At 26.1% G+C, this 46556-nt stretch carries 34 protein-coding genes and 2 riboswitches (1 of these 36 only partly in view); of the genes, 9 read left to right on the top strand and 25 right to left on the bottom strand.

Features of this window, described 5'->3' with window-relative positions; translation table 11 throughout:
• Window positions 1-551: 551 nt before the first annotated feature.
• Window positions 552-653: riboswitch (purine riboswitch) on the bottom strand.
• A gap of 88 nt (window positions 654-741) precedes the next feature.
• From BN346_RS05345 to BN346_RS05325, 5 genes are all read right to left on the bottom strand, one after another.
• A complete protein-coding gene (locus BN346_RS05345; RefSeq protein WP_034440234.1) occupies window positions 742-4293 on the bottom strand; it encodes an AAA family ATPase in 3552 nt (1183 codons plus the stop codon).
• A gap of 153 nt (window positions 4294-4446) precedes the next feature.
• Window positions 4447-6096, bottom strand: a complete 1650-nt coding sequence (locus BN346_RS05340; protein ID WP_034440233.1) for a hypothetical protein — start codon at window positions 6094-6096, stop codon at window positions 4447-4449.
• Between the two features lie 486 nt (window positions 6097-6582).
• Entirely contained in the window at window positions 6583-7332 is a 750-nt protein-coding gene (gene truA, locus BN346_RS05335; protein ID WP_034440232.1) for a tRNA pseudouridine(38-40) synthase TruA, read from the bottom strand.
• 136 nt (window positions 7333-7468) lie between these two features.
• Window positions 7469-8800 (bottom strand): APC family permease, encoded by a 1332-nt coding sequence (locus BN346_RS05330; RefSeq protein ID WP_034440231.1) that lies wholly within the window; start codon window positions 8798-8800, stop codon window positions 7469-7471.
• An 86-nt stretch (window positions 8801-8886) separates the two neighbouring features.
• A riboswitch (Lysine riboswitch) is annotated at window positions 8887-9061 on the bottom strand.
• A 199-nt stretch (window positions 9062-9260) separates the two neighbouring features.
• Complete coding sequence (locus BN346_RS05325) at window positions 9261-9494, bottom strand: TIGR04540 family protein (RefSeq protein ID WP_034440230.1); 234 nt, start codon at window positions 9492-9494, stop codon at window positions 9261-9263.
• A gap of 558 nt (window positions 9495-10052) precedes the next feature.
• Here BN346_RS05325 and BN346_RS05320 point away from each other — a divergent pair.
• Complete coding sequence (locus BN346_RS05320; RefSeq protein WP_034440228.1) at window positions 10053-10928, top strand: alpha/beta hydrolase; 876 nt, start codon at window positions 10053-10055, stop codon at window positions 10926-10928.
• Window positions 10929-10959: 31 nt separating this feature from the next.
• Window positions 10960-11700, top strand: a complete 741-nt coding sequence (locus BN346_RS05315) for a hypothetical protein (protein WP_034440226.1) — start codon at window positions 10960-10962, stop codon at window positions 11698-11700.
• 28 nt (window positions 11701-11728) lie between these two features.
• Here the strand turns inward: BN346_RS05315 and BN346_RS20420 are convergent, their stop codons facing one another.
• The 14 genes from BN346_RS20420 to BN346_RS05250 all read right to left on the bottom strand — a co-directional run bounded on the left by BN346_RS20420 (window position 11729) and on the right by BN346_RS05250 (window position 27638).
• Entirely contained in the window at window positions 11729-12586 is an 858-nt protein-coding gene (locus BN346_RS20420) for a hypothetical protein (RefSeq protein WP_051540055.1), read from the bottom strand.
• Window positions 12576-13130 (bottom strand): GNAT family N-acetyltransferase, encoded by a 555-nt coding sequence (locus BN346_RS05305; RefSeq protein WP_034440224.1) that lies wholly within the window; start codon window positions 13128-13130, stop codon window positions 12576-12578. The genes BN346_RS20420 and BN346_RS05305 overlap by 11 nt, the downstream gene beginning before the upstream one ends.
• An 8-nt stretch (window positions 13131-13138) precedes the next feature.
• Window positions 13139-14326: a hypothetical protein gene (locus BN346_RS05300; RefSeq protein WP_034440222.1), complete on the bottom strand. Its 1188-nt coding sequence runs from the start codon at window positions 14324-14326 to the stop codon at window positions 13139-13141.
• Between the two features lie 232 nt (window positions 14327-14558).
• Complete coding sequence (locus BN346_RS05295; protein WP_034440220.1) at window positions 14559-16328, bottom strand: ABC transporter ATP-binding protein; 1770 nt, start codon at window positions 16326-16328, stop codon at window positions 14559-14561.
• Between the two features lies 1 nt (window position 16329).
• On the bottom strand, window positions 16330-18060 hold the full coding sequence (locus BN346_RS05290; RefSeq protein WP_034440219.1) for an ABC transporter ATP-binding protein: 1731 nt from the start codon (window positions 18058-18060) through the stop codon (window positions 16330-16332).
• Window positions 18061-18634: 574 nt separating this feature from the next.
• Window positions 18635-20155 (bottom strand): YfcC family protein, encoded by a 1521-nt coding sequence (locus BN346_RS05285; RefSeq protein ID WP_034440218.1) that lies wholly within the window; start codon window positions 20153-20155, stop codon window positions 18635-18637.
• Between the two features lie 363 nt (window positions 20156-20518).
• Window positions 20519-22036 carry a YfcC family protein gene (locus BN346_RS05280; protein WP_034440216.1) on the bottom strand — a complete coding sequence of 506 codons (1518 nt, stop codon included), beginning with the start codon at window positions 22034-22036 and terminating at the stop codon, window positions 20519-20521.
• A 497-nt stretch (window positions 22037-22533) separates the two neighbouring features.
• Complete coding sequence (locus BN346_RS05275) at window positions 22534-23835, bottom strand: uracil-xanthine permease family protein (protein WP_034440214.1); 1302 nt, start codon at window positions 23833-23835, stop codon at window positions 22534-22536.
• Window positions 23836-24067: 232 nt separating this feature from the next.
• Window positions 24068-24379, bottom strand: coding sequence for a hypothetical protein (locus BN346_RS05270; RefSeq protein ID WP_034440212.1), 312 nt, complete (start codon window positions 24377-24379; stop codon window positions 24068-24070).
• Between the two features lie 37 nt (window positions 24380-24416).
• A complete protein-coding gene (locus tag BN346_RS05265; RefSeq protein WP_034440210.1) occupies window positions 24417-25115 on the bottom strand; it encodes an MgtC/SapB family protein in 699 nt (232 codons plus the stop codon).
• A 668-nt stretch (window positions 25116-25783) separates the two neighbouring features.
• Window positions 25784-25894, bottom strand: a complete 111-nt coding sequence (locus BN346_RS22340; RefSeq protein ID WP_478215658.1) for an iron-sulfur cluster assembly accessory protein — start codon at window positions 25892-25894, stop codon at window positions 25784-25786.
• A gap of 254 nt (window positions 25895-26148) precedes the next feature.
• Complete coding sequence (locus tag BN346_RS05260; RefSeq protein WP_034440209.1) at window positions 26149-26481, bottom strand: HesB-like protein; 333 nt, start codon at window positions 26479-26481, stop codon at window positions 26149-26151.
• Between the two features lie 142 nt (window positions 26482-26623).
• Window positions 26624-26983, bottom strand: a complete 360-nt coding sequence (locus BN346_RS05255; protein ID WP_034440207.1) for an iron-sulfur cluster assembly accessory protein — start codon at window positions 26981-26983, stop codon at window positions 26624-26626.
• Window positions 26984-27086: 103 nt separating this feature from the next.
• Window positions 27087-27638: a hypothetical protein gene (locus BN346_RS05250; RefSeq protein WP_034440205.1), complete on the bottom strand. Its 552-nt coding sequence runs from the start codon at window positions 27636-27638 to the stop codon at window positions 27087-27089.
• Window positions 27639-28159: 521 nt separating this feature from the next.
• Between BN346_RS05250 and asnB the strand changes: the two genes are divergently transcribed.
• Complete coding sequence (asnB, locus tag BN346_RS05245; RefSeq protein WP_034440204.1) at window positions 28160-30061, top strand: asparagine synthase (glutamine-hydrolyzing); 1902 nt, start codon at window positions 28160-28162, stop codon at window positions 30059-30061.
• A 28-nt stretch (window positions 30062-30089) separates the two neighbouring features.
• Here asnB and BN346_RS05240 read toward each other — a convergent pair whose 3' ends face one another.
• Window positions 30090-31154, bottom strand: coding sequence for an NADH:flavin oxidoreductase (locus BN346_RS05240; RefSeq protein ID WP_034440202.1), 1065 nt, complete (start codon window positions 31152-31154; stop codon window positions 30090-30092).
• Window positions 31155-31449: 295 nt separating this feature from the next.
• On the opposite strand from BN346_RS05240, the gene BN346_RS05235 reads away from it, so the two are divergent.
• Both BN346_RS05235 and BN346_RS05230 read left to right on the top strand, forming a co-directional pair.
• Entirely contained in the window at window positions 31450-32058 is a 609-nt protein-coding gene (locus BN346_RS05235; RefSeq protein WP_034440201.1) for an ECF transporter S component, read from the top strand.
• A 268-nt stretch (window positions 32059-32326) separates the two neighbouring features.
• On the top strand, window positions 32327-33307 hold the full coding sequence (locus tag BN346_RS05230) for a P1 family peptidase (RefSeq protein WP_034440199.1): 981 nt from the start codon (window positions 32327-32329) through the stop codon (window positions 33305-33307).
• A 22-nt stretch (window positions 33308-33329) separates the two neighbouring features.
• Here BN346_RS05230 and BN346_RS05225 read toward each other — a convergent pair whose 3' ends face one another.
• The 3 genes from BN346_RS05225 to BN346_RS05215 form a co-directional block, all read right to left on the bottom strand.
• Window positions 33330-33968: a TVP38/TMEM64 family protein gene (locus BN346_RS05225; RefSeq protein WP_034440198.1), complete on the bottom strand. Its 639-nt coding sequence runs from the start codon at window positions 33966-33968 to the stop codon at window positions 33330-33332.
• Window positions 33969-34201: 233 nt separating this feature from the next.
• A complete protein-coding gene (locus tag BN346_RS05220; protein WP_101541677.1) occupies window positions 34202-35155 on the bottom strand; it encodes an SPFH domain-containing protein in 954 nt (317 codons plus the stop codon).
• 1 nt (window position 35156) lies between these two features.
• Window positions 35157-35576, bottom strand: a complete 420-nt coding sequence (locus BN346_RS05215) for an NfeD family protein (RefSeq protein WP_242838395.1) — start codon at window positions 35574-35576, stop codon at window positions 35157-35159.
• Between the two features lie 472 nt (window positions 35577-36048).
• Between BN346_RS05215 and BN346_RS05210 the strand changes: the two genes are divergently transcribed.
• The 4 genes from BN346_RS05210 to BN346_RS05195 all read left to right on the top strand — a co-directional run bounded on the left by BN346_RS05210 (window position 36049) and on the right by BN346_RS05195 (window position 42591).
• Window positions 36049-36660 (top strand): 3'-5' exonuclease, encoded by a 612-nt coding sequence (locus tag BN346_RS05210; protein ID WP_034440190.1) that lies wholly within the window; start codon window positions 36049-36051, stop codon window positions 36658-36660.
• Window positions 36661-36702: 42 nt separating this feature from the next.
• Window positions 36703-37866: an amidohydrolase gene (locus BN346_RS05205; protein ID WP_034440188.1), complete on the top strand. Its 1164-nt coding sequence runs from the start codon at window positions 36703-36705 to the stop codon at window positions 37864-37866.
• A 150-nt stretch (window positions 37867-38016) separates the two neighbouring features.
• Window positions 38017-40041 carry a transglycosylase domain-containing protein gene (locus tag BN346_RS05200; protein ID WP_051540053.1) on the top strand — a complete coding sequence of 675 codons (2025 nt, stop codon included), beginning with the start codon at window positions 38017-38019 and terminating at the stop codon, window positions 40039-40041.
• Between the two features lie 183 nt (window positions 40042-40224).
• A complete protein-coding gene (locus BN346_RS05195) occupies window positions 40225-42591 on the top strand; it encodes a transglycosylase domain-containing protein (RefSeq protein ID WP_051540051.1) in 2367 nt (788 codons plus the stop codon).
• Window positions 42592-43574: 983 nt separating this feature from the next.
• On the opposite strand, the gene BN346_RS05190 is transcribed toward BN346_RS05195, so the two are convergent.
• Both BN346_RS05190 and BN346_RS05185 read right to left on the bottom strand, forming a co-directional pair.
• Window positions 43575-44903, bottom strand: coding sequence for an APC family permease (locus BN346_RS05190; RefSeq protein ID WP_051540048.1), 1329 nt, complete (start codon window positions 44901-44903; stop codon window positions 43575-43577).
• A gap of 670 nt (window positions 44904-45573) precedes the next feature.
• A protein-coding gene (locus BN346_RS05185; protein WP_034440184.1) for an aminopeptidase P family protein crosses the window boundary here: on the bottom strand, window positions 45574-46556 show its 3' portion. It continues 805 nt past the right edge of the window; 983 of the gene's 1788 nt are visible here — the last part of the coding sequence; its start codon lies beyond the right edge, outside the window — the gene reads right to left on this strand; its stop codon occupies window positions 45574-45576.

Below are 46556 nucleotides of genomic sequence, written 5' to 3'. Positions count from 1 at the left end.
CAATGATGGTTAATATTATTCACTTCATTCTTAATATTTATGAATAGAATTGCATAAAAACTATGTTTTTATATTGTTTTCAAACTAATTTGCTTAGCAAATTATCATAAAAATTGATTCAAATAAACTGAGACTTCAGTTTTATTATTCATTGTTAATTGTTCATCGTTAATTATTAATTTTGTATAACACTTCAAATTGCTCTTTTTCAACTGAAACATGAATAACTTAAAGTTTAGACTTGTATTCCTATATATATTTTCAAGCTAATATTTTAGTTTGTACATTTATTGATTGATATTCTTAATTTTAAATTTAATTCATAACATTTAAAATAATTGCTGTTTAGATATAAAATTTAATTCATTCTAAAAACTAAAAATATTTTTACTTTAATATATAATTTCTATTTTATTATAGCTTGTACGATATTTTAATAAATAAGTTTAAAATTCTATGCTTATAAGCTTTTAGGGATATACGGTACATAAAAAACACCTCAAATTAAATTTGAGGTGTTGGAAATTTTAATAAAAAATATAATAATCTTTACTAAAATAACTTAACCCCGTAGTCTGCTAATTATTGGCTAGCAGGTAGAAACTTTCGGACCTTATCTCCGATGATATACGAGTCTGTCATATGATATAAGGAGATTATATCATAAACATTAATTTTAGTACAGAATTAATTTTATATTTTTTAATTCGTTTATTAAATCTTATTAAACAAAATTTTATCCTATCTAATTAATCTACTTTTTAATATTTTAAATTCTTCATTATCTATTATTTTTAAGCTCAATAAATTGTTTAATTTTGTAAGTTCTTCTGTAATTGAATAATTATATAATTTTTCTTCATTTTTTAAAATTGCATCCTTATTGCATTCTAAGTCTATTTCAAAATCAATTTCATTTCTATTTATAAATACCTCTTCACTTTTTCTTATATCTTCTTTATTTATTATATCTATTTCTTTAGAAGATATATTTTCATTAGATACTCGTATACTTTGTATTCTCACAAGATTATCTAAATATTTTTTTATCATCAATCCATTTTTCAATCCTAAGTTTTTTGTATTATAAAGTTTACTTACTACATTTTTTAATTCACTTTCTCCCTGTTCATCTAATGAGAAACCTTTAGTTTTTATTAAATGTAATGTTATATCTAATAACTCTTCACTAGTATAGTCTTCAAAATCAAACCAAATTGGAAATCTATAGTTAAGTGATTGATTTTTTAATATTAAATCTTTCATTGGATTTTTTTCACCTGATAATACTATAACTATTTTATTTTTATTTTTATCTAAAAATTTTATAAGTGATGCAACTATTTCCTTATTACTATTTTCTTCTTTAAGCAAGTGAGCTTTATCAATTAAAACTACTTTTCCTAAAAACTTATTTAATATATCTTCTAGTTGCATACCCTTGTTTAGCATAGATATAATCTCATTCTCATCTATTTCAATTATACTTTTAGCTTTAACAATTCCCATGCTATAGTACATTTCTGATAATATATTTAATACAGTTTTTTTACCTGTACCTATCTCTCCTGTAAACACCATATTCATATATTTATTTATATCACTTCGTTTTCCTAGCTTTTCTCTTTTTTCTTTAGTTTTCATAAACTTGTATTGATTTCTTAAAAATTCCTTAGATTTTTCGCTAGCTATTAATGATTTAAGTTTCTTTTCTAAATCAAAGTCACTACTATATTCAGATACATTTATAGCTTCTATATCTTTAATAGTTATAAGATTCATTTCATATGCACTAATATCTTCTTCAACAATTCTTATACTTTGATTTCTTATTATATTTTCAACATAATTTCTAACCATTCTTCCATTACCTGATTGTGAATCAGATTTTTCATATATATCAACAAAGCTTTTTTTAAGTGCTCCATAAGCATTTTTAGATAATCTAAATCCTTTAGATTCTATAAGCTTAATAGACATTTCTAAAAGTTCATTTGGATTATAATCTTCAAAATTAGTCCAAAGTGGGAATCTTGATCTTAATCCTATATTTACATCGAAGAATTCTTCCATTTCTTCTTCATATCCAGCAAGTATAACTATTACTTCTTTTGAGTAATCTTCAATCAATTTTAGTAGTGTTTCTATAGCTTCTCTTCCTAATGAATCGTTAGCTAGTGTATAAGCTTCATCGATAAATAAAATTCCACCAATAGCTTCTTTGAATTTAGCTTCTGTTTTTTTAGACGTTTCTCCTGGAATTTCTGAAACAAAACTTGATCTATCAGTTTCAATCAATTGACCAACTTTTAATAATCCCATACTATTTAACATATCAGCTACGACTCTTGCAATACTAGTTTTACCTGTTCCTGGATTACCTGCAAACACCATATTTAAATTTTGTTCTATTTTAGTATTTACTCCAGCTGATTTTCTTTTTTCTTGAGCAGCTATTAATTTATATTGACTTCTTAATAATTTTTTTACCTCATCTAATCCAACTATATCTTTTAATCTTTCTTCTAAATCAAACTTAGTTTTTGCTTTAAAGTTAAAATTATCTCTTTCTAACAAGTCTATCTGTTTTTCACTACTATTTAAATATTTTTTAGAAGCATCCATTATAGCATTTTCAACTATATTTCTTACAAACCTTGCATTTCCTAAATCATTTTTGCCTATAATTTGATTTTTGGCAAATAGCTCTATTAGATCATATTTAACATTTTTAGCTATTCTATATCCTTTTGATTTTGCAATTTTAACTGCTATTTGGTACATTTCAGATGGACTATAATCTTCAAAATGAATTACATTTGGAAACCTTGATTTAAGCCCCGGATTAATTGATATGAATTTTTCCATATCTTTTTCATATCCAGCCAATATAACAATTAAATTGTTTCTATTATCTTCTATTCCTTTTAAAAGTGCATCTACTATTTCTTTTCCAGCTTTATCATCTTCACTTTCACATAATGAATAAGCTTCATCTATAAATAAAAGTCCGCCTAATGCTGAATTTACTATATCATTAGTTCTTTTAGCAATATCATTTAGATTTTCTGATACAAAATCAGCTTTACTAACTTCTCTAAACTTTCCTTCTTTTAAAATTCCTAATGCATTTAAATATTCATAAGTAATTCTTGCCGCATTTGTTTTTCCTGTTCCTGCATTACCTGCAAAAATCATATTCATTGAAATATGTGAAGTTTTAAGTCCTAATCTCTCCCTTATTTTTTGTACTTTATAACTATTTTGAATATTATCGATAAAGTCTTTTAATCCCTTCATTCCAATTATTGAATTAAGTTTATATTTCACTTCATCCAATGTAGGTGTTGAATACTCACTTAATTTGAAAATATCTTTATCTACCTTACAGTAAATCCTATTATTTTCTATATACAAAATTAATACATTTTCCTTTTCAACCTCTTCCTGAATTATTAAACTACGAATAGGATTATATAACCTATATGCTACATACTCAGAAATCCCAAAACTACTATCTTCTCTATAATTTTCTTGAAAGAAATTACATATTCCTAAATCTTCTCCCATTTTATTGTTTTCTTCCATTTGAACTGTAACTTTAACACCAAATTCTTCTTCTATTCTAATTATAAATTTATTTACTTCTTTTCTTATTATTAATTTTCTTTCACTTTCATTTAATTTTTTAGTATGTAATACAGTTTCTATTTTCTTTAAAAACTTCCCATCAAATAATTCACTTATATCAATATCTTCCTTATTAGAAGTAAATATAAAAAACTTATTAGGACAAACTAATTTATTGATTCCTTCTTTATCTTTGTCATCACATTCTATTAAAAATTTATTTTTTATAGTATAGTTATCTTTTAAATTCACACATTCATTTGGTGAAATACTTGATAATATTTCTAACATTTCTTTTGTAGCCTTATCAAAATTTTTAAATAATAAACCCTGACTATTACTATTTAAACCTTCATACAAATCTGTTAGAAAAGCATTATATCCTAAATTAAAATTATATGATGATAAATCTATTTCATCTAAATTACTATTTTCTATTAATTTAACTTTTTCTAATTTATCAAATAAAAGTCTAACACTAGTTTTCTTTGCTGTATCTTTTTCACCAATTATAAATAAAATTCCTTTATCATTTTCTAAAATTTTATTTTCAAAGTAATTGCATAACTTTTTTAAGAATTTTTCTTGTCCTATCAAATCCTTATTTAATTTTTTTTCTATATATGAAAAATTTTCTTTTATATCTTTAACTCTACTATCCATATTACTTCACCTCTTTTGTATTTTTTATATTATATAACACATTTCTACATTTTTCGCTACTTTTTCAAAAACTTTAACATATTTTTAAAATAAAAAAATCTGATTAGTTCATTAAATATATATTACCAACTAATCAGATTTTTTATTTAATATTTATATATTTTTACTTTCCTTTTTATATTTATCAAACATAGTAAAATATTTTTCACCATTATCAATATTTTTTATTATAGATTTCATAACTGTTGCCCTAATTATTCTTTTTTTATTTAAGAATCTTAGATATTCAGAAATTGCACCAACTTCATAAATTATACTATTTTTGTTTTCTGCGATTTTTTTTATAAATAGGTCATTAAAATACTTATCTACAATTTCCTCATTTATTTTTTTCAGTTCCTTTTCATCCTTGCACTTAAGATAATTTCCCGCAAACCTTTCTGCACTATTTACATATCCTAAACAATTATCTAAATTATTTCTACCCAAATAAAAGAAAAAATCATCCATATTATCATGTACAAACTCACTTATACAATATTCATCTTCATTGTTATCATCACAATTGAAATTTTCTACAAAATCCAATATTTTATCAAAATTCAAATCAGGATCTATAAATATTTGCTCATTTTCTTTTCTAACTTTTATTAAGCTATTCTTTTCTTCTATTCCATAGTTTATTATTTCCTCAATGTGTTCTGTATCTAAATACTTAAATTCTCTTTTATCTATATGCACATTGTTTTTATCCATTATCTCTTCACCTAAAGGTGTTAAGTCATGCATATCATCACATTTCCATAAAATGCTCATTTTTTGCATAAATTCTTTAGCATTTGTTAACTCAAAAAATGTTTGAGAAATTAGTAATGTAAATAAATATGTTGGTGAAATTATTCCTAAATACTGTCCAAAAACTGTTGTAAATAATATATCCATATGTATTCTTATTTGTGCTTTTATAACTAACTCACCCATATTTTTATCCAATATATCTTTACTGTTTTTCTTTTTGTAAATAGTATTAATCGCATTATAAATTTCAGGATTTAAATTCTTCATTATATCTAAATATTCTTCTTCTTTCATATTATTATTCAAAAATTTCATAACAATATTTTTATCTATAAGATCACCTATAAAATCTACTTGTCTTAAATTTTTTACACAATTATCTACTGTTGCATCAAATATCTTTTTTAATTTTTCATTATTACTTAAACTTTTAAATTCATCATATCCTTCTTTATTTACTTTATAACATCCACATCCTATGGATATGACTCCCTTTAATATATTTAGTGCTATACATAAATCTATTAAATATAATATGTAATAATCACTTTTAAATTGAACTTCTTCCATAAGTTTATCATATTCTTCAACTAATAATTCTTTATCTACACCAACAGTTATAGTTGGATTAGTATATTTAACTATATTTTCTATATCTTTAAATACAGGATGGTCTTCCATTGAATAATACACATATTCTGTATTAAAGTTTAATTTTTCATCTTTTTTTATTGTTATGTATGGAGATATAAAGTAATTCCCCTTAATTTTACTTTGTGCAAATTCATTTATTATAAAATTTGGAGTTAAGTTAGATGCAACTAATATAGGTGAACAAAGCCACTTTTTAAATATTTCATTATTCTCATCCATAACTACTTCTTTTTCACTGCTATTCAAATTTATGTATGCATCTTCATATTCTTCTTTAAAATGATTTAACAATCTCTCTATATGCTTGTTTTTTCTTATTTCTTCTGTTATTTTTTCGCTTTTTAGTTCCATATTAAAATTACACCTCTAAATTCATATTCTTAATATAGAGTCTAGCCAAAGTATTTTTATTTAAACTTTAATCTTATTTATTATAGGGTTCCAAACTTAAATTTAAAGTAATATGTTTGTAAATTGATACTATTAAAGTTACATGTTATTTCTATTTTTCTATTGGAACCAAGTAAAAATTATGAATTAATAATAATAATGATGAATCGCAGGGGATTGAAATCCACGCTACAATGTTTTATTTGTACTTCAAATAAAATTAGTATAATATTTATCCATAAAGGGTTGATTTTGGAGAATAAATTCCCCATTATAGTATCCTTGCTAACCATAGTTTTCATAGTAAATATAACTATTACTTTGGATATTTTTTAAAACTAAGATTTCAGTTTTATCCTTCATTATTAATTTTTAATTTTCATATAAAAAGAGTATGCATATATAAAATTAATATATGCATACTCTTTCTTAATATGTTTATAACTTCTAGTACGTTACCCCTAACATACATAATCCTTTAGATGGTGCTTTTTCTCCTGCTTCACATCTTTTTTTAGTTTCTAATATTCTCTCAACTTCATTAACTTCAAGTATTCCTTTTCCTACATCAATTAATGTTCCAGTTAATATTCTAACCATGTTTAATAAAAATCCATTACCATTGATTTCAATTTTTATTATATTATCTTGCTCATGAATATTTATGTAATTTATTGTTCTAATAGTAGACTTGCCACTTTTAGCTTTCAAACTTGTAAAACTTTGAAAATCATGAGTTCCTAAAAGACACTTTGTAGCTTCTCTCATACTATCTAAATTTAAATTTTCTCCTATGTGATAAGAATATTTTCTTATAAATGGATCAGCATATTTATTATTGTCTATTGTATAAACATATGTTTTTGATTTTACATTTAATCTTGAATGAAACCTGTCACTAACATCTTTCATAGATGTTATAATTATATCTTCTGGCAAATACATATGTACATATTTCATCATTTCATCTATATTCATATTAGTATCAGTCTTAAAATTTGCAACATAATTTCTAGCATGAACTCCTGCATCTGTTCTTCCACAACCTATAACTTGAATTTCTTCTCCGGTCATCTTTGATAAAACATTTTCTAACTTATCTTGTATTGTTGAAACAGAAGTACCTTTTATATTTTGTTTTTGCCAACCTTTATAAGCCGAACCATCATATTGTATAGTCATTTTTATATTTCTCATATATTATTCATCTCTTTTCTACTTGTTTTAAAACTATTATTAAGTATAACAGAAAAATTTAGATTTAAACAATTTTGAGATAAATTAAATATGCTCTTATAAAATTATTTATTTATAACCTATTAATTTTATTTTTCTATTTATCTTTTTTGCTGAATATATTGTTATGGTAATTATATATATAAAACGGAATTCCACCTAACATTAGTAAAAATCCCCACATTACTATTTCTGCTCCTGAACCATATATAGTCCACATAGCATATATAAATCCTAATAATGGTATTATTGATTTTTTTAAAAATACTTTAATATTAAATTCATTACTTTCTTTAAACATAAGCATAATTTCAGCTGCTATAGTTAATAAATATACAGGTAAAAATGCTAATGTTGCAAGTATAGTTATAAAAGTAAAGGCTGAAACCATACTTTTTTGATAATTCATTATAAGTAATATATTTACAAGTATTGATCCTACTATTAAAGAATTTGCTGGTGTTTCATATTTGGGATGTAACTTTCCAAAAAACTTAGGAAATACACCATCTTGACCTGCTGCATATGCAACTCTTGCTGTAGATAAAAGCCAACCTATTACAGATCCTAAAATGCATACAATTACTGATATTGTTAAAAGTTTTCCAATTGAACTTCCTAATATATTAGTTAATATATCTGTTAATGGAGCAACACTTTGTGATAAATTTTCATTAGACATATTCCCTAGACTACCTATACTAATTAATAAATATATAATTGACGCTATTATAAGACCATATATTGTACTTTTTTTTACGTTCTTTTCTGGATTTTTAATTTCACCTGCTGTTACTGTTGCACTTTCTATTCCTACAAAAGCCCACAATGTTGATGTAGCAGCCAATGGTATAGTTCCTAACCCCTTGCCTTCTGGCAATAATGGTAACATATTTTGCTTATCAAAATTTAAAAATGCAATTACTATAAAAACTCCAAAAAATACTATTTTAAATACTGTTGCAAAACTTTGAAGTATCCCTGCTTTTTTTACTCCAACTATATTAATTATTGTAAATATCCATAGTATACAACTTGTATAAATTATAGATGCAACTGGATTTCTTAATATAGGAAAAACCTGTGAACTATAACTTCCTAAAGCTACTATTATAGCTGCATTGCCTATCCATGAACCATTCCAATATAACCATGCACTTAAAAAGCCTGTAAATTCTCCAAATGCTTCCTTAGTATATGTATAAGCACCACCAGTGCTGGGATATTTAGTTCCTAAATTTGCAAAAGACATAGCTATTAATATTGAACCTAATGTTGTAACTATCCAAGCAATAATTGTTGATAGTGGTCCTGATACCTCTGCAAGTGTTGCTGGCAACATAAATACACCTGAACCAATCATATTTCCACACACAAGCATAGTTGCCATAAAAAGGCTCATTTCTTTTTTTAAATTTTTTTCTTCCATTTAAAATGTTTCCTCCTTAGTTATGAGTAAAAAAAACAAGCTCAAAGGCTTCTCTTTGAGCTTGTCCATATCTAAAGATTAACAAACACAAAGACAGCACTCCACAAATAACTTTGTGACAGTCTTGCATATGTTATATACAAGACCAATGCATAGTGTTAAAGCATTAACTATACATTTCGGCAATAATCCCTTTCATATTAACTCATAGTGCTTAACTCATTAATATTACTCTTTATTATTGCAACCTCTATCTTTACTCTATATTTTTATTTACGTTTTTATTATTTAATTGATATTTTAGCACTTTTTTCTCAAATGTCAAATTATATTTAAATTATAATTTCATTAATCTTATATTATATAAGTATTTTATCATTATTTTTAGACTCTTTATAAGATTAAATCTCCATATAAATAAAACCGTACCCAATATTTGAGTACGGAAATTTTTTCAATTTTAAGCTTGATTTTTAACTATTTTATCTACTATTTCAGCATATTCGCTTCCTATTACATTAAATATTTTTGATGACATTTTTCCATCTTTATAAAATCTAGTATCATTACTTTCTAAAAGTATTATTACCTTTTTCTCTAAATCTTCGTAGGAAATAAGTTCATCTAAGTATACATCTACTAAATCCTTTACACATGTTGCTAATTCTTTTGGATTTTTATAAACTTTTCTCATAATTTGCTCCTTGTTCTAACCTTAAATTAAATCAATATTTTTTTATACATATTTTTTTATGTATCTTAGTCATATTATATAATAATTTATTTAAATTTCAAGTATTTTATTTTATTTATAAAATTTTAATATATTGTTCATTTAAAACTCACTCTATAGTGTTCCAAGTTCAAATTTTAAATAACATCTTTATCAAATGATATTATTAAGCTTACAGTTTATTTCTATATTTATATTTGGAACCAGTTGACAATTAAAAATTGACAATTGACAGTTATGGTTAATATTACTCATTTCATTCCTAATATTTAAAATAGAAATACCTAAAAACTACATTCTTACATTGTTTTCCACTAATTTGCTCTTCAAATTATTGCAAAATTTAATTTTAAAAAACTGAAACGTCACTTTTATCCTTCATTGTTAATTGTTAATTTTGTATAGCACTTTTTCAACTGAAGCATGAATAACTTAAAGTTTCAAAGAAGTTTTAATTGTACTTATTTCCCTATTTTTACTATTATATGCTAAAATATTGTATATGGGGGTATATAATAAATGATAGATTTAATAGAACTTAATGGTAAAAAAACTGAATATTATATAAATGGAAATAGTGATAAAACCATTTTAATATTTCCTGGCATGGAAGGCACTATTTATGATTGGTTAGATATTGCCGAGGAAATTTCTAAAAATTTTACTGTAATATTAATTCATCGCCAAGGGGTAGGCAAAAGTGAATTTATAAATGAATCTGAAGGAGTTTTAACTGCATGTAGACAAGCATATTCATTGCTTGAAAAACTAAACATAAAAAATAAAATTATTTTATTAGGTCATTCTTATGGTGGACTTTGTGTACAATACTTTGCTAAATTGCATCCTGAAAAAATAGAAAGTGCTATTTTAGTAGAATCAACTTCCATATATGTAAGAGAACTTGATAAAAATAATGTTTTTTTTAAGGATAATAAAGAATGGCTAAATCTATGCAAAAAGTATTCTAACTCTACTAAAGATGAATTAAGAAAAGAGTTACATCCTAATTTATCTAATAAACAATTACTTTTACCTAAATATATTCAAACTGAACTTTTAGATTTTTATATAAGACCTGAGCTTTACAAAGAAGAATATTTAGAAATACTAGATTTAGATAATGTTACTAAATTCAATGATTTATCAGCATTTCCCGACATTACACTAAAAATACTAGTTAGAGATGCTACTTATTCAATAAATAAAATGATTATAGAAGAAGGTTTAAATGAGTCTGAAGCTAATTATATAGAAAACATATGGCAAACTGCATCTAAAAAATTATTATCTTTATCAACTAAAAGTTCTATGGAATTAATTGAAAATTGTGGACATTTAATCAACGAAGACAATCCTGATGCCATTATAAATGCAATTTATTCATTAGTTTAAACTAAAAATATTATATTAGGGGGTATATCTTATGTGGAAAATTTTTCAGAGTGAGCATTATATATTCAATTTCCATGAAAATAGTTTAGCTGAAAAACATATAAAGGAAATAGCATTATTTCAAGAAAATTGTTTTAACCATATAACTAGAGTTCTAAACATTAGTGTAAATGAAAAAATTAAATACTTTCTATGCAATGATTCAAAGGAAGTTGGTAAATTATACGGTGATGATGATCCATGTAATGGTTTTTGTAGATATCCTGAAGATGAAGGAGAATCTGGATTATATGCAGTATACAATGACAAAACAAAATGTTTAGGATATCATGAAGATGTTCACTATATAACCTATTTAAAGTTTGGGTTAGCTAAAAGTACATTATTAAGAGAAGGTTTAGCTATGTGCTTTGACAAAACATGGTGGGGAATTCCTAATGAAATTTGGGTTAAAAATTTTATAACTTCATCTAAGTATATTTCTTTAAATATGTTGTTAGAGGATGAGAGCTTTTATAAACATAATCAAATATTTACTTACACCTTAGCTGGTGCATTTACAAGTTTTTTAATATTTAATTATGGAAATAAATCATATACTAACTTATATAAAAAATTTACTGAAACAAATTCATTAATTCATTTTGAAAGTATTTACAATAAATCTATAGAAGAACTTGAAAATGAATTTAAACAAGATTTAATAAATACTAACTTTGCAGAATTTATAAATAAAGAAGTTAAACTAACTGTTGATACTATTAATATATAAAAAACAGGTAAGCTAAATGCTTAATAGCTTACCTATTTTTATAGTTCATTATAATATTATTGCATTTTTCTATAAATTCTTTTGGACTCCAATACTCCTTCTCTTCTAAAAAAATTATTTTATTCAATATGTCTTTTTTTTCACTAAAATTATTAATGCTCAATAATCTATCAAATTCACTCTTATATGCAATAATAAAGAATTCAGCATATTTTATTGGTATTTTTTTATATACCATAGCTACATGTAATCCATCACTACAGCAACCTTTTACTTTTCTTATTGTACTTCCTTTAAAATACATTCTTACTCCTGGCTTATATTTTATATCAAAACTATCATTAATATGTTTAAATTGTCTTGACGCAACAACTATTTCTGAGCTTATACTATTTTTTTTACACAAATCTATATATTTAAAGTAATCTTTAGGTTCTTTAAGTTCTTTTCTATATGTTTCAATACTGTGGTTCCTTTTCTGTAATTCACTATAACTATATACTGCTTTATCTTTTAATATTGAAACAAAACTTTCAATTGTAGTTGAATGGCATAAAAAATCATTTTCATTAAACAATTTAATTTCATTCTTATAATTTAATTGTTTTAATATTCTTAATCCATTAGAAATGTGTTTTAAATCCTTACTCCAAATAATAACTTTTCTTTTATTATGTTCTTCATAGTTTAAAAATAACATTATTCTATAAGGCTCATTTATATTTATACCTGCACACCAAATTCCACTTTTACCTCGTCCTATAAAGTTGAACTTGTCATTTAAAATTAATAAAGTATCATATTTCATATAGCAAGCTAATTTTTCTGCTCGATTTTGACTTTCAGGGTAATTTTCTAAAGAAAATACATTAAATTTATTTTCCATTAACCCACTCTTCTTTTAATAAATCCATATATACAACATCTGAAAAAGCTCCATTTCTACTATCAAATATAGCTTTTCTTATTATTCCTATCTCGTTAAAACCAAGCTTTTTATATAAATTTTGTGCTCTAGTATTATCCTTCATTGTAGTTAACTCTATTTTATTTAAATTTAAATGTTTAAACATAAAATCTATAAATATTTTAAGTGCATCTTCTCCGTAACCTTTTCCTTGTTCATCTACTTCACAAATTTTAATTCCAAGTTCTGATTTTTGGTTTCTTGAGTCATAATCACAATAATTCATTTCCCCTATAGGTTCTAAATCAGATTTTTTACATATAATATATCTCTTAGTTTCAGGAAATAATTCTGTACATTCAATATCATTAGTTATAGATTTTCTTATACTTTCTTTGCTTTTTAAAAGACCACATATCCATGTAGCATGAGACATCAGCTTTTCATTATTCCACCATTTATAAAGGTAATCTTCATCTCCAATTTCCATTTGTCTTATTGCAACCTTTTCACCATAAATCATACCTAATCTTACCTCCAACAAAAACTCTTTAAATATCTACCTTCACAATCTTTATTTTCTGGTTTTTCTACAAAACCTATATTACATAAGTATTCATTTGTTAGTCCAAAAATTTGATGCCACATTTCATTTAATATTTCTTTTATTTTAACTTTATGCTTTATTGCTGTAATATTAAGTTTATTATCTTCTAAACTAATAAGTATTTTATTAACTTGTTCATAAATTTCATTAAGTATAATTTCACCTATTTTATATATAATTTTTTTATCATTCTCATTAAATATTGGAATATTAAGTTCAATATTTCTTCCTTCTTCTTTTTTTAAATACTCCATATTAATTAAAAAATCTGCTATTTCCTTTTCTTCTGTAGTTAAATCTTCATATTTTAAATCTTCCAAATTAAGTTTAATAATTAATTCCCCACATTTATTTGCTAACTCTTTATTCATTCTTTCAATAATTTTTATATATGAAAAGTTAAGTTCTTCAAACTTTGTAGAATTATTTATTCCTAAATTAGTTAAATTTAAAAATCTAAACATATCTTTTCTATTTCCATTACAATCACCGAAGCTATTAAATGTATATTTTTCTGTTCTATAATTATTGCTACTACAAAGTAATCTATTGCTATGATTAGATACTACTTCACTTTTTTCATATGCTACGATTAAATAATCTCTATTTCCTATTTGTTCTTTTGATGTACAAAATAGCCCCTTTTCTTCAAAAAATTCAAAAGCAGTTCCATCAAATACATGGTCACATATTATATGATACAATAATCTTTCATTTGAATATTTCTTGTAAGTACTTATTTTTTTCAATTCATTTAAAATAATTTCTTTTATATTTACAATTTTATTTCCAATAGACTCTCCTACTCCATATAAAAACTTTTCTATCTTTAAAACATCTTGTTCTAGAAATATCGGAAAGTCTATTCTATATGAATTACTTCTTTCCTCTATAGCATTAATTTTAACCATGTCATAAAGTATATCTTCTACTATTTTTTCATCAATATCTAATTCATTTGATATATCTCTTTTTTCTATTGAAAATGGCTCATTTGATGCTATAAAATATATTATTTCTTGTGCCTTTAATCTATTTAAAATTAATGCTGGATTGTATTCGTCATAACTTCCTGCATCTCCAAAAAAGTAAAATTCTATTTCCCTATTCATTGCTTTCCCCCATTTTGTAAACTGAATTTTGTTATATTTTATCTTTTTAGGTATACTTCTTATTTCTTACCTTACTAAGTTTAATTTTGTAATGAAAAATTTAAAGAAACCCTTATTTAAAAATTAAAGAATTTTACTTTTACATGTTATTAGCATCTTCCAGAATAGCCCTTTAAATTTATCCATTACAATGTAAAAACTTTAATTATTTCTAATATAATTTATTAATTTCTTATGCTCCTTCATTTAAAAAACTATATTGTGCACAATACATATTGTAATAATAGCCTTTCATTTTCAAAAGCTGCTCATGTGTTCCCTCTTCCACAATTTCACCTTTTGATAAAACAAATATTTTATCACAATCTCTTATAGTTGAAAGTCTATGTGCTATTACTATTGATGTTCTACCTTCCATAAGCTTTTTTATTCCTTTTTGAACAAGTCTTTCTGTCTCTGTATCAATATTTGCTGTTGCCTCATCTAGTATTAATATTTTAGGATTAGCAATTAATGCTCTTGCAAAAGCAATTAATTGTCTTTGTCCTAATGAAAGTCTAGAACCTCTTTCATTTACCTCTGTATCATATCCATTCTCTAATTTTTTAATGAAGTTGTGTGCATTTACAGCCTTTGATGCTGCAATAACTTCATCATCAGTAGCACCTAATTTTCCATATTTAATATTTTCTTTAATAGTAGTAGAAAATAAAAATGAATCTTGAAGCATTATACCCATTTGGCTTCTTAAACTTTCCAGTTCTACATTTTTTATATCTACTCCATCTATTAGCACTCTTCCGAATGTTGGATCATAAAATCTACTTATAAGATTAGTTATAGTAGTTTTTCCTGCACCAGTTTCACCTACTAATGCAACCTTTTCTCCAGCTTTTAAACTAAATGATGTATTTTTAAGTGCATGAACATCATTGTTATCGTATGAGAAAGTTACATTTTCAAATTTAATATTTCCTTTTATAGAAGGCATTTTTTCATTTTTTCCTTCTGTAACCATATCATTTGTAGTGTCTAGAACATCAAATATTCTCTCTGCTGCTGAAAGATTTGTTATAAATGCACTATAGAAAGACGCTAAATTCATTATAGGTCTCCAAAGCATTTCTATATACATAACAAATCCCATTAAAGTTCCCATAGATACACTATCATTTACAAATAATTTATATCCTGCAAATAATACAATTGCTATTCCTGTTCCCCTACATAAATCAACTATAGGCCAAAAATAATCTTGAATTTTTACAGCATTTAAAAATCCATCTCCATGTTCATTTAAGTTATTTACAAATTTATCTTTTGAATATTTCTCTCTATTAAATCCTTGAACCACTCTTATACCTGAAAATGCTTCATGAGTATATCCAAGTAAAGTTGAACGCTTTTCCCTAAAAATTCTCCAACGTTTGTTTGATTTTATTTCAATAAGAAACATTGCACCTAAAAGTACAGGAAGTACTATTATGCAAATAGTTGCAAGTATTGGATTTAATATAAACATCATTACTGTAACTATAGTTACAGTAAAAATATTAGGTATTAAATTAACAATACTGTTATTTAATAAATTTTGTAATGCATTTACATCTCCTACTACTCTTGAAAGTATTTTCCCAACTGGTCTATTATCAAAAAAGGAAAAACTTAAAGTTTGTATATGAGTATAAAGCTCATCTCTTATATCAATTAAAATTCTATTTGTTATTTTACTCATAGATAATATTCTTATCTTAGACAATATCATTGCAACTATATTTATACCTACTAATGCAAGTCCCATACCAAATAATCCACTTACATTTTTATTTGCAACAAAAGTATCAATTGAAACTTTCATAAGATATGGGTTTAGTGTATTACAAGTCATTACAACAAGTAACACAAGTATTACTCCTATGGTTTTCCACTTATATGGTTTTACATATTGCCCTAATCTTTTTACCGTATTCCACTTATGAACTTTGCTTTTATCTTCAACCATATTAACTTACCTCCTTTATTAGCTCAAAATCTTTAAATTGATGACAGTAAATACTATAGTAATAACCTTGTTTTTTCAATAATTCTTCATGATTTCCCATTTCTACGATTTTACCGTCTTTCATAAATAATATAATATCTGCATCTTTAACTCCTGAAATTCTATGAGCTATTATAAATGTTGTTGGTTTATCTCTTCTATTTGAAAGATTCTTTAAAACTTTAAATTCTGTTTCCATATCTAATGCAGACGTTGCATCATCTAATATTAATATGGAGCTTTTACTTAAAAGTCCTCTTGCTATAGAAATTCTTTGCTTTTGTCCTCCTGAAAGTCCAACACCTCTTTCACCAATCTCAGTATCATATTTAAGTTCCATTTCATTTATAAAGTCATATGCACAACTTTCTTCTGACACTTTAATAATTTCTTCAAATGAATTTTCATTTCCAAAATCAATATTATTTTTTATTGTATCTGAAAAAAGAAATGTATCTTGAAATACTACTGACATATTACTTCTTAATTTTTCCAAATTCCATTCTTTAACATTTACTCCATCAACTAAAACTTCACCATCATATACATCATAATATCTTCCTATTAAAGATAATAATGATGTCTTTCCACATCCTGTTTCACCCATAATAGCTACTGTACTACCTTTAGGAATATTTAAATTTATATCTTCAAGAATTTCTTCATTATTATATTTGAATTTTACATTTTTAAATTCTATATTACCTAAAACTTCATTTGGGTTATATCCATCATCTTTAGATTTTATATTTGGTTCTCTTTCAAGAATTTTATATATCTTATTTATAGATGCCTTATTTTGAGATAAAAGATTTATAAGCCATCCTAAATTTCTTACACAAAATGAAATATTCATTATATAACTACTAAAAGCAAGGATTGTTCCAAATGATATTTTTCCTTGTATAGTTAAAAGACCTCCAAATATAATCATCGCCACTGGTGCTAAGTTAGTCAAAAAATCTACTGTTGGCAAAAACTTACTGAGTAGCTTTGCTTGTTTAACATTCAAATTGTAATACTCATTATTTACTTCTAAAAATTTACTTATTTCATGTTTTTCTCTCGCAAATGCCTTTACAAGTCTTATACCTGCTATATCTTGCTGTGCCATTGAGTTTATTTCTGCTGTTTGATCACTTATCTTTTCATACATATCACAAAATTTCTTGTCAAATCTCAAACCTAAAATACTTACAGGCGCTAAAACTACCAAAGATACTACAGTTAAAAATGTATTTAACTTAAGCATAATTACAAGTGTTATTATAAAAAGAATTATAGCTTCTATTAAAAGTCTTATTCCGAATCCTAATGTATCCCAAATAGTATCAACGTCTTCTCCAACTCTTGACATTAGTTCTCCTGTATTTATGTTATCAAAAAAGGAAAATTCAAAAGTTTGTATTTTACTAAATAAATCTTTTCTCATATCTTTAGCAACATTTAATGCAAATTTATCAAATAAATATTCTTTTATATATCCAATAACTGAACGTAATAACGTTAAAATCATAAATATCATAAAAAATTTTAATAACATATTATCTTTTTTATTTATCATGATATCATCTACAAATATTTTCTGTAGATATGGAAATGTACTATCAATTCCTAGTGCAATTATCATCCCTATAATGGGAATACTAAGTGCTTTTAAGTGTTTTGCTATATAGTTTTTAAATAATTTCATGTTTTTCACCTCTCTATAATTTTTACCTTATGCATCTAAATAAGAACTTTATTTCATTAAAAACATAAAAAGAGACCCTATTAATCTTAGCTACACTAAAATTAATAGAGCCTCTTTTTAGGCTATATTTATAAAAGCGCAACTTCTCAGTCGCGCTCTAATAATCAATAATGAAACAAATTTTAAAAGTTATTAAGTAAACTTATGTAACCTTACAAAATCTTATTCTTATTTAGAGGTAAGACTGATGACATCTTAACTTTTTTGCATGCTATACCGTTAAATCTTCTCACTATAATCACATCAAAGTTTCTATTCATTAATATTGTTGTCATGATTTTACCTCCTCTTATTTTTTCTTAAAATTCAAATAATTTGTACTACATTATTTAATTATACTTTTATTTTTTGTATCGTCAACTAGTTTATTTATATTTTTTCAATTTATACATAATTTTAACATATTATACTTATTTTTATATTACTTTTCATTCCTTAATTTCTTAATATAATTTATTAAATTCCTATCAAATTAAAAACACATGTGAAATAAACTTCACATGTGTTTTCCCTATTATAGTGGTATAAATGCTTGTAATATTAACATTATAATTGATAATCCACCTATTAATCCCATCAATGGCATTACAAATTTAAGCCATTTATCATAAGTTACATCTACCATTTCTAGCGTTGCCAATATAAGTCCTGTTGGTGTTATAAAGGACATTAATCCTTGTCCATAAGCATATGAACTTACTATAACATCTCTTGACAATCCTACAGTATCAGCAAGTGGTGCCATAATTGGCATTGCAAGTGTTGCAAGCCCTGAAGCAGATGGAATGAAGAATCCTAATACTAAGAATATAAGCATCATAACAATTATAAATACTATAGAATTCATACCATTTACTAAATTAGATGAATAATATAAAATACTATCACTTATAAGCCCATTATCCATTATTATATTTACACCTCTAGCAACACCTATAATAAGTGCAACTCCAGTTAAATCTGCAGCACCTTCTACAAATTTATTTACAAAAACCTTCTCTCCCATTCCTGAAATAAAAGCTATAACTAATGCTATAAACAGGAATAATGCTGTCATTTGTTCAAATGACCACTCTTGACTTGAAACACCCCAAATCATTATAATAAATCCTATTAATAATATTGTTAACATAGCTTTTTTTCTAAATGTAAATTTAGGTATGTTATCTTTATCATAGTTACTTAAGAATTTATTATCTATATGCTTTTTATCTTCATATATAATAGATGCAGATGCATCTTTTTGAACTTTTTTAGCATATTTAATAATATAAATTATACATACTGCCATAGATACTATAAGTCCTATTATTCTCCAAGTAAGACCTTCAGTAAAATTTATACCTGCTGCATTAGAACCTATAACTGTACAAAATGGATTTACAGTTGAGAACATAGTTCCAAGTGCTGAACCTAAGTATATAGCTGCTATACATACAATTGCATCATATCCTGCAAGTAAGAATATAGGCATTAATATTGGATAAAATGCTATAGTTTCTTCTGCTAGTCCAAAAGTAGTTCCTCCAAGTGCTATAGCCGCTGAAACAACAATTATTAAAACTATTTCTTTTCCCTTTGTTGCTCTTGATAAACTCCCCATACCTGCATCAAAAGCACCTGAGTGATTAATAACTCCTATAATTCCACCTAATATAAATACAAACATTATAATATCAATAGATTCATATACACCTTTTATTGGTGATGCAAGAATATCATATATTCCTTGTGTATTACTTTCTACTTTTTCATAAGTATCAGGAATTGCTATTGGTTTACTTATAGCACCTTCTGTAAACTTTGAAATATCAACTTTAATATTTAGCTTATCTAATGTTTCTTGACTAGCTTCTAAATGTTCTATTTCCCCTTTAGGATTAGTAATTGAAAGATTTTTACTTTCAGCATCATATGCAAGCTTAGTATATTTTCCTGCTGGAATTACATAAGTAAGTAATGCAGCAAGAATTAATACTATAAATGATACTGTAAAAGCCGTAGGAAATGATCGTTTCTTTTTTTCTTTTGCCATTTGTATTCCCCCATTTTTTTGTAATTTTATATATTTTTACTTATATTATATTATCACTCCTTATTTTTTTTCAATAGATTTTACCTTTACATTTTACTTTTTTGTCTAAGTTTTTCGAATTTTTTAAATTTTTAGTTTTTCTTAAATTTCATAAGAATTATATACAAATAAAAAGTATTTATTTTCAATATAAATATTTTATTCTACATTTTTAATTATTTTATACTAATATTCTATTAACAACTTTAAAAGTTAAATTTGCTTATATATAGTAAATCAACTTGTTTTCTTTACAAATAAAAAAAATAGTAGAGATTGCTATAAACATTCTCTACTATTTTTAATATGTTATTAATAATTTAATTATACTAAAACTTGAATTATTAACATTGCAATTCCTATTCCACCTATCATTCCCATTAGTGGCAATACAAATTTTAACCATTTGTTATATGTTACATCTACCATTTCTAATGATGCAAGTATTAATCCTGTTGGTGTAATGAAAGACATTAATCCTTGACCATAGATATAAGCACTAACTATAGTATCTCTTGATAATCCTACTGAATCAGCAAGTGGTGCCATAATTGGCATTGCAAGTGTTGCAAGACCTGATGATGATGGTATAAAGAATCCTAATACACAGAATATAACTACCATAACTAATATAAATAGTATTGAGTTCATTCCAGTTACTAAGTTTGAAGAGAAATATAGAATAGTGTCACTTATAAGTCCACTTTCCATTATTATGTTTACTCCCCTTGCAACTCCTATAATAAGAGCAACTCCTATTAAATCTCCTGCTCCAGTTACGAACTTATCAACAAATACTTTTTCGCCCATACCTGAAACTATTCCGATAACTATTCCTACTATTAAGAATAGAGCTGTCATATCTTTGAAGCCCCAACCTTTTGTTGAAACTCCCCAAACCATAACTACGAATGCAAGTGCAAATATTATAAGCATAAGCTTTCTTCTTATATTGAATTCTGGTAAATTATCAGCATCATATCCACTTAAGAATTTATTTTCTATATGATCTTTGTCTTCATATATATATGAATTTTTAGCATCATGTTGAACTTTCTTAGCATAACGGATTATGTATATTAATGCTAATGTTACTGCTAAAACAAGACCTATTCCTCTAAATAACATTCCATCAGTAAAGTTTACACCTGCTGCATTAGAACCTGTAACTACAGAGAATGGGTTAGTTGTCGCAAACATTGTTCCTATTGTTGAACCTAAGTATATAGCTGCTATACAAACAAGTGCATCATATCCTGATACAAGATATATAGGCATTAGTATTGGATAAAACGCTATTGTTTCTTCTGCAAGTCCAAAACTAGTTCCACCTGCTGCTACTAATACAGTAACTATAACTATAAGTAACATTTCTTTTCCTTTAGTAGCTCTTGACAAACTAGCAATTCCAGCATCAAAAGCTCCAGAATGATTTATAACTCCTATAATTCCACCTAATATAAATACAAACATTATAATATCAATTGAATCATAAACACCTTGTATTGGTGCTGCTAAAACTTCAAAGAAACCTTGTGGTTGTTGTTCTAGTTCTTCATATGTATCTGGAATAGCTATTGGTTTGCTAATTTTTCCACTTGTGAACTTTTCAACATCTACTTTAACTCCAAGTTTTTCTAAAGTTTCTTGTGTTGGATCTAACTCAGTAACATCTCCTTTAGGCATAGTTACCATAAACTTATCTGATTCTACATCATATTTAAGTTTTGCATAACTTCCTGCTGGTACTAAATAAGTAAGTAATGCTACAAGGATTAATACTATAAACAGCACTGTAAAGGCCGTCGGAAATGATTTTTTCTTCTTTTTTTCTTTACTCATTTTTGTCCCCCTTTATTTTTTAAATTTTTGTTAAATTTGTTACATTTTCATTATATAGTTTTTTCTATATTTTTCAATAGTTTTCGACTTATTTCTTAATTTTCTTTTTATTCTTTCTTTTCTGTTTATTGGATTTTAATACATATATTTAATTTTATTAGTATTTTTAAAATTCATTAAGTATATTATTATTATTCTCCAAATTTAATATAATTATGTATACTTTGTTATTCATCCTATTTTATACATTTTTCATAATAATTCATATATAACTATTTTTTATTCAAAAAATATTTTTTAAAAAATTTTAAAAAAATTCACTCAAAGTTAACTTTTATATATAATTTGTAAATTTTTATTTATAAAAATAAAAATTGCTATAAAGTCATTTTAGATTTTATAGCAATTTAAAGCTTTTTATATATTTAATTTTAAAATTTATAATTTTAAATTAAAGTTTAGCTATCTCAAAAATAAGTATGTCTTCTTTTTCTATATTAACAAGCTAATTCTGATTTGCTTTCAGACATAGCTTTTTCTTTTTTTATTTGTTTTCTATTTAATACTGCATTTAAAGTTACTCCAACTATTGCAGCTAAACTTAATCCTGATATTTTTACTGTTTCTGTAACTGGTATTCCTAATGATACTCCAAATTTCTTTTCTAATAATGTTGTTCCTAATCCTAAAACTACTATAGTTAACATAACAATACTATTTCTTAAATCAAATTTTACATTATCATTTTTTATGCTTTTTACACCAACCATAGCTATCATTGAGAATAATATTATGCTTATTCCACCCATTACAGATGAAGGAATTGATTGTAAAAATCCTCCTACCTTTGAAACTACCCCTAATAATATTGCTATAACTGCTGTAAGTCTTAATATTGATGGATCATAATTTTTTGTTAATGCAAGTACTCCAGTGTTTTCTCCATATGTTGTATTTGCAGGTCCTCCTATTAATGCTGAGAACATTGTTGCAAGTCCATCTCCTAGTAAAGTTCTATTTAAACCTGGATCTTCAATAAAGTTTTTTCCTACAACTTGACCATTTGTAGTTATGTCGCCAACATGTTCCATTAGTACTGCTAAAACCACTGGTGCGATTACCATTATTGACCCAAAATCAAACTTAGGTAATGTAAATTTAGGTATAGCTACTATAGGTGCACTAGTTATTATTGTTGTATCTACTATTCCTAATGATAATGCTAATAAATATCCTACAATAACTGCTAATAATATAGATAATTGCTTTAAGAATCCTTTACAGAATACTCTTATTAAAATTGCTACTGACAATGTAACTATTGCTACTATAATATTTTGAGATGCCATCTGGAGTGCTGTAGGTATTAGATTTAATCCTATTACTATTATCATCGGTCCTATAACTTGTGCTGGAAAATATCTTTTTATATTATGCACACCTATCTTTTTTACGCAAAATGATAGTATTACATATATAAGTCCTGCAACCATAATTCCACCTTGTGCATATCTTAAATCTCCATTATGAACTTCTTTAACAGTAACTATAACTGATATGAATGCAAAAGATGAGCCTAAAAACACAGGTACCTTACCTTTAGTACATAAGTGAAAAATTAATGTTCCACATCCTGCTGCTACAAGTGCAATAGATGGATCAAATCCTGTAAGTATTGGAACTAATACCGTAGCACCAAACATTGCAATTAAGTGTTGACTTGCTAAAACTATTCTTTTTAATTTTTCGAATAAAATATTTCCTTTAACCTCATTTGAATAAACAACTTTTTCTGACATAAAAAAACCTCCTGAAATTTTTTTCAAGGAGAAACTTAATTTCTCCCTTTCAGCCTCTCTGGACTGATTAAAAGGCAATACTTGTCTTTTAAATTTTAATGTAAAATAAAAAACTTCTTGCGTAGACCGCAAGAAGTTATAAATTCCAAGTAATAGTTATTATATCTCTTCTCATTTTTAAATCTTGCGGTCTCTCTGGACTGTTTAAAGATTTCTATTTTTATTCATTCTATCACTTTTTGTTTTGTTTTACAAGTATTAAATTATTAAATTTTATAGCTTTGCTACTTATTCTCATTACTTCATTATATACTTTTTTATTTTTTACCTTAACAATTTCACCTCTAGTAACTCTTTCAATTATCTTATCTAATTTTTCTGGTGGTGAAACTTTCCTGCTAGGATCATTTTGCCAAACAATAATATGTTCACATTCTTCAAGTGTTAATACTTTTCTTTCTTTATCCTCATATCTTTTTAGGGTTATAACCATAGTATATAATGCTCCTATAAGAATAATAAAAGAAACGATTGTTATACTCATTTTTGCTTTCTCTCCTTATTATTCTAGAGTTTAAATTTTATATTATCTTCACACACTTAAATCTGCCAGTGATACTAAGATCATTTATAAACTCTAGATTATTAATACTTACTGGAATCATCATATAGTATATACAGCATTCTACATTTTTATTACATTCTTCTTTAAAATTGCATTCTAACGACAAAATCTTGGCATTTTTTTCCCTTAAAATTTCTTCTAATACTCTAGTTGCTTCATATTTATCTACATATTCTATATAAAGTTTTATATCTTTAGTTTTTTCTATAAATTTCTTTTCTGCTTTTTTTAATGAAACTAATGATAAATATACTATTATAGATGAAGATATTGCTAAAAAATAGAATCCAAATCCTATTCCAATACCTATGCAAGCAACAATCCAAACTGATGCTGCCGTAGTAAGACCTTTAACTAATCCTTTTTCATGTATTATAGTACCAGCACCTAAAAAACCTACTCCTGTTATAACTTGTGCACCAAGCCTTGATAAATCTATTTTCATAATATTAGTTAAATCTACATTTATTTTAACTAATTCAGCAGTATATTCTAAAATAGAAAGTTGTACTAACGATGTACAAGCTGCACCTACACATACTAATATATGAGTTCTTAATCCTGCTGGACTATGATTGTTTTCTCTGTTGTATCCAATTACACCACCTATAACAAATGCTAACATAAGCCTCAGTATTATCTCATATCTGTCCATAATCTCTCCTCCAAGAATAACTATAATACTAAAATAATATCAAATTCAAAATATTGCGATTTTTATTATTTCATATCTAATATTTTAAAATATAAATATATAAATAAAACTAAGATGAAATCTCTATTATAATATTTATCACAATCATAATATTATAAATTCATCTTAATTTTAACATAAAATTTCACCATAAAATCACAAATTAAATTTAAAACTTATTTCCATATATTTATATTATGTTAGAATTTATTTTTGATTCAATATATAGGGTTCCAAGCTAAAATTTTAAATAATAGCTTTCTCAAATGATAATACTAAAGTTACATATTATTTCTATTTTTATATTTGGAACCAATTAAAAACTAAGAGTGAACAGTGAAAAGTTAATGTTTGTAAATGCAAAAAAGCATGAACCTAAAGGTTCATGCTTTTTTTATGTATAAGTTTTATTAACCGCAACTTGAACAAGATGAGCATCCATTGCTCTCTGGTTTTTTCTCTGGTTCTATTGAGAAACCACCCATTCCATTTTCTTCACCAGATAATAGTGATAATGTACCAAATTGCTCAGTTACTTCTTTATCTACTAAAAATGTTAATCCATCTACTGTTTGTGTATTATCAGTTTCTTTTTGTTCATCCAGAACAAGACTAAAAGCTGGGCCTCCTCAACCCATGCCTGCAAAGTGTATTCTTATAACATCTGCAGTTACTTCATTTTCTTTTAAGAATTCTTTGAATTCTTTAAAAGCATTTTCACTAACTTTTATAATGTTCATTTATCCTTCTCTCCTTTTTTATGCTATAAAATAGCATTTTTAAGTTTTAAAATTTCAATTCAAATATAACTTATCAACTTTTTAAGACAAAGTTGTTGATAACAATTATTAATTAGAATAATTACATAATAATATATCTTGCTATTTAAATCAATAATTTTTTAAAGCTCTTCTATTAGTATTTCAAATAGTATATGCTAAAAAGCTCAAAAATAAAAGGTAAAGCTTAAAAAAGCTTTACCTTTTAATATTTTTTATTCGCCACATCCTGAACAACCAGAACAACAGCCACCTTCAACTTTTTTCTCTGTTTCTATGGAAAAACCGCCCATGCCATTTTCATCAGCACATAATAAACTCAATTCTCCAAACTGTTCTGTAACATTTTTATCAACTAAAAATGTTAACCCGTCCATAACTTCTACATTGTCCTCTTCCTTTTTTTCATCCAATACAAGATTAAATGCTGGTCCACCACAACCCATTCCAGCTAAATGTATTCTTATTACATCTGTTTTCACATCATTTTCTTCTAAAAATTTTTTAAATTCCTTAAAAGCATTTTCGCTTACTTTTACAATACTCATTTCATACCCCTTTTCTAATTCCCTACTTTAAATTAATAAGAACTATTATTGATTAAACTACATATATAATAATATATTTTTAGAATTTTTTCAATAAATTTACACTTTTCCTATGATTCTGAACATATATTCTATGTAATCCCTAATTTTTCTTACAACATGATGAACAATTAGAACAGGATTTACATTTTCCTGTAGAGCAACAACTTTTAGGTTTCTTTTCTGCTACCACAGAAAATCCATCTAAACCATTTTCACTTGGAGCTAATATTTTAAGTTTTCCATATTTTTCACTAATATGTTTATTAACTAAGAAAATTATGTCTTCTACTTCTTCTAAATTATCATTTTCATCTTTTCCATCAAATGTTAAGATAAATGAGCTATCCTTGCACATTTTTCCAACTAATTGAATTCTTATTACATCTGCACTTATATCATTTTCTTTTAAATACTTTTTTAATTCAGTTATACCCATTTTGCTAATATCAACAATATGCATTTATTTAGCCTCTCTTTAATAAAAATAATTATTTTAACTATAGAATAATATATATTATTTTTTTAATCAACAACAATTATTCTATAGTCTTAACAATTATTAATTAAGCTAAACTTTTAGTATTCACAAACTCATACATAGGAATAATTTCATTAACAAACATTCTATGACTATGTTTATCATAAGATAATCTTATTATTTCCTTATCTATATATTTAGCATCCCTAGTATAATCTTCAAAATCATATAATACTAATACTGTTATATCGTTATTTAAAGTTATTTCATAAATATTTTCTATAAGTCTTTTAAACACTTCTTTACTACTATTTTCTATTATATATCTAGCATCTATAACGAATATCACATTATAAAATCCAAGAGAAATTTTATCATCTCTGTATCTTTTTAAAAAATCTTCCAATACATACTTTTCATCTTCAAATATTACATTTTGAATACTATCATTTTTAACCATCAATTTTTCTGTATTTTGCAAAAATTCATTCAATAAATCATAGGTTTTATCTTCCAAATTTAAATACATAAATACATTATTCTCTATATTAGTTTTTATATATTTGTAAAGATTAATTGTCATATGGTCATTACCATAATAATAAAAAGTAATACTTTTACCTCTACTTTCTGACATATTTAATTTCCCCCTGTTTGTAAGTTTTTTACAATTACTATTATTCTATATCCTCCTTTTTTTTACCTTCTTTTGTTCATTCTTTTCTTTCGTTTTTTTTTGATATGAATTTGACATTTTTCCAATTTATCTCTAATTATTTTTACATAAAATAAGATATTACTCATTTTGAGAAATATTTATGTAACCATTTTATATTTATATATGATATACTTTAATTGAATAAAAAGAATCATTAAAATTTATGTTTTTTTTAATAATTATTTTTTAAGTAAATTTTTATATAAAGCAAAAATTTACTTAAAAATAGAAGTTTTTTTATTATAATGTCTGTACTTTATTGATAGTATGGTATATTATAATTATATTTTTAATGCAAATATTTACTGTACAAGTAAATTATATATTAAATATTTGAACAATTCTTTAATATTTGATTAAGATTAAATCATTTTATTTTAAATTAAATTTTAAAATAGTTTAATAGAAATATTGATTTTAGCTACTAAGGAGGATTTAATATGTGTGGATTTGTAGCATTTTTTAGTAATAACCCTATGAACATAGATAAAAAGGCTGAATTTAGTCCTATGTCTGAAGTTATAATACATAGAGGACCAACTCAAGATGGAGAATATTTTGATGAATACGCTTATCTTGGATTTAGAAGACTTAGCATACTAGATTTAGAAAATGGTAAACAGCCTTATAGTCATGGAAATGGTGAATACGAATTAGTTTTTAATGGAGAAATATATAACTATATAGAATTAAGAGAAGAACTAATTAAAGAAGGTTACACATTCAAAACAGGATGTGAAATTGAAGTTGCTGCTACATTATATAGTCGTGATGGAGAAAGCTTTGTTAATAAATTAAGAGGTATGTATTCTATATTAATATGGGATAAAACAAAAAATACTTTCTTTGGTGTTAGAGACACTTTCGGAATAAAACCTTTTTACTATCTTGAAACAGAAAATGGATTATATATAGCTTCTGAGCTTAAGAGCTTCTTTGCTAACAAAGATAGTGTTCGTAAAGATATAAATATGGAATCTCTACATAATTATTTGACTTTCCAATTTGTACCTGAGCCAAACACTATTCTTAATGATGTTAAAATTTTAAAACCAGGTCATACTATAAAAAAAGAATTAGGAAAACCTTGTGAAATAAATCAATATTACACATTGCAGTTTAACCCTATTCCAATGCCTCAAGATGAGAGAATGGCTGAAATTAGAAAAGTTGTTTCTAATTCTGTAGACCTTCATATGAGAGCTGATGTTCCTCTAGCAACATTCTTATCTGGTGGTATCGATTCAACTGTAGTTACTGCACTTGCTAGTAAAATAGACCCTAACATCAAGTCATTTACAATTGGATTTGATAGAGAAGGTTACAGTGAAATTGATCTTGCTAAAGAAAGTGCTGACAAATTAGGTGTTGAAAATATCAGTAGAATTATTTCTGCTGAGGAATTTGCAAATGAGATACCAAAAATAATTTGGCATATGGATGGACCTGTAGCTGACCCAGCTGCTATTCCACTATATTTTATATCTCAAGAAGCTCGTAAATATGTAACTGTTGTTTTATCTGGAGAAGGTGCTGATGAGGTATTTGGTGGATACACTATATATCATGAACCATTATCTTTAAAAGGATTCCATAACGTTCCTAAGCCAGTAAAAAGTATGTTAAAATCTATTTCTCATAAAATGCCTGAAGGTATGAGAGGTAAGAGTTTCCTTGAAAGAGGTTGTACACCTATTTCTGAACGTTATGTTGGTAATGCAAAGATATTTATAGATGAAGAAAAATCATCAATATTAAATAAATATAATAGTGAATTTACTTATCCTAAAACAATGAAACCAATTTATGATAAGGCTAAAAACTATGATGAAGTTACACAAATGCAATATGTTGACTTCAATACTTGGCTTACTGGTGATATACTAGTAAAAGCTGATAGAATGAGCATGGCTCACTCTTTAGAACTTAGAGTTCCATTCTTAGATAAAGAAGTTATGAAAGTTGCTTCTAAGTTAACTCTAGAAGAGAAAATTAATGGTAATGTTACTAAATACATGCTTAGAGAAGCTTTCAAATCTGAACTTCCATTCTTAGAAGCATTAGATAGAAAGAAACTTGGATATCCAGTTCCAATTCGTCTATGGCTTAAAAATGAACTTTACGATTGGGCTGTAAATATTGTAAAACAAAGTAATGACCCATATATTAATAAGAAAGAAGTTCTTAACTTGATTGAAGAACATAGAAAAGGACCTTTCGATAGAAGTAGAAAAATATGGACAATTCTTGTTTATCTAATTTGGCATAGAATATATATAGATAATTCAGCTTCATATTTTGAACTTGAAAAAGAAATTGCATTAGATAAAATTAATAAATAATAAAAATGAGTGGTAAATCCACTCATTTTTATTTTCTAATTTTGCATTTTAGATTTTCACCACTTAAACATTGACCACAATATACACACTTTGCACTATAATTATTATCACTACTCCAATTATTTATTAAATCTGGTTCACACACTAAAGGTCTTGCAATTGAAAAATATTCCACTTTAGAATTATTAAGAATTTCTTCCATAGTATTAATATTTCTATTTTTACATACTAAAATCACTTTGCTTTTTAAATTCTTTGAAAGCTCCACAGCATATTTTCTAAATACTGATTCTTTGTAATTTACATCTGAATATTTATAAGAGGATGCACCACTTACTTCTACAAAGTCTATCCCCCTTTTATCTAATTCATTACATGTATATTTACATTCTTCAAATGTAGCACCTTCTATATCAAAATCACTACTATTAATTTTTATTCCTACTACAAAGTTTTTATCATATCCAACTTGCCTTCTAACTTCTTCATAAACTTCTACGATTATTCTAGCTCTGTTTTCTAAACTTCCACCATACTCATCGGTTCTTCTATTATAATAAGGACTTAAAAATTGACTTAATAAATAACCATGTGCCCCATGTATTTCTACGCCATCTAATCCTGCTTCTTTACAAATCTTTGCAGCACTTCCAAAAGCCTTTACAATAGTATTTATATCTTTTTTAGTCATTTCTACTGGTATTACTTTTGTATTTTTATTTTCTACAGCTGACGGACCCAATATAATTCTTTTTCCTATATTAAATGTAGTTTGTGAACCACCATATACTATTTGTTGTATATATTTTGCTCCATAACTATGTGCTATATATCCTAATTTTTTATAGTCTTCTATAAATGAATTATCATATATACCCATCATTTTAGGTGATGGTTGCTCTTCTTTTAAAATATAAGCATAACTCCCTATTATTGTGCCAACTCCCCCTTTTGCCAAGTCTTTGTAAATACTTATAATTTCATTATTTAAATGACCATCTTCATTTGCCATTTTTTCATAAGTAGCAGACCTAAAGAATCTATTTTTTAATGTTATTCCTGATAAATTACTCTCCTCAAACATCTTTTTCATAAAACTGTACCCCCTACTTCTATTTTAATATATGTAATTATATCATCTTCATTTAAACTTCTAAATTCATATTTTAATTTAAACAAAGATAAATTTGTAATTTATATGATATTTGTAATAAATTTCAAACTGAAAATTCTTAATTCTTTTCTTTTTATTGATTTTTAACATAAAGGTGGTAAAATACAATTGTCAGTATTCATTTTCATTTATGAAACTGAACAATATAAAAACTTAATAATTTATTTTTATCCAAATTATATCCGATTTTGGAATAAGAATGGGAGGATTTTTTATGGAAACATCATTTAAAAAAACAAAGTCAAAGAAGTCAAAACTTACAGTTAGACAAATGGCTATTGTAGGAATGCTATCAGGTATTTCTATATTCTTAGGGGTAACTAAATTAGGATTTATACCGTTACCTGCTATGAGTGCAACAATATTACACTTACCTGTAATAATAGGTGGAATTTTAGAAGGACCTCTTGTTGGTGGTTTAATTGGTCTTATTTTTGGACTTTTTAGCATGTTTCAAGCTATTACAACTCCAACATTAACATCTTTTATGTTCTTAAATCCTATAATTGCTTTATTACCTAGAATATTAATAGGTGTTGGTAGTTATTATATTTATAAAATAATTGCTTTAAAAAAGGATACTGTTAGAGTTAGTGTAACAGCTTTCTTAGGCTCAATTATTAATACTGTAGGTGTTTTAGGTCTTGGATACTTAATTTATGCAGATAAACTTTCTGCTGTTTGGAATCTTCCAAACAATAATGCAGCTGCAATAACTTGTTTAACTATAGCTACAACTAATGGTATTCCTGAAGCTTTAGTAGCAGCAGTTATAGTAACACCTATAATAATAGCAATGAAAAAAATAAGAAAATCTAAATAGTATATATGTGACATTGACATTTTGTTAATGTCACTTTGTTATATAATGAAACAAGCCGAAAATGTAATTACACTGATTTCAGTTGAAAAAACATAGTCAAACTATTGTACAAAAATGAACAATTGTCAATTTTTAATTGTCAACTGGTTCCAAATATAAATATAGCAATAAACTTTAAGATTAGTATTATTATTTGAGAAAGACATTACTTTAAATTTGAACTTGGAACCCTATAGTATATAATTTAAGAATTAATGAGGTGATTTTTATGAAAGAAATACAATTTACAGATATAGATAAAATTAAAGTTGGTCATGCACAAAATGTAGATGCAGCAACAGGATGTACTGTTATTTTATGTGAGGATGGTGCTACAGGTGGTGTTGCTGTAAGAGGAGGCGCTCCTGGAACTCGAGAAACTGATCTTTTAAATCCTACTGAAATGATAGAAAAAATACACGCCGTTGTTTTAGCCGGTGGAAGCGCTTTTGGATTAGATGCATCTTCTGGAGTTATGGAGTACTTGGAAAATAAAAATATCGGTTTTGATGTTGGTGTTGCAAAAATTCCTATAGTTTGCAGTGCTGTATTATTTGATTTAGTTATAGGCAATAGTAAGATTAGACCTGATAAATCTATGGGTTATGATGCTTGTAAATTTAGTGAAACTAATACTAAAGACTTAAATGGTAATATTGGTGCTGGATGTGGTGCTACTATTGGAAAAATCTTAGGACCTAAAAGTTCTATGAAGAGTGGACTTGGCTCCTATGCAATTCAAATAGGTGATTTAAAAATTGGAGCTATTGTTGCAGTAAATGCCTTAGGTGATGTTATAAACCCTTCAACTGGTGAAATTTTAGCCGGAGCATTAAATTATGATACACTTGAATTTTTAAACACAGAAAAAGTCTTAATAAATGAATATCAAAATAAAAGCAATAGATTTAATGGTAATACTACAATTGGATTAATTGCTACAAATGCAAAACTAAATAAAGCTGAGGCTAATAAAGTTGCCTCAATAGCACATAATGGCTTTGCAAAATCAATATATCCTGTTCATACTATGCATGATGGAGATACTATCTTTACAATGTGTACAAATTTAGTTGAAGCTGATGTTAGTACTGTTGGTATGCTTGCATCAAAAGTTATGGAAAATGCTATCATTCGTGCTGTAAATACTGCTGAAACTTTTAATAATACTATTTCTAGGAGTGATTTATTAAATAAATTGAATAAATAGTAGATATGAAAGAAAGCTCCATTTAACTGTAGCTTTCTTTCTTTATTTCATTCCACATTTTATAACTTAATGCCCCAATTAAAATAATAGTTGCTATTATTAAAAGAATACCATAAATAGATTTATTAAAGCTTACACCTAAATAACTATATAAAAAAGTCATAGGCATATTTACTATCATAACAATCAAAGTATACTTTATAAAATTTATTCCTGCTGATGCCGATAAAAAACATGCTACATCAGTTGGAGTGACTGGACAAACTATACCTAAAACTAAAAATTTATAATTATATTTTTCTACAATTGGTTTTAAATTTCCATACTTATCCTCTATCTTGCGTTTTATATCTGAATCCGCTAATAAACTGGCTAATACATAAATTATAATCTCACTTATAGTTATTCCTATTATAGATAAAACAAAACCCTTTAACGTTCCAAAACAAACTCCACCTAAAAACATACAAAACACACCTGGAATTAGAAGTAACATTCTTAAAGACCACAATGATACAAACATTATAGCTGCATATTTTTCATTATTTTCTAGAAAACCCTTTATTGTATCTAAATCTAAAGTTAATAAGCCCATGTATTTTAATACTAATATTACAATTGCCCATGCAATTGCTACTATAATAAATTTTTTTCTTTTCATTTTATCCTCCTTAAGTTTCCATTTCACAAATCTGTAAGCTGGCTAACAATTTTAAAATTATACACTAAATATATTATTACTTTTCCCTTTTATTCTTAAACTTATAAATTTTCAATTTTAAAGAATGATTTTTTTAATTAATTAGAATCCTAAATTTAAATTTGAAATTTATATTAAAAAAACAAAAGAGAAATTGAATATTCAATTTCTCTTTTGTTATATCTTATAATTTTTTAATCATCATCTTCATTTTTAGTCATATTTAAAGTTTCTGCAATTGCTGCAATACTTCCTAATGATTTTAATGACTCAACTGGCAATATTAATTTATTTGCAGGATTTTGAGATAATTCTTTTAATGCTTCTACTTGTTTTAATGCTATTACTGTAGCATTAGTTCCTGAATCAATTATTGCTTTATTCACTTTTGAAATTGCATCTGAATCTGCCTTAGCTATAATTTCTATGGCTTTTGCTTTACCTTCTGCTTCTAAAAGTTGAGATTCTCTAAGACCTTCTGCTCTTCTAATATTAGCTTCTTTTTCAGCTTCTGCTTGAAGAATTTTAGCACGTTTTTCTCCTTCTGCTTTTGATATTGCACTTTCTCTTTGACCTTCAGCAGTAAGAATTGTAGCTCTTTTATCTCTTTCAGCTCTCATTTGTTTTTCCATAGCATTTTGTATTTCTTCTGGTGGAACTATATTTTTTATTTCTACTGAAAGTATTTTTATTCCATATGCATCTGTTATATTATCAACAATATTCAATAATTTTGAGTTAATAGAATCTCTTCCTGCTAGAACTTCATCTAAACTCATATCTCCTATTATATTTCTCATATTAGTAATAGTTGAATACATTATACCTGATGTAAAGTTTTCAATATTATATACTGCATCTTTTGCATTTAATACTTGATAAAATATTACATTATCAACAGAAATTTTTACATTATCTTTTGTTATAACATTTTGTGGTGGTATATCTAATATTTGTTGTTTCATAGATATTTTCTTTCTTACAAAATCTGCAAATGGTATTGTTAAGTGCCAACCTGGTTCTAAAAGCTTGTAAAATTGACCAAATCTTTCTAAAACATAAACATATCCAGTGTTTACTACTTTAATAGTTGAAATTAATATAACTAATATCACTATTAATACTGCTATGGTTCCTATTAATGCCATTTTATTCATCACCCTTTCTAATTATTAGCTTATTACCTTCTATATTATCAACAATAAAGCTATCACCTTCTAATATAGGGTTTCCTATATTTTTTACATTCCAAAATATACCATTAACCTTCATTTGGCATTCCTTTTCAACATCTTCAGTTGCTATAAAACTTTTTCCTATATATTTACCAACTAATAATTTTTCTTCTGAAAATGTCTTTTTTATATACTTTCTTGATATTTTTACACCTATTGCTATAGAAATACTACCTATAATAACTGCTATAAGCAATTGCATCTCAAAGCTTACTGCAAATCCAAGTAAAAATGCTGGTATAAAACCTATAACCAACCATGAATAAGTAAAAGCACTACTTAAAATATCAATTAATACGACAATTACAATAAGTGCTAACCATATCCAATTCATAAACACTCCGCCTCTCTATAAACATTTTAATATAATTACTAATGTATCTAACATTAATAAAACTGTAATATAGAAAATTTAATATATATTGAAAAAATTTAGAAATTAATTCTATATCAATTGTATCAAAATAAACACCCATTGTATATATAAATGCCAATTATTAATACTCTTATAAATTTATTTACAAACATAAATTTATATTTTCATTTTGAATTAATTTTTATCTATTTCAATTTATAAGTAAAACATTATGTTTAGATTTTATATATAGTTTTATGGCTTCCCATTAATTTCAAAAATGTAAAATTAGTCTTAGAACTAAACCTATATAATACTATAAGTTTTAAACTTAATTTGAAACGTTACATATGTTATAATTAGTTTATTCAATTTTAGTTTTTGAAATTTGTTTAGAATTTTTGTATAACATTTTTCTATAAACATTATGCATCCATAGGAGGATTTTTTTATGAAAATGATTTTTTTTGATACTGAAACAACAGGAATAAGTCCTGGTAATATATGTGAATTGTCTTACATAATAGTTAATACTGATGTAAAGCCACAACAAACCTATGGCAAAAATTTCTTTTTTGCTGTTGAATATGTGGAACCTAGTGCTGAAGATGTTCATGGATTTTCAGCTGAGGATTTATATGAGCTAAGTGAAGGCAAATATTTCGAAGATCAATATGAAGAAATAGTTGAAGACTTCACAAGTGCTGATATTTTAATCGGTCATAATGTTAATTTTGATATAAAATTTATAACTCATGAATTTAGTTTTTGTGAATTAGATTACATTCCAAAAAATTCTTTTTGTACTATGAATTATTATAAAAATATTTGTAAATGCCCTAATGGCAGAGGTGGAATTAAAAATCCTAAACTTGAAGAGGTTGTCAGATTTTTAGGTCTTGACTCTACTACCATAAGAGCTAAAGCCAATGAGTTGTTTTCAGGTAGCGGCAATTACCATGATGCTAGATTTGATACTGCAGCAACTTATCTTGTAGTAACAGAAGGCATAAAAAAAGGATACATACCTAAAGGCTACTTTAGTAAAATAGTTTCTAAATAAATTTATAGTTTATTTAATATAAAAAATGGGGGGGATATTTTTATGATAGTTATAAAAAATGCTAATATCCACACTATGATGGATGTTAATTATGAAAATGGTACAGTTTTTATTGACAATGGAAAAATTGTTAATGTTGGGGAAAATTTAATTATACCATCTAATTCTACAGTTATAGATGCAAAAGGTGGTTTTTTAATGCCAGGCATAATAGATGCTCATTGTCATTTAGGTATGCTTGAAGATAGTATTGGTTTTGAAGGTGATGATGTAAATGAAGCTACTGATCCTTCAACACCACATTTAAGGGCTTTAGATGGAATAAACCCTAAAGATAAATGTTTTGATGAAGCACTTTTAGGTGGTATAACTACTGTTTCTACTGGTCCTGGAAGTGCAAATGTTATCGGTGGACAATTTGTTACAATGAAAACATTTGGTAAAACTTTAAATGAAATGGTTATAAATGAATGTTCTGCTATGAAGGTAGCTTTTGGTGAAAATCCTAAACGTGTATATTCTTCCTTTAAAAAATGTCCTTCTACACGTATGGGAACTGCTGCAATCCTTAGAGAAAATTTAATTAAAGCTAAAAATTATATTGAAAAGAAAAACAATGCTAAAAATGATCCTACAAAAATGCCTGAATTTGATATGAAGTTAGAAGCATTATCTAAGGTTATAAATAAAGAAATTCCTCTTAAGGCCCATGCTCATAGAGCTGATGATATTCTAACAGCTCTTAGAATTGCAAAGGAATTTAATTTAGATATATCTTTGGATCATTGTACTGAAGGTCATTTAATTGTGGATTCTTTAAAGGAAGAACATTTTAAAGGTGCTATTGTAGGCCCTACACTTTCTGATAGATCAAAAGTAGAACTTAAAAATCTAACCTTTAAAACTCCAGCTATATTAAATAATGCTGGTATAACTGTAGCACTTATGACAGACCACCCTGTAATACCTTTGCAATATCTTCCTATTTGTGCTGCCCTTGCATCTAGAGAAGGACTAAGTGAAGAAGATGCTCTAAAAGCTATAACTATAAATCCAGCTAAAATCTTGGATTTAGATAACAAAGTAGGTAGTATTGAACAAGGAAAAGATGCTGACATTTTAATATACAATGGTCATCCTTTTGATTTAAGAAATAAACTAAGCTTTATTATGGTAAATGGTAACATAGTAAAAAATGAGTTATAAATTTAAATACTTTTAATGTTATAAAATACCTATGTGCATGAATCTTTTTATAAGAATTTTGTATATAGGTATTTTTACATAATTATTGTTTTTTTATATTCTCATTGTATAATATAAGTTGTCCTAATTATATGTACAGGTGGTGAGCTATTGTCAAAAATAACTAAAAAAGCTAAAAATAGAAACTCAAAACCAGTAAAGAAAAAACGTAAAAAAGCTAAAAAGAAAAGTAAGCTTTTTAAAAATATTTTAAGTTCAATATTATTATTGTTTTTATCATTTACTATTTTTGTTGGTTCTTTTATTTTCTTTACAACAAATTTTAGACTTAAAGATATATATGCTGATGCCAACATAAAAATAAAAAATATTTCTAATGATACTTTTATGCAAAACATGCCTACTATTATTTATGATTGTAATAATAATATAATAGAAAAATTAGCTTATTATAATTATGAATACCTTCCTTATGATGAAATTAATCCTAAAATTTTTGATTCCTTTATTGCAATTGAAGATAAAAATTATTTTAATCATAATGGAATAGATAAGCTTTCCATAATTAGAGCTGGTATTGAATACATAAAAAATAAAGGTGTCATAACTCAAGGTGGTTCAACTATAACTCAACAATTAGTTAAAAATACACTTTTATCTCATGAGCAAACTTTTAAAAGAAAATTTGAAGAAATAATTATTTCATTGGAACTTGAGAAGAAATACTCTAAAAAACAAATTCTTGAATACTATGTGAATAACATTTATTTTGGAAATAATAGTTATGGAATAGAAACTGCTTCATTAAACTATTTTAATAAGAGCAGTAAAGACTTAACTTTAGGACAAATAGCTTTTTTAGTAGCTATACCTAATAATCCTACTATGTATGATCCATTAACTAAAATCCATAATACACTTAAAAGGCAAAAGTTAATTTTAAGTAAGATGTTAAAGTTAAATTTTATTTCTGAAAAACAATACATAGATGCTTGTAAAGAAAATGTAGAACTTAATACAAGAAAAAATAAAATTTACACTGAAGATAACTATATGATTTCATATGCCCTTGATTGTACTATCAAAGAACTTATGTTACTTAATGGTTTTAAATTTCAAACAAACTTTAAAACGTTAGATGAACGAACTAACTACTTTAATAAGTTTGATAAATTATATTCAGAATTTAACTCTAAAATCAGAAAAGGTGGCTACAACATCCACACATCTTTTGAAGTAAATAAACAACAATTGCTTCAAAGTACACTCGATAATTATTTACTTCCCTATAATGAATTAACTAATGATGGTATTCATAAAATTCAAGGTGCTGCAATAACAATAGAAAATAGTAGTGGTAATGTTATATCAATTGTTGGTGGTAGAAGTTCTGATTTAAATTTAAACTCATTTAATAGAGCTTATTTATCTTATAGACAGCCTGGTTCAACAATTAAACCATTAGTTGCGTATACTCCTGCATTTGAGAAAGGTTATACCCCTTCTAGCATTATGAATGATGAATATATTCCTAATGGTCCTAAAAATGCAGACTCAACTTATAGAGGTAATGTTACATTAGAATATGCTACTGAAATTTCACTTAATACTATTCCTTTTTCTCTAGTTAGAGATTTAGGTCCAGAAAATGTTGTTAATTATTTACATAAAATGAATTTTAAGTACTTGTATCCTAATGATATAAATCCTATAATTGCAGTTGGAGGATTTACAAAAGGTGTTACTCCAGAAGAAATGGCTGGTGCTTACTCAACATTAGCTCGTAATGGTGAATATATTAAAACATCTTGTGTAAATTTAATTGAAAGTAGTTCTGGACGTAAATTATATGAAAACAACCATATTGCTGAAGTTATATATACTCCTACTGCTACACAATATATGACTAATGTTCTAAAAGGAGTATTAAATAAACCTAACGGTACTGCTTATGGATATAGTTTAAGTTCTGTTCCATCAGCCGGTAAAACTGGCACAACAGATAATAATAAGGATTTATGGTTTTGTGGATATTCCCCTTACTATACAACTGTTATATATGTAGGTTCAGATATACCTGATACTCTAAATATAGAAGGAAATTTGCCTAGTAAAATGTGGAAAAATTATATGGATAAACTACATATTGGCTTACCATATAAAAATTTTAATTAAATTTAAATTTTGCCTATACTTTTCTATTTGAATAAAATAATATATAATAGAATATATTTTTTATCTTACACATATCTATAATTAAAACATTAAACTAATTTTATTAAATTAGACTTTAAGTAAAAATGTTTAATTAATATTCCTATAAGTAGATGAATTTATTCATCTGGAAGGAGGATTAACATGGGAAAAAGTAATACAAAAAAACAAACTAAAACGAAAAAGAAGAAAAAGAAAAGCTTTTGGAATAAGTTTTTTAAAGTTGTAGGCATATGTTTAGCTACACTTATACTTTTATCTGGTATATTTTTATTATTAAATTTCAAAAATATCCAAGCTTTCTATGACAATTCATTAAGTAAACTAAATGATATTTCTTATGAAACTTTTTTAAGTAGAATGCCTACTGTTGTTTATGATAAAGATGGTAAAGTACTTAGAGAATTTGCTCAACATGACTATGAATACTTAAATTACAAAGATATACCTAAAAATGTAGTAAATTCTTTTATAGCAATTGAGGATAATCGTTTTTGGGAACATAATGGAATTGATGTTAAGTCTTTAGCTAGAGCTAGCTTTGAACTTGTTAAAAATAGAGGTGAGATTACACAGGGTGGTTCTACAATAACTCAACAACTTGTAAAACTTACAGTATTATCTCTTGATCAGACTTTTAAAAGAAAATTTGAAGAAATAATAATTGCTGTTAATCTTGAGAAGAAGTACAGTAAGGAACAAATCATGGAGTTTTATCTAAATAATATCTATTTTGGTAATGGTAATTATGGAATAGAATCTGCATCTAGATACTACTTCAACAAACCTTGCAAAGATTTAACTTTAGGTGAAATTAGTTTTTTAACTGCTGTACCAAATAATCCAACTATGTATGATCCTTTAACAAAAAGTGATAATGTAGTTAAGCGTAAAAATTTAATTCTTGATAATATGTTAAGACTTAAATTTATTTCTCAATCAGAATACGATTCATCTAAAAACCAAAAAGTAACACTAAACATTAATAAAGATGAGTCTGTGTATGAAAATGAAGATTACAGTATATCTTATGCACTAGATTCTACTATAACTGAATTAATAAAGAATAGTGGTTTTGTATTGAGAACAGATTTTAAAAATGACACTGAAAGACAAAATTATTTTAATGAATATAATGACTTATATCAAAAGTTTAATGCTAGTGTAAGAAAAGGTGGATATAAAATATATACATCTTTAGATCCCGAAAAACAAAAATTACTTCAACAATCTGTTGATTCAAATCTTGCTGGATTTTATGAAACTGACATGGAAACGGGACTATACTCTATGCAAGGTGCAGCTGTTACTATAGATAACTCAACTGGTAATGTTGTTGCAATTGTTGGTGGACGTAATCAAGATGGAGTAGATAATACCTTCAATAGAGGTTATTTAGCTGTTAGACAACCAGGTTCTGCTATAAAACCATTAGTTGCATATACTCCTGCTTTTGAAAAAGGCTATAATGGAAATAGCATGATGGAAGATAAAGCTATTAATAATGGTCCTGCTAACTGGTATCCAGGCTATAAGGGCATGGTCAACTTAAGATATGCAACTGAAATATCAATAAATACAATTCCATTTAATCTTGTAAATGAAATAGGTGTTCCTGAATCATTAGCATATCTTCATAACATGAACTTTAAATATATAACACCTACAGATACAACTCCAATAGTTGCATTAGGAGGATTCACTAAAGGTGTTACTACTGAGGAAATGGCTGGTGCTTACTCTACCTTAGCAAGAAGTGGAAAATACATTGAAACTACTTGTATAGAAAAAATAGAAAACTACGAAAATGAAATATTATATAAAAATCTACATTCTGAGGTAGATGTCTATACTGCAACTGCTGCAGATGAAATGACTAATATTTTGGAAGGTGTTATATCTAAACCCCACGGAACTGGTTATGGGTTATCTTTAAGTAATAACATGCCTTCTGCTGGTAAAACCGGAACTACAGATGGTAATAAAGATGCTTGGTTCTGTGGATATACTCCTTATTATACAACTGCTATATATATTGGATATGATACACCTGTAGAATTATTAGATAGTTATACAAGCATACCTAAAACTATTTGGAAAGATTTTATGGAGCAAATACATTCTGGTTTACCAGTTAAACCTTTTTCACACAATGTATTATCTGAAGACTTTAATCAAACTCCAATAGAAAATACAAATAAGCAAGAAAATGATACAGAAAAAGACAAAGATAAGGATAAAGATAAAAACAAGGACAAGGACAAAGATAAGGATAAAGACAAAAATAATGGTAATGGAAATACTAATAATAGCGGTAACGGTAATGGAAATACTGGAACTACTCCAAATCCAAACCCAACACCAAATCCAAACCCAGACCCTAATCCAAAACCAGATCCTAACCCAAATCCAGATCCTAACCCAAATCCTAATCCAACACCGGATCCTGACCCAACACCAACACCGGATCCAACACCAACTCCTAATCCGACACCAACTCCAAAACCTTAATAAATTAAAAAAGATGATACACACAGTTGTACCATCTTTTTTAATTAGCTCTTTAATATATTAATGCCACTATTTATGTTATGCCATAAAAATTTTTTCAAATCTTAAATACTTATATAATATAGGGTTCCAAGTTCAAATTCAAAATAACAAATTTATCAATTGAAAAGCTTTTTTTTTCATCAAGAAACAGGAATTATTTAAATTAGTATTTCTTTAAAAATTGATTTAGAAAATCTTATTAATTTGTGTTTTATTTTCAAGACCTGAACCCAAGGACGGGTTCAGCCACTGCCTAGACAGGATATCGTGTGAACTAAATTTAGAAATATGTAATTCAAAATTCAATGTATATTTTTTATAAATCAAGGAAGTAATTCGCATTAATAATGGCATTTTATTAATGTGAATTGCTGACGAAGAGTTATGAAAAATAGACTAGAATTTAATTACATAGCTCTGAATTCAGTTCACTTATAGCCGTTTAGTCTTGGAAATAAAATGGCAAATTCATTAGAGTTTCTTTGAGATTTTTATGAATACCGTTTTAAATAATTACTGTTTCTTGGAATACTACTATTCTCATTTAATATTTTAAATAATAGATTTCTCAAATGCTACTACTAATCTTACAGTTTATTCTGATATCATTGTTGGAACCAATTAACAATTAGCAGTTAGCAATTAACAATGATGGTTGATATTAGTCACTTCGCTTTTAATATCTAAAAATAGAAGCACATAAAAACTAGCTTTTAGTAATCTTTAACTAATTTGCTTTGCAAATCATTATAAAAATTGATTCAAAAAACTGAGATTTAAGTTTTATCCTTCATTGTTAATTGTTATGTAACACTTTAATTTCTTCTTTCTCAATTAGAATAAGAATAAATTCATCTTTGAACTTGAATTCCTATATAATTTAAATTTCTATATAAAAAAAGTAGAAACTTAAAGTTTCTACTTTTTATTACACTTAAATATTAAGCAATATTTTCTTTATTTTTATTGTTATCATTTCTCTTCTTTAAGTAGAAGAATACTGGTAGTCCTATTAATGTTAATACTGAACCTACTATTGCATTTGTAAAGCTTGAAGTTAAGCAACTTATAACTATATATATACCTCCGAATATACCTACTAATGGTATTATTGGGAATAGTGGCACTTTATATTTTGCTTCCATTTTTCTTTTTCTTACTTTAAATACTCCGAATACTCCCATTACAAAGAATATCCATAGTACAAATACTATCATGTCAGTTAACGCTTGGAATGATCCTGTCGCAACGAATATTAAAGATATTGCACAAATTAATATTATAGAATTTATAGGAGTTCCAAATTTAGGGTTTATTTGTTCTAAAACTTTGCTTGCTGGTAATAATCTTTCTTTAGCCATAGCTACTGGCATTCTTGATCCAGCCATTAAGTTTCCATTTAAAGCTCCAAAAACTGAAACTAACATACCAAGTGATATTATTGTAGCACCTATTGATCCAAATAATACGTTTGCAGTGTCTGCTGCAACTGCATCTGAAGCTATAACTTCAGCCATCGGTAATGTTTTTATTATTCCAACACTGAATAATACGTATACAGCCATAACAATTGTTAATCCACCGATAATTGCTTTTGGTAAGTTTTTCTCTGGCTCTTTTATTTCACCAGCTAATGTACCTACACTTATCCAACCATCATATGCCCATAAACATCCTATTAGCGCTGCACCAAATCCACCTGTTGTAAATCCGCTAAATGATACACTTGAAAGTTCTCCACTTTTACCTTTTATGATACCAAATATTATAATTGCTGCTAATGGTAAAAGTTTACCTACTGTTGCTATAATTTGAACTTTTCCAACTAATTTAGTTGAAACCATATGTATTAATGCCATAAATATTATAAGACCTACTGCTAATAGCTTTCTTTGTATGTCGCTTAATCCACCCACTAATGGTGATGCAGTATCTGCTAAAACGATTGCACTTGCTGCTATAACTGCTGGAAAATATATAACAACTTGAACCCAACCATATAAAAATCCTACAAGATCCCCATATAATTCAGTTAAGTATGCATACAATCCACCTTCTCTTGGAATTGCTGACGCTATTTCTGCTACTGTTAATCCTGCACAAATAGTTATTATACCTGCAATAAGCCATGCTAATATTCCAAGTACTGGTGATCCAGCTTCTTTAAAAACTACAGATGCTTTGAAAAATACTCCTGATCCGATAACTACTCCTACAACTACAGAGATAGCTTCTTTTAAACCCATGCTTCTTTTGTTATCTTGTGACATTCCATTCTCTCCGTTTCTTATAAAATTTTATAATCTTTTTATAATTTAATTGCAATGTTATTGTACTCGAATTTTGTCGCTTTTGCAATAATATTTTTTTATTTTTGTTACTTTTTAAATTTTTTTGTAGTTTGATTAGTTATAATCTTCTCTTTTTAATGATTTTTATTCATTTTCTTCTATCTTTTGTTTGCTATTTTTAAATTATATTTTAATAATCGTAAAAATGAAATCGTATTCAAAATCCATTTTAAAATAATTTATTATAAAATTTCATAAAAATAAAAATAGATCATCACAAGCTATGACAATCTATTTTTACTATTAATTTTATATATTTCTATTTTAAGGTATTTTCACTTATCAATTATAGGGTTACAAGTTTAGAATTAAAATAGTATATTTATAAAATGCTACTACTAAAGTTATATGTTATTCCTATTTTTATATTGGAACCAAGTAAAAGTGAAGAGTGAAAAGTTATGGTAGTTATTACTCACTTTGTTCCTAATATCTAAAAATAGAAACACATAAAAACTAAGCTTTTATATTGTTTTCAAATAATTTGCTCTGCAAATTTAATAAAAAATTTTTTTTAAAATATAGATTAAAACTTAAAATTAAAATTCTCAACTGAAATATGAATAACTTAAAGTTTTAACTTGTATTCCTATATAGCTCTTGTCTCTAATTTTAAGAATTCTTTTTCTTCTTCATTTAAATATGGTGATAACTTTTCATAAGTCATTTTATGATAATCATTTACCCATTCTATTTCTTCTTTTGTTAGCATTTCTTTAACTATGCCATCTAAATCAAATGGACAAAATGTTATATTTTCAAATTTTAAAAATCTTCCGCCATACTCAGTAACTTCATCTTCTACTACAAATAATGTATTTTCTAATCTAATTCCATGTTTTCCTTCCTTATACACTCCTGGTTCATCTGTTACATTCATTCCAACTTCTAATTTTATATTTATAGGTACTCTAGATATTCCATGTGGTCCTTCATGAACATTTAGTAAATATCCAACCCCATGTCCTGTTCCACATTTATAATCTATTCCTTCATCCCATAATGGTTTCCTTGCTAATATATCTAAGTTGCATCCACAAGTTCCTTCTAAAAATTTAGCTTTTGACAATGCCAAATTAGATTTAACCACTAATGTAAAATCTCTTTTTTCTTCTTCTGTTAATTTTCCAAGAACAACAGTTCTTGTAATATCAGTTGTACCATCATAATATTGTCCACCAGAATCAAACAAGAAAAATCCCTCTGGTTTTAACTCACAATCGGTTTCTTCATTAGCACTATAATGCATCATTGCTGCATGCTCTTTATATCCCGCAATTGTATTAAAACTTGGTTCTATAAATAAATTATTTTTACTTCTAAATTCTGTTAACTTTTCTGATGCTGTTATTTCAGTAACTTTTTTTCCTGCTTTTACAGATTCCTTAAGCCATTTTATAAATTTCACTTCTGCAACACAATCTCTTATAGTACATTTTCTTGTGTTCTCCATCTCAACTGGATTTTTTATTCCTTTAAGCTTAGTAGTTATATTTAAAGATTCAATTTTATTTAATTGAGTCTTCATTGAACTTGTTATCATAACATTTGTCTTATTCGGATCATATAATA

It is taken from the genome of Clostridium ihumii AP5 (assembly GCF_000612845.1).
Classification (GTDB): domain Bacteria; phylum Bacillota; class Clostridia; order Clostridiales; family Clostridiaceae; genus Clostridium_J; species Clostridium_J ihumii.
Note: the sequence above shows the minus strand (reverse complement) of the source record. Positions and strands in the feature narration are given on the sequence as shown.

What these genes read in the sequence shown, in the direction of transcription:
- BN346_RS05285 (WP_034440218.1), bottom strand. Translation starts at nt 20,155, where the DNA reads ATGGCAAAAGAAAAAAAGAAACGATCATTTCCTACGGCTTTTACAGTA.
- BN346_RS05345 (WP_034440234.1), bottom strand. Translation starts at nt 4,293, where the DNA reads ATGGATAGTAGAGTTAAAGATATAAAAGAAAATTTTTCATATATAGAA.
- BN346_RS05305 (WP_034440224.1), bottom strand. Translation starts at nt 13,130, where the DNA reads ATGATTTATGGTGAAAAGGTTGCAATAAGACAAATGGAAATTGGAGAT.
- BN346_RS05205 (WP_034440188.1), top strand. Translation starts at nt 36,703, where the DNA reads ATGATAGTTATAAAAAATGCTAATATCCACACTATGATGGATGTTAAT.
- BN346_RS20420 (WP_051540055.1), bottom strand. Translation starts at nt 12,586, where the DNA reads ATGGAAAATAAATTTAATGTATTTTCTTTAGAAAATTACCCTGAAAGT.
- BN346_RS05195 (WP_051540051.1), top strand. Translation starts at nt 40,225, where the DNA reads ATGGGAAAAAGTAATACAAAAAAACAAACTAAAACGAAAAAGAAGAAA.
- BN346_RS05255 (WP_034440207.1), bottom strand. Translation starts at nt 26,983, where the DNA reads ATGCATATTGTTGATATTAGCAAAATGGGTATAACTGAATTAAAAAAG.
- BN346_RS05220 (WP_101541677.1), bottom strand. Translation starts at nt 35,155, where the DNA reads ATGGCATTAATAGGAACCATAGCAGTATTAATAGTGATATTAGTTATA.
- BN346_RS05290 (WP_034440219.1), bottom strand. Translation starts at nt 18,060, where the DNA reads ATGAAATTATTTAAAAACTATATAGCAAAACACTTAAAAGCACTTAGT.
- BN346_RS05295 (WP_034440220.1), bottom strand. Translation starts at nt 16,328, where the DNA reads ATGGTTGAAGATAAAAGCAAAGTTCATAAGTGGAATACGGTAAAAAGA.
- truA (WP_034440232.1), bottom strand. Translation starts at nt 7,332, where the DNA reads ATGAGAAATATAAAAATGACTATACAATATGATGGTTCGGCTTATAAA.
- BN346_RS05250 (WP_034440205.1), bottom strand. Translation starts at nt 27,638, where the DNA reads ATGTCAGAAAGTAGAGGTAAAAGTATTACTTTTTATTATTATGGTAAT.
- BN346_RS05210 (WP_034440190.1), top strand. Translation starts at nt 36,049, where the DNA reads ATGAAAATGATTTTTTTTGATACTGAAACAACAGGAATAAGTCCTGGT.
- BN346_RS05215 (WP_242838395.1), bottom strand. Translation starts at nt 35,576, where the DNA reads ATGAATTGGATATGGTTAGCACTTATTGTAATTGTCGTATTAATTGAT.
- BN346_RS05315 (WP_034440226.1), top strand. Translation starts at nt 10,960, where the DNA reads ATGTGGAAAATTTTTCAGAGTGAGCATTATATATTCAATTTCCATGAA.
- BN346_RS22340 (WP_478215658.1), bottom strand. Translation starts at nt 25,894, where the DNA reads ATGAACATTATAAAAGTTAGTGAAAATGCTTTTAAAGAATTCAAAGAA.
- BN346_RS05270 (WP_034440212.1), bottom strand. Translation starts at nt 24,379, where the DNA reads ATGAGTATAACAATCGTTTCTTTTATTATTCTTATAGGAGCATTATAT.
- BN346_RS05280 (WP_034440216.1), bottom strand. Translation starts at nt 22,036, where the DNA reads ATGAGTAAAGAAAAAAAGAAGAAAAAATCATTTCCGACGGCCTTTACA.
- BN346_RS05265 (WP_034440210.1), bottom strand. Translation starts at nt 25,115, where the DNA reads ATGGACAGATATGAGATAATACTGAGGCTTATGTTAGCATTTGTTATA.
- BN346_RS05320 (WP_034440228.1), top strand. Translation starts at nt 10,053, where the DNA reads ATGATAGATTTAATAGAACTTAATGGTAAAAAAACTGAATATTATATA.
- BN346_RS05340 (WP_034440233.1), bottom strand. Translation starts at nt 6,096, where the DNA reads ATGGAACTAAAAAGCGAAAAAATAACAGAAGAAATAAGAAAAAACAAG.
- BN346_RS05260 (WP_034440209.1), bottom strand. Translation starts at nt 26,481, where the DNA reads ATGAGTATTGTAAAAGTAAGCGAAAATGCTTTTAAGGAATTTAAAAAA.
- BN346_RS05240 (WP_034440202.1), bottom strand. Translation starts at nt 31,154, where the DNA reads ATGAAAAAGATGTTTGAGGAGAGTAATTTATCAGGAATAACATTAAAA.
- BN346_RS05275 (WP_034440214.1), bottom strand. Translation starts at nt 23,835, where the DNA reads ATGTCAGAAAAAGTTGTTTATTCAAATGAGGTTAAAGGAAATATTTTA.
- BN346_RS05300 (WP_034440222.1), bottom strand. Translation starts at nt 14,326, where the DNA reads ATGAATAGGGAAATAGAATTTTACTTTTTTGGAGATGCAGGAAGTTAT.
- BN346_RS05325 (WP_034440230.1), bottom strand. Translation starts at nt 9,494, where the DNA reads ATGAGAAAAGTTTATAAAAATCCAAAAGAATTAGCAACATGTGTAAAG.
- BN346_RS05235 (WP_034440201.1), top strand. Translation starts at nt 31,450, where the DNA reads ATGGAAACATCATTTAAAAAAACAAAGTCAAAGAAGTCAAAACTTACA.
- BN346_RS05190 (WP_051540048.1), bottom strand. Translation starts at nt 44,903, where the DNA reads ATGTCACAAGATAACAAAAGAAGCATGGGTTTAAAAGAAGCTATCTCT.
- BN346_RS05330 (WP_034440231.1), bottom strand. Translation starts at nt 8,800, where the DNA reads ATGGAAGAAAAAAATTTAAAAAAAGAAATGAGCCTTTTTATGGCAACT.
- BN346_RS05225 (WP_034440198.1), bottom strand. Translation starts at nt 33,968, where the DNA reads ATGAAAAGAAAAAAATTTATTATAGTAGCAATTGCATGGGCAATTGTA.
- asnB (WP_034440204.1), top strand. Translation starts at nt 28,160, where the DNA reads ATGTGTGGATTTGTAGCATTTTTTAGTAATAACCCTATGAACATAGAT.
- BN346_RS05230 (WP_034440199.1), top strand. Translation starts at nt 32,327, where the DNA reads ATGAAAGAAATACAATTTACAGATATAGATAAAATTAAAGTTGGTCAT.